The organism is Runella salmonicolor (genome assembly GCF_024158025.1).
Classification (GTDB): domain Bacteria; phylum Bacteroidota; class Bacteroidia; order Cytophagales; family Spirosomataceae; genus Runella; species Runella salmonicolor.
On sequence record NZ_JAMZEL010000022.1, the window covers coordinates 1 to 49,216 of the forward strand.

The 49,216-nt window shown below is 42.3% G+C and carries 30 protein-coding genes; 20 read left to right on the top strand and 10 right to left on the bottom strand.

The genetic code is table 11. From position 1 onward, the window contains the following. The 5 genes from NCI00_RS28010 to NCI00_RS28030 form a co-directional block, all read right to left on the bottom strand. On the bottom strand, window positions 1-1,049 hold a 1,049-nt coding region (locus NCI00_RS28010; protein WP_510186811.1), incomplete at its 3' end, for a PQQ-dependent sugar dehydrogenase family protein. A gap of 90 nt (window positions 1,050-1,139) precedes the next feature. Continuing rightward, complete coding sequence (locus NCI00_RS28015; protein WP_253533116.1) at window positions 1,140-2,984, bottom strand: 3-keto-alpha-glucoside-1,2-lyase-like domain-containing protein; 1,845 nt, start codon at window positions 2,982-2,984, stop codon at window positions 1,140-1,142. Window positions 2,985-3,322: 338 nt separating this feature from the next. Further along, complete coding sequence (locus NCI00_RS28020) at window positions 3,323-4,705, bottom strand: replication initiation protein (protein WP_253533118.1); 1,383 nt, start codon at window positions 4,703-4,705, stop codon at window positions 3,323-3,325. 882 nt (window positions 4,706-5,587) lie between these two features. Next, window positions 5,588-6,535, bottom strand: a complete 948-nt coding sequence (locus tag NCI00_RS28025) for a hypothetical protein (RefSeq protein WP_253533120.1) — start codon at window positions 6,533-6,535, stop codon at window positions 5,588-5,590. 20 nt (window positions 6,536-6,555) lie between these two features. Then, window positions 6,556-7,497 carry a ParA family protein gene (locus NCI00_RS28030; RefSeq protein WP_253533122.1) on the bottom strand — a complete coding sequence of 314 codons (942 nt, stop codon included), beginning with the start codon at window positions 7,495-7,497 and terminating at the stop codon, window positions 6,556-6,558. A 955-nt stretch (window positions 7,498-8,452) separates the two neighbouring features. Here NCI00_RS28030 and NCI00_RS28035 point away from each other — a divergent pair. The 19 genes from NCI00_RS28035 to NCI00_RS28125 all read left to right on the top strand — a co-directional run bounded on the left by NCI00_RS28035 (window position 8,453) and on the right by NCI00_RS28125 (window position 43,259). Next, complete coding sequence (locus tag NCI00_RS28035; RefSeq protein ID WP_253533124.1) at window positions 8,453-11,587, top strand: SusC/RagA family TonB-linked outer membrane protein; 3,135 nt, start codon at window positions 8,453-8,455, stop codon at window positions 11,585-11,587. A gap of 42 nt (window positions 11,588-11,629) precedes the next feature. Then, window positions 11,630-13,159: a SusD/RagB family nutrient-binding outer membrane lipoprotein gene (locus tag NCI00_RS28040; protein WP_253533126.1), complete on the top strand. Its 1,530-nt coding sequence runs from the start codon at window positions 11,630-11,632 to the stop codon at window positions 13,157-13,159. Between the two features lie 270 nt (window positions 13,160-13,429). After that, window positions 13,430-13,909 carry an ankyrin repeat domain-containing protein gene (locus tag NCI00_RS28045; protein ID WP_253533128.1) on the top strand — a complete coding sequence of 160 codons (480 nt, stop codon included), beginning with the start codon at window positions 13,430-13,432 and terminating at the stop codon, window positions 13,907-13,909. 127 nt (window positions 13,910-14,036) lie between these two features. Beyond that, window positions 14,037-15,230, top strand: a complete 1,194-nt coding sequence (locus NCI00_RS28050) for an ATP-binding protein (protein ID WP_253533130.1) — start codon at window positions 14,037-14,039, stop codon at window positions 15,228-15,230. Between the two features lie 122 nt (window positions 15,231-15,352). Continuing rightward, on the top strand, window positions 15,353-19,468 hold the full coding sequence (locus tag NCI00_RS28055) for a hybrid sensor histidine kinase/response regulator transcription factor (RefSeq protein ID WP_253533132.1): 4,116 nt from the start codon (window positions 15,353-15,355) through the stop codon (window positions 19,466-19,468). Between the two features lie 354 nt (window positions 19,469-19,822). Further along, entirely contained in the window at window positions 19,823-22,957 is a 3,135-nt protein-coding gene (locus NCI00_RS28060) for a SusC/RagA family TonB-linked outer membrane protein (RefSeq protein ID WP_253533134.1), read from the top strand. 6 nt (window positions 22,958-22,963) lie between these two features. Continuing rightward, window positions 22,964-24,763: a RagB/SusD family nutrient uptake outer membrane protein gene (locus tag NCI00_RS28065; protein ID WP_253533136.1), complete on the top strand. Its 1,800-nt coding sequence runs from the start codon at window positions 22,964-22,966 to the stop codon at window positions 24,761-24,763. Between the two features lie 297 nt (window positions 24,764-25,060). Then, the gene (locus tag NCI00_RS28070; RefSeq protein WP_253533138.1) at window positions 25,061-27,520 is read left to right on the top strand and encodes a glycoside hydrolase family 95 protein; all 2,460 of its coding nucleotides are present in this window, start codon (window positions 25,061-25,063) and stop codon (window positions 27,518-27,520) included. A gap of 36 nt (window positions 27,521-27,556) precedes the next feature. Then, on the top strand, window positions 27,557-29,233 hold the full coding sequence (locus NCI00_RS28075) for a glycoside hydrolase family 43 protein (RefSeq protein WP_374758874.1): 1,677 nt from the start codon (window positions 27,557-27,559) through the stop codon (window positions 29,231-29,233). Then, on the top strand, window positions 29,230-30,798 hold the full coding sequence (locus NCI00_RS28080; RefSeq protein WP_253533140.1) for a glycoside hydrolase family 43 protein: 1,569 nt from the start codon (window positions 29,230-29,232) through the stop codon (window positions 30,796-30,798). The genes NCI00_RS28075 and NCI00_RS28080 overlap by 4 nt, the downstream gene beginning before the upstream one ends. A 49-nt stretch (window positions 30,799-30,847) precedes the next feature. Continuing rightward, window positions 30,848-32,002, top strand: a complete 1,155-nt coding sequence (locus NCI00_RS28085; RefSeq protein ID WP_253533142.1) for an esterase — start codon at window positions 30,848-30,850, stop codon at window positions 32,000-32,002. Window positions 32,003-32,037: 35 nt separating this feature from the next. Continuing rightward, a complete protein-coding gene (locus NCI00_RS28090) occupies window positions 32,038-33,150 on the top strand; it encodes an alpha/beta hydrolase-fold protein (protein WP_253533144.1) in 1,113 nt (370 codons plus the stop codon). 26 nt (window positions 33,151-33,176) lie between these two features. Beyond that, window positions 33,177-35,102, top strand: coding sequence for an alpha/beta hydrolase-fold protein (locus tag NCI00_RS28095; RefSeq protein WP_374758875.1), 1,926 nt, complete (start codon window positions 33,177-33,179; stop codon window positions 35,100-35,102). Between the two features lie 30 nt (window positions 35,103-35,132). After that, a complete protein-coding gene (locus tag NCI00_RS28100; protein WP_253533146.1) occupies window positions 35,133-35,468 on the top strand; it encodes a hypothetical protein in 336 nt (111 codons plus the stop codon). 150 nt (window positions 35,469-35,618) lie between these two features. After that, window positions 35,619-36,728, top strand: coding sequence for an endo-1,4-beta-xylanase (locus NCI00_RS28105; RefSeq protein ID WP_253533147.1), 1,110 nt, complete (start codon window positions 35,619-35,621; stop codon window positions 36,726-36,728). Window positions 36,729-36,875: 147 nt separating this feature from the next. Further along, window positions 36,876-38,294 carry an MFS transporter gene (locus NCI00_RS28110; protein WP_253533148.1) on the top strand — a complete coding sequence of 473 codons (1,419 nt, stop codon included), beginning with the start codon at window positions 36,876-36,878 and terminating at the stop codon, window positions 38,292-38,294. A 24-nt stretch (window positions 38,295-38,318) separates the two neighbouring features. Beyond that, window positions 38,319-39,353 carry a glycoside hydrolase family 43 protein gene (locus NCI00_RS28115; RefSeq protein WP_253533149.1) on the top strand — a complete coding sequence of 345 codons (1,035 nt, stop codon included), beginning with the start codon at window positions 38,319-38,321 and terminating at the stop codon, window positions 39,351-39,353. Between the two features lie 59 nt (window positions 39,354-39,412). Continuing rightward, a complete protein-coding gene (locus tag NCI00_RS28120) occupies window positions 39,413-40,555 on the top strand; it encodes an endo-1,4-beta-xylanase (protein ID WP_253533150.1) in 1,143 nt (380 codons plus the stop codon). Window positions 40,556-40,595: 40 nt separating this feature from the next. Further along, window positions 40,596-43,259, top strand: coding sequence for a sialate O-acetylesterase (locus tag NCI00_RS28125; protein ID WP_253533151.1), 2,664 nt, complete (start codon window positions 40,596-40,598; stop codon window positions 43,257-43,259). Between the two features lie 96 nt (window positions 43,260-43,355). Here NCI00_RS28125 and NCI00_RS28130 read toward each other — a convergent pair whose 3' ends face one another. Together NCI00_RS28130 and NCI00_RS28135 are read right to left on the bottom strand one after the other, a co-directional pair. Beyond that, on the bottom strand, window positions 43,356-44,357 hold the full coding sequence (locus tag NCI00_RS28130) for an NADP-dependent oxidoreductase (protein ID WP_253533153.1): 1,002 nt from the start codon (window positions 44,355-44,357) through the stop codon (window positions 43,356-43,358). A 3-nt stretch (window positions 44,358-44,360) separates the two neighbouring features. Then, window positions 44,361-45,182, bottom strand: coding sequence for an SDR family NAD(P)-dependent oxidoreductase (locus tag NCI00_RS28135; protein WP_310586797.1), 822 nt, complete (start codon window positions 45,180-45,182; stop codon window positions 44,361-44,363). Between the two features lie 85 nt (window positions 45,183-45,267). Between NCI00_RS28135 and NCI00_RS28140 the strand changes: the two genes are divergently transcribed. After that, on the top strand, window positions 45,268-45,708 hold the full coding sequence (locus NCI00_RS28140) for a winged helix-turn-helix transcriptional regulator (RefSeq protein ID WP_253533155.1): 441 nt from the start codon (window positions 45,268-45,270) through the stop codon (window positions 45,706-45,708). Between the two features lie 538 nt (window positions 45,709-46,246). Here the strand turns inward: NCI00_RS28140 and NCI00_RS28145 are convergent. From NCI00_RS28145 to NCI00_RS28155, 3 genes are all read right to left on the bottom strand, one after another. Next, complete coding sequence (locus NCI00_RS28145) at window positions 46,247-46,921, bottom strand: 3-keto-alpha-glucoside-1,2-lyase-like domain-containing protein (protein WP_253533156.1); 675 nt, start codon at window positions 46,919-46,921, stop codon at window positions 46,247-46,249. Between the two features lie 476 nt (window positions 46,922-47,397). Next, window positions 47,398-48,000 carry a Crp/Fnr family transcriptional regulator gene (locus NCI00_RS28150; RefSeq protein ID WP_253533157.1) on the bottom strand — a complete coding sequence of 201 codons (603 nt, stop codon included), beginning with the start codon at window positions 47,998-48,000 and terminating at the stop codon, window positions 47,398-47,400. A 186-nt stretch (window positions 48,001-48,186) separates the two neighbouring features. Continuing rightward, window positions 48,187-49,216: c-type cytochrome (locus tag NCI00_RS28155; RefSeq protein WP_374758876.1), on the bottom strand; the 1,030-nt coding region annotated here is incomplete at its 5' end.

The following is a 49,216-nucleotide window of genomic DNA, read 5'->3' on the forward strand; positions in this document are numbered from 1 at the left end:
GCACCTTGGTATTCTCCTTTTACTTTTTCGAGAACTACCCGCATAATGTTACTTTGACCTTGGTCGCCCACAAAAACTTGACCCGTAAACGGCCCGAAATCACCATTGGTTTCGTCCATGATAAGCTCGGCCGTCGAAACGCCATGCACACCGTAAGGCAACCAAACGGCAGGAAGCTGCACCATGTCATATTTTTCTTTCAACTGATACAAAAACTGAGGCGTTTCGTTACGGGTGTTTTCGGGTTTGATGGCGCGGTTGTTGGCATCTCTTTCTTGGCGGTTATCTCGTTCGGCAAAGAATTGTTTCTCGGTTAATTTTACGGGAGAATTTGGCAATTCAGCCCATTTCAATCCCGCAGGGTGTCCCATGAATCCGCCTTTTTTTACGGGAAAAATCCCGCCAGTTCCCATCCAATCTCCTTGATTGTCGGTGTACCAAAGCTCACCTTTAATCATACTGATACCAGCTGGAGAGCGAACACCGGTGGCGTACGGTTCGTATTTTCCGTCTGGTGTAATACGAAAAATCCAGCCACGGCCAGGAACCCGGCTTTCGCCTCTCCACCACTCTTCGTCGCCGAATGCTACGTTGCCGCTTACAAAAAAGCTGCCATCGGGGGCTACTTTTGGCCCGAAAGAATATTCGTGGTAGTGACCTGATAAGGCCCAAGCGTGTACGGTTTCGTAAATATCAGCTTTACCGTCGCCGTTTTTGTCAATCAGTTTTGTCAATTCACCTCGTTGGGCGCAGTACAAAAATCCATCTTTGTACGCAAGACCCAGAATCTCGTGCAAACCCGTAGCGAACTTTCTAAAATATGGTGTACGACTGGTAGGATTATCTACAATCCATACTTCACCCCGGCGGGTTGAGATTCCCAATGAGCCATTGGGTAAAGTAATCAAGCCACCGACTTCCAATATAATTCCCTCGGGGATGGGCGGGGTAATGATTTTATAAAAATCTTCTTCTTTTGGTGATTCTTGCGCTTTTACCATTGGCAGCGTTGCCAAAAGTAGTAAGGCTATTTGAGCAATTTTTTTCATTGTCATTATTTTGAGTTGTCTAGCAACATTTGTTAAGTAAGCGTTGCTGGATAATCTGTTAATTAAAAAGTAATGATTTGCAGACTATTTTTAGAAAAGGATGGCATATTTAACCGTCCCGTTAGTTACAGGAACAATCAACTCCTGACCGCCATTCACGTTTCTGATTTGCGGCACCACCGATTTGTCGGTCATTTGGATAAAATAAGACTTGTTGTTAACCGAGTACAGCCCTTCCGAAACCATTTCAATGTTGGTTCCTTCGGCGGCTCTCGCTACTAGGTTTTCGACTGGTTTTGCCAATTTTACTTCGCGTTCAAAATATTTGTTGTCTACAACCGAAAGACGGTCAGTAACGGGCGAGCCGAAAGCGATATAGTTGAAAGTCGGAGCGTCAGTATCATCCAATGCATATCCTTTAGGTACGTAACCGCTGCCCGTGGTATCTGCCTGCCATGCCGACTGACCATTTACTTTTCCAAGAAACATGTCATTGTTCAAAAGTGTAACACTACCGCGTGGGCGCGACGAACCATCGCCGCGGCTGTGCCACATTGGGGTGGCATCTAGGAATTCACCCCGCCAAACCTGCAATAAAGCACCTTTATCGAGGTCGTAAGTATAATGCAGATTGGCGGGACTTCCCACCGAAACCGCATGAACAATGCGGGTATTCTTAGCTTCGGGGGTCTTTTTGAAATCCATGAAGCTGCGCATAACTGTATTGGTAGGGGCAGTTACGAGTATCGGATCTACTCCACCACCTGTTGTAACCGAACTGGCAGTACTTAAAGACATCTCTCTAAAGCCAGGACCAGACACCCAAACCGCTAAACCTGGCCGCATATAGCCTTCGGTTTTGCTATTGAAAACTTCAATGGTATGCGCTCCCGCCGTGAGGTTTACTTTTCCTTGACGCATTGCATTTCTTGATTCAGCTGGGATTACATCTTTGCCATCAATTTTGAGGTAAGCATTGCCCGCAGCTTGCAATTTGAAGGTGTACTCACCGTCGGTGACAGCGGTGTATTTTCCGTTATAAATGTAAGCGAAGTTGTTGTTGTCTTTCAGAATTTCCCAAGAGAAGGCTTCCTTTTTACCCGTTTCGGCCACTTTTTGTTTTGAGAAATCTTCATTAGGTGCAAAGCTGCCGTAGTACGTTTTATAAGTAAGGTCGGACAATGTTCCTGGTTTTTTGTCGAAATTGTTAATGACAATATTTTTAATGGCCAACGAACCATGATCTCCCTGAATACGCAACGGACCAGAAGCTACGTCTTCTTTGGTCAGCGAGCCGCGAGTGGGACCGCTTACTTCTACGTTTTCGTGAATGGTTACACCGTTCAAAACAATCTTAAGAAACACCGCATTGGCGATTTTTTTTCCTGCGGCATCAAAGCGAGGCGCCTGATATGATATTTTGATATTTTGCCATAAACCGGGTGCTTTTGCTACGTTAAAACGTGGAGCATATCCTTCATATCCTTTTTCACCTTCTGGTTTGGCATCGTTCCAACGCTCGTAAATACCGCCATTGTCGTTGTATTTAGCCGTTTTTTTGCCCCAACTGTCAAAAAGCTGTACTTCATAGTTTCCCTGAAGATAAATGCCCGAATTGGATTCTTTTGTGAGCATAAAATCTAATTCTAGGTCTAAATCTCCGTGTTTGAAATTTGACACAAGCTCATATTCCTGGCCATATTTTCCTTTTTCGTGAATACAAACAAGAACGCCTTTGCCTGGTTTAGATTCTAAAACATTGACTTTGGAAATATCGGCAGTGACGTCTCCAGCAATGGACCAATTATTGGCTTTGTTGGTAAAGGCGCTGAGGTCATTGAGAGGGACAGCTGTTTGTGCAAAAACAGATGACGCAACAATCACTCCCGGAACGCAGGCGATAAATTGCGAAAAAATACTTTTGGGTTTGAACATAGAATGGTTATTCAATTGATAATTAATAAATTAATTCGTTTTAGGTCAAAAAGCCACCGTTTGATGTAAGATACTAATTGCCCTTTGTTTAGACAATAAAGTTAAGGAAGTTGATGGTGCGGTTTTGAATCCAAACTACAAAAGTAATTCATATTTTGAGATTGATAGAATCTAGGGTATCTATTCTAATTGGGATGAAGACATTGATTTATATCAAGAAATAATTATGCATGGGCTATTTCTCTTGTTGCAATATTTTGTCAATTTTATAACGGTATTATAACGACATAAAACTAATAAATTAAACAAAAGATATATGAAAAAAGAATATGCCATCCTTATCCATCCCATCCTAAAACCCTAAGCTGACTTTTGAGCGATTTCTCTAAAACTTCAAACTCCCGATCCATTTCTTCAAAAAGCGTTTGTCTCGCCTGCTTCACTTTAGAGAAAACCATTCCTTGAACCATCCCCTTTTTCATATTTTCGGCAATCGTTTGTCCTGGGTCATAAAAACGGCTGTTTTTGACTGAATTATGTATTTCAGTGCGCAATGTCTCATCTTCGCTCAATATCTTATCAACCATCCGTTTTTGGGTTTCATAATGCCCCACCTGTAGTTGCTCCAATTCAGCCGCCAAACGCTTCAGCAAATGATGGTTTTGCTTTTGTTGTTCTGCTACCTGCTGTTTTTCTTGTTTTGTCTCTTCTACCAAATCAAACAGATTAGATTGTATCATCATTTTCTGTAAGTAGCCCATTGGGTTACGAATCTTCCCTCCCAACGCAATTTGATTTTTGAGCAGCGTTATGCGCTGACGAACATGCTCGGGCGAGAATTGAGTAAGCCAGTCTTTTACCGTCTGTATATTTACGCCTTTAAATTCCTTGAGTAAACTGAAAATTTCAAGTGCTTCCTGAGACTCCTTGGACACAACTGGCAGTTGTATTATCGAATCAACAATGATATTGCTGGGTAATTCTTCGGTGAAATCAGCATTTCGCTCAATGAAGAAAATAATCGCATAAACCGCCTTACCTTTCTTTTCCTCTTCAAACGTAAAACGGATGTCCGTAAATTCTGAAAGGTCTTCTTGCGCTTTAATGATTACCCTTTGCTTGAAATTGGCGTAAAGTGGGTACTTATCCGATATGTCTAAAATTTCCTTTAACTCTTCAATCGTAAATTTCCGTTTTCCAATTCGTTCGTACTGTTTCAGCAACTCATAGATTCTGATTGAAAACGAACTTTGCAGGCGAAGTATATTTTTGATGTCGTACATCAGAAACTGCGTTTGTAATTGCAGCAAATGAGGTTTCATCTCTGGATGAAATGAAATCTCAATGTATTTCCCGACATTATTGTTTGTAAAACTTTTTACACCCGCCGCAATGTGGGTCAATAGCTCCATTTCGCCGTCGGGGGTAGATGCGACGGCCCTGATTTCTCGGCGGGCCAGTTTTTCAGCTCCTTCTTTCAGAAATTTGTAAGATTGCTTGTTTTGCTCCAACCCAAAATCGCTGATAATTTCTTTCAGGTAAATTCGGTAGGGCCTGAAATCTTCATCATCTTTATGAATCATCGTAAGGGTTTTTGTAAATACCCTCATTTCCCAAATGTCAAAACGATATTTACCTTCAACCAAGTCGTTAGACTTGCGAATTAATCTCACTAAACGTGGTTTCTCAATTTTTGATAACTGGTCGGATTGTTTGGCCATACAACTCCCTTTTTAGCTTAAAAATAACACCATAATTCACATAAATTATCAAAAACCCTAAAAATGTTATAGTTGAACCCTAAAAATGTTATAATTGAACCCTAATTTTGTTATAGTTAACCCTAATTTTGTTATAGTTAACCCTAATTTTGTTATAATAAACCTTATAATACATTGATTTTAAATTAGTTATGACACTCGAAAGCTTTTAAAAGCTTTTAAAAAGAAAAGAAACATCATCAGCGCTATTGTTGTTGATTTTAAAATTTCTTTTTCTAAATCCAATTTTCTTTTAGGGTAAAAATTTGATTATCAATGACTTAGTTGAAATGCCTGAATTCTCCTTTTTTTAAAAAATAAAGGCTTCCCGAACCCTAAATTTGTTATAATAACTTTTTTATCCACATACATAACCCCTAAAAAAGTTATAGATATTCAACGCATTTTGGGCTTTTTTCACTGACTTTTGATTCGTCAGGTGAGTTTTAGTGTTTTGTTGTTGGTTTTTCTATATATTTTTTCATTTGTAAAATACTTTTTGCCTCTTTTACCCTCATTTGGGTATATTTTTGGCGAGTTAAAAAATCAGATGAAGACCCCTAAAAATGTTATATAAATACCCCATTTTTGGGTTATGTTTCTGAACGATGTAAGATAAACCACCCTTTATTAATGACAATATATAATTATGTAACTTATTGATTATGAGAAAATAATAAAGCAACTATTACATTTTTAGGGCTTATTTGGGTACTAACTTTTACAGTTTAATGTACTGAGTGGGTAACATCAACTAAATGGTAAATGAGGTATAATAAAACAAAAATAGGGAGCATCCTTATCATGGAGGCACACAGTACGTGCCCGTCAATAAAAGTTAACCTAGGAAAGAGCCTGTAAATCAGAAACTAATTTTATAAGTTTATCGCAGGCGTCCTTTCTTCTTTGGGGATTTTTAAGTTTAGTCACGAGTGTACCGATTTCGTTAATCAATACATCGGCTGGGGTTACAGCATTAGTTTGTGCGATTCTTTGCGTTTTGGTAGATATTAGCGTTGATTCAATCTCTTCTAAAGAGTCCAACGGCTTTTTAATATTTTCCGTTTTTGTTAGCTGTTGAATCTGGCTTTTACTAATTTTTGTGGTACCCGCCAAAATAGAAAGCTTCAATTGCGGGCTAAGTTTTTCCAGGCCTTCTGCAAATTCTGCATCTCTTTTTATCGTTGCTTGGCCTACATTAAACTCCTGTGCGAGTTGCTCCGCGGTAGTCATTTTTTTCTCAGAACTGGCATAAGGATCATTTTGATCTTTATGCTCAGATGGCAAAATATCATAAAGCTCATTTTGAGCCTTATGGTTTGAACGTTCATATTTTCCCTTACTCTTACGCAGATTTAGGTATTTCATTCCCCGCAAATACGAGGCCTGTTCGGTACTTAAATTCCTTCTTCCAAGCTGGTTATCAATCATAAACCCTTTCACATCTTCGAGGGTGCTGTATGATACCAGATGAATTTGAAAATCAAGGGAATGTTTGACGCAAATATTAAAACGATTATGGCCGTCAATCAGGACGTATACTGGTCTTAGTGACGCTGAGTTTGGGGTGACTACATTTTCAAGAGTGGGCCAGACCAATAGTGCTTCTCGGCAACCTTCGTTCAAAATGTTGATTTCCAGTTGCTTTTTTTCTTCCTCTCCAAGCGGAGGAATCAGTGATTCTAGTTCAGGAAGAACCGTTATGTTTTTCTTAATTTCTTCGTGCTGCACAAAGGTGGAGCTTTGAAATATTTTTTGTTCGCCAAGGGAGGATTGATATTTTTTTGCCATTAGAACGAATAGGGAAGAGGTTAACCGATAATTTCTTTTGCCAGATTCATGTAATCTTTCGCGCCGTTGGAACTACCATCGTATCCAAAAATATCTATTTGCGAAATCTGAGACTCTTTCAAAGAGACATTCATCCTGATTTGAGTATTGAATATTTTAAAAGAATTCAGTTGAGAACGCACCTGCTCAATAATATCTCGGTGTATGTTTAATCGGTTATCAACCATCGTCAATAATACGCCTTCAATATGAAGCCCGCTATTGAGCCTACGCTGTACCTGAAAAATATGGTCAAATAAACCCTTGACCCCCTTTAGTGCAGATATTTCGGGTTGGAGGGTAATCAGGCAAGAATTGGCCGCAATAAGGGCGCTGGTGGTAAAAACATTGAGTGCTGGCGGACAATCAATTAGTATATAATCATATTCACTCAGTTTTGGTGCAATGGCTCTTTGTAATTGCAATTCACTTAGCACCATTCTAATCATCTCACTTTCTCGGCTAGCAAGGGTCAAATCGCTGGGAGATAAATCAAAATTGGGAGCAATGGAGTATACAGGCAGCGGCTCATCGTCAAGAACGGCGTGCATTACCTGCTTATCAGGGCTGTCAATGCCGAGGGCCTGCGATAAATTTCCCTGCGAATCCATGTCTATTACCAGTACTTTATAGCCATGAAGCACCAAGGCTTTTCCCAAATTGAGTGTGGTGGTGGTTTTGCCAACGCCGCCTTTATGGTTTACCACAGCGATTACCCTTGCTTTGGAGCGGTAAAATTCTTTCCATCCATACCCTACCAAAACAGGATAGAGTTTTGTAAGGTGATCTTGATTCAGTTCGCGTTCGCCGTTTAAAGATTTGGAAAGAGTTCCTTTGGGAATGGCCGCTTCCTTTTCGACTTTTGCCAAAGTCAGTCCTTCCTTGTTTTTGAGGAAGTTTAGTACCTGTTCGCCGGTAATCATATAAATGATTTTGGTGTTTTTTGTGGACAAATATAGGTATTTTGTCTATAAATGAAGACAATTGTGGCTCATTAATCTTAAAAAAACACTCTGTTTTTACAACAAGATATAGTTTAGGCTACCTACACATACATAAGTCATCGCAATCCCTGATAGTGTTAAGGGGAATTTACTGATTAAGAGGGCTTTAACAATAGACATAATTTCTAAGTGTATTCACTTGATTGTATATGCACCTCCGTTTTGCTTTTTTTATGACGGAATTTTCTCGTTTACTGGCCTCATTTGCCAGTACTGATGATATAAAGAAAAATTAATATTGCTCTTTAGCCTGGGGGGATGGGGTAGAAATTTCCACCTACTTGGCTTTAACACGGCATGTTAATTTTATAATTATTTCTATATCATTTATAATAATCACATTTACAGGCAGTACCAGCAGAACAATAAAGCATTTATTATGAACGAATCGGGTTTTGGCCATAAGTTAATTCTTACTAAACATTTGAGTAAGTCATATTATAAAAACGTTAATAATTTGTGGCGGAAAATTTATTTTACGCAAAAAATGAGAATCTCTTCTGCGAGTTTTTTGGAATCACGCAAATGCTACTAATTTTGCCCATCTTAAAAAATTGTGAATTAAATAGTACTTATCCAAGTAGTACATCATAATCCTGTGAGAGTATAGGGTAGTAGATGTATCAAAGTCTTTAATTAAAGACGGTACTTTCTATGAATGATTTTTTAATAGGAACTTTATCATTAGCTAAAAACCCTTTAATCTCAGCACCATTTTATCCAAACTTTCAACCTCAACACAGTTGGCCCGTTGCTGATTGCGGCGCTCCAGCACTCTTTTCGCTCTAACCGTTGCGTAAAGCTAACGCCGTGACTAATCACGGATAAGTTTGTCCTTACCTATTTTCTATTTTTAAATTCTAACACTAAACAAATGCGAAAACAACTATTCCCCTACACGTTGATGAAAAGCAGGAGTCGGTTCATGCTGTTGACCGGTTCAATTCTTTCCTTCGGTGTGTTAACCAGCGCTGGAATCATGGATGCTAATGCAGCGACTCCACCGATTCAGAAGGTTCAGGTAAACGCACAGGAGGTTACTGGAACCGTAACCGACGAAAACGGGTCGCCGCTTCCCGGCGTCAACGTAATTGAGAAAGGAACCACCAACGGTTCACTCACCGATTCAGAAGGTAAATTTAAGCTGTCGGTAAGAAGCGATAAATCTATCATTTTGTTTTCGTTTATCGGTTATGCTACCCAAGAGATAGAAGTAGGCACCAAAACCTCCTTTTCGATTCGCTTGACCACTGATACCAAAATACTAAGTGAGGTGATTGTGACAGCCTTAGGGGTAAAGCGGGAAGAAAAGTCGTTGGGATATGCCGTACAAAAGGTAGCAGGGCCTTCATTGCAGACCGTCAAAGGGGTAAGTGTGGGTACTTCACTCACAGGTAGAGTGGCTGGTTTGTGGGTACGTAACAGTACTGAATTTAACCAAATGCCAGCGCTCAGCTTACGTGGTGAGACTCCATTGTTGGTTATTGACGGGGTTCCCTACAACAATATATCCCTTAATAACATCGCCCAAGACGACATCGAAAGTATTGACGTTTTGAAAGGGCCTACCGCTTCGGCGTTGTACGGTTCTCGCGGAGGGAGTGGGGCCATCATCGTTACTACTAAAAAAGGTTCAGCCAACAAAGGCTTGACGGTGACGGTCAACACCAACAACATGTTCAACGCTGGCTTCCTGATGCTTCCAGAAGTACAGCAGTCGTACAGTGCAGGTATCGGGGGAGTATATGACCCTACCGATTACATCTGGGGCCAAAAGCTCGACATTGGTATTAAAGCAAACCAATGGAATCCCATCACCAAACAGATGGAAATGCAAGAGCTTACGTCAAGAGGAAAGAATAACTTCCGCGACTTTTTGGTGCCAGGGCTGATCACCAACAACAGCATCAGCGTTGCCCAAACGGGTGAAAACGGTAGCTTCCGGACTTCATTGACGCATATTTATAACAAAGGACAATACCCGAATCTAAAATCTGACGCCTTCAACTTCACGTTGGGTGGGGAGATGAAAGTGGGAGATCGTTTTAAACTCTCCAGCCAAATGGGTTACAACAAACGCAATGCTCCGCAAATAACGGGTGCTGGGTATAGCGACCAAGGTTATATGTATAATATCCTAATGTGGATGGGACCAGAGTACAATTTGTCAGAATACAAAGACAACTATTGGTTGATTCCAGATGTACAACAAAACTGGCATTATAAGGCTTGGTATGATAACCCATATCTCATCGCAAACGAAAAATTGTGGGGTGTTTATGAAAATAGGTTGAATGCTAACTTGACAGCTACTTACAAACTTTTTGAGGGAGCCAACTTAATTATTCGTCCTGGTTTTGATATGTACAGCAATGACGAAACCAAGCGCAATCCGCCAAACATTCTCTCCAATCGGGGATGGGACACGCCAGGCTTATATGCTATCAACAAACAAACGGGCTGGAGTTTCAACGGCGATGCCTTGCTTACTTATAACAAAACCATTGGTGATTTAGGGATTGACGCACTTGCGGGTGGAGCCATTTATGCTTTAAAAAATAATAACTTGTACAGTGCCACACGAAGTGGTATCTTGATTCCGGGCTATTATTCACTCAACAACTCCGTAGAAAGGCCTAACGTAAGTGTGGCTGCCAGTGCAAAGCAAGTGAATAGTGTATATGGGAAACTGACACTATCTTACAAAAATATGCTCTTCGTGGATGCCACCGGACGTAATGACTGGAGCTCGACCATGCCCCAAAGCTCGCGTTCGTATTTCTATCCATCCTTGGGAGGAAGCTTCGTCATCAGTGAAGTGTTAGGTTCTTTACCGTCGTGGCTTGACTTCTGGAAATTGCGTGGCTCTTGGACGCTTTCAAAGTCGGATTTGGGAATTTATGCTACCAACCAAACGTACAGCACTACGATTGGTACTTGGAATGGCCTCAATGCGGGAAGTTATCCTACTACGATTCGTAACGCCGATAACATCCTTCCCGAAACCAACAGGACTTGGGAAATCGGAACAGCAGCTTATTTCCTGAAAAAACGCTTGAAATTGGATATTGCCTACTTTAATAAGTACAATTACAACCGCCAGACCAATGCCAATATTTCTTCAGCTTCTGGGTTTGTGAATACGCTCATTAACTGGGACGAAACACTCGTAAGAAGAGGGCTTGAAGTGAGTTTAGACGCTACGATTCTTAAAAAGAACGACTGGCAGTGGGATGCTGTAGCCAACTATTCTTTCAACCACCGCTATTATAAAGAAATCGCACCAAACTCAGCTAAAAATGCATGGACAGTAGCGGGTGGACGTGTAGATACTTATACTGACCGTGTTTGGTTGACTGATCCAGCGACGGGAAGCCTTATCCACCGCGCCAACGGCTTACCACTTCTAAGTGATTTTAGCTACTTGCGTGGGTATACTGACCCGAAATTCTTGTGGGGTTTTGCCAATACAATCAAGTACAAGCAATTCAACTTGATGGTGAACTTCGACGGACGCGTCGGTGGTGTGTTGAACAACTATACATCGTACAAAATGTGGGACACTGGCTCGCACCCAGATTCGGATAACCAATGGAGATATGATGAGGTTGTGAATAAAACTAAGTCTTTTACTGGAAATGGGGTTATTGTAAAATCTGGAACTGTTACGTTTGACAGCTTTGGCAAAATTACTAATGATACACGGGTATTTGCCCCTAATGAGGCCAAGGTTTCTTACCAAGATTATTCACGTTCTTACGGAGACGGTACTCGCGGTATTACAGATGCAACTTTCTTTAAATTGAGAGAGGTGTCGTTGGGTTACAACCTTCCCTCACCTGTTGCGAAGTTGCTCGGTGCACGTTCAGGTTCTATCTCTTTAACAGGTCAAAACGTGTGGATGTGGACCAAAGCCTTCCGCTTTGCCGATCCTGATAAAGCGGATGATACGCAGCTTACTTCACCATCGGTTCGCTACATGGGCGGTAACATCACGTTAACGTTCTAATAACACAGGGCTGATTGTTAATCACATCTAAAAGCATTACGTATGAAATTTACTTGGAAAAAATACTTACTTATTGGCGTTGTGGGTCTCTCGATGGGTAGTTGCTCAAAGTTTGAAGAAATCAACACCAACCCCAATGCCGCGACCAAAGCGTCGGCACCACTGCTTGCTACTACACTTATCCTGGATATTTCCAGAAATTCGCTCGGAAGCATCGGGTCAATGATGAATGGCAAGTCTATCATCCGGATGGAATTCCCCGAAAATGCGCAGTACAATTACCTAGGACGCGCAAGTTTTGACGGACTTACGGTGCTCAACAACGTTGAGAAAATGATTGAACTTGCCCCCGAAGGTGCCTACAAAAACTCCTATACGGCATTGGGTAAATTCGTGAAAGCCTACAAATTCTTCTGGTTGTCAATGCAGGTGGGTGATATTCCCTATGCAGAGGCATTATTGGGAGAAAAAGGAACATTGAACCCTAAATACTCGAACCAAAAGGAAGTAATGGCAGGGGTACTCAATGAACTCGAAGAGGCAGATAAACTTTTTGCTGCGGGTATCAAATTCGACGGCGATCCTATTTACGGTGGCGACATCACGAAATGGAGAAAGTTTGTAAACACCTTTGAACTTCAGGTTTTGCTCCATTTGTACCGTAAAACTGGGGAGGCTGATTTAAAAGTCAAAGAAAGATTTAATACCATTGTAACCAGCAAGCCGATTTTTGAGAGCAATGCCGATAATTTTCAGTTGGTGTATGCCGACCTTGCCGGGCAACGCTATCCTTTCTATAAACTGGGTAACACGACGCGTCTGTACACCATGATGACAAATGTGGTTGTGGATAAACTGAAAGATTTGAACGACTATCGTTTGTTCTACTACGCCGATCCTTCACCGGTGAAAATAGCCAAAGGGGCTGCCGTAGATAGCTGGGATTCTTACTTAGGTTTTGACCCTTCCATGGTCTATGCAGAGTTGACGACCATTTTTGGAGGCAAAGATTATTCTAATGTAAACAGCCGCTATTTGGAGCTTGCCAATGCCGAGCCGGTGTATGTACTGAGTTATGCCATGTTGAAATTTATGCTGGCTGAAGGGGCTGTTCGCGGCTGGATTACGAGTTCGGCAAGCACCCATTACACCGACGGTATCAAGGCAAGTATGAAGTTTACGGCTGGATATACACCCGATAATGTGCTTTTCCATCACAATCGCAAAATGACGGATGCCTATATTGATTCATACGTTGCTTCGGATAAAGTAAAACTGAAGACGACGGCAGGTGAGCAAGTGCAGCTTGAGCAGATTATTACGCAGCGCTACTTGAGTACGTTCATGCTTCACGCACCGTTTGATGCCTTCTTTGAAAACCGTCGTACTGGTTTTCCAGTCTTTCCGGTTAACCCCAAATCAAACTTGAACGTACCAGCAGATAAATTACCAGTTCGGTGGCAGTACCCGCAAAAGGAACTGGATTACAACACCGCCAACGTAAATAGTGCCATCCAGTCGCAGTATGCAGGTAGCGACGATTTTAACAAAACCATGTGGATTCTTCAATAATTAAGTAAGTATCCTCAAAGTGAAAGGCTCGTGTGTAACCCACACGGGCCTTTGCTTTTTTTGTAGGTTGAGCTGGATAAACGCCCACTTTTCAGTTTTGAAAAGATTAGTAAATGTTAAATCGAGTTCAGTTATAGACCAGATACTTTTACAAATTGTAAACATTTAGTAATTTGAGCCATAACTAAACGTCTTTAGCGCTACTCATGCGCAGTAATGCCTGTAAACTACAACAGTTCAGAAAATCTTTACTCAAAATAGATACTTGTTATGACAGCTTTAATGAATGCCATCAATAAAAATAACTTTTCACTCGTTGAACAACTCATTCAAAATGGCGTGGATGTCAATGAGTTGGATGCAAATCAGGATGCTCCCTTGGTCATGGCAGCTTATAAGGGATATAACCAAATTGTTAAATTACTATTAGAGTCGGGTGCTGATGTGGGTGCCGTTGACCCGGGTATGAAAGCCACGGCTTTACACGCCGCTGCCTATGCTGGCCGAACAGAAGCGGCTAAACTCTTGATAGAATACAACATTGACATCAATAAGCAAGGCCCTTATAATGGTTATACTGCCCTACACGATGCGATTTGGCAGGATAACGTCGAAATTGTTAAATTACTGTTGGCGGCCAATGCAGATTTGAGTCTTCTTTCGCACGATGGAAAATCTCCTTTGGATTTTGCCAAATCCAAAAATCGCAAGGAAATTGTAAATCTCATCCAAACCAAACTAGGGAAGTAATTTCAATTGCTTCCCTAAATCGTAAGTTCAGAGGTTTTCGTTAATAATTGTATTAGATAGAATACACTCTATTTTGCATATTAAATTGTGCAAAATAAAATTATATTTGCATATTAAATTATGCAAAATGGAGGTTTTATTAGAAACATCAGAGCGCTTATCGAAATTTACGACTGATTCTTTTAGGCGGAGGCTTTACCAGAAAATCAATTGGGAAAATCGTTTAATTGGAATTAAAGGCGCACGCGGGACGGGCAAAACCACCCTGATGCTCCAACGGATGAAATCACTGGGGAAATCCAGCACCGAGGCGGCGTATTTTACCCTAGACGATTTGTATTTTACTACCCATTCGTTGGTTGAAACAGCCGCTGAATTTAGAAGAAAAGGAGGAAAAATACTGTTTCTGGACGAGGTACATAAATACCCAAACTGGGCAACTCACCTTAAAAACCTCTATGATTTATACCCTGATTTACAACTTATTTTTACTGGGTCTTCCATTGTAGATATTTCCCGTCAGGAAGTGGATTTGAGCCGGCGTGTATTGATGTACGAGTTGCCAGGATTATCGTATCGCGAATACTTGGCCTTTGAGGGAATTGTGACGATTGAGGCGCTACCGCTGCCCTTACTCCTTTCTGAAAATCAGGATTGGAAGCCTTTTTTCCCTGCTGGATTTAAGCCATTACAGTATTTTGAAGCGTATCTTAGTTCAGGCTATTATCCATTTTTTAGGGAAGACAAAGCAGGATATAGGCACCGAATCCAGCAATTGATTCGGATGATTGTGGAATATGACATGGCTGAGCTAAAAGATTTTGACATTCGCAATGCCAAAAAAATGCTGCAACTCCTCTATGTTTTGGCCGAAAACGTTCCATTTAAACCCAATTTGTCAGAATTGGCCGATAAAAGCGGTATTCATCGCAACTCAGTCAATAATTATTTGCATTATCTGGAACAAGCAAAATTGATAAAGTTGCTATACCGAGGCGGAACAGGAATGGTGGCTTTGCAAAAACCCGAAAAAATTTACTTAGAAAATACCAATTTAGCCTACGCTTTATCGCTTCAAAAACCAGATACTGGAAACCTTCGTGAGACCTTTTTTTTGAATCAAGTAGGCTATGGGCATTCGGTGCAAGAATCGTCCGTGAGTGATTTTTTGGTGGAAGGTTTGTATACGTTTGAAGTAGGAGGCAAACACAAGGGCAAAAAACAAATTGAGGGAATTCAAAAGGCTTATTTGGTAAAAGATGATGTTGAATCTGGGTTTGGGACAACCCTGCCGCTTTGGTTGTTCGGATTTCTATACTGATATACGGGCGTAAGAAAAGTTACTACTTAGTCTTTTGATAATGGTTGCATCGAATAAATCAATAAAAGGGGTACATTTATTAGCGCCAAAACCATGGAAGTTCGTATTTGAAGGAGGTCAAGATGAAAAATATTTTATATATAGTTCTTCTAGTTTTGGGAGTCCATTATTCCTTTGGACAGCAAAAAGAATATAACTTCATCAATTTTAGTAGTAAGAATGGGCTTGCTTCAAATACCGTAAATACCATTATAAAAGATAAACATGGCTTTATGTGGTTTGGGACCGAAGACGGCCTAAATAAATTTGATGGGCATAATTTTACGGTATATCGACACCGAGAAAATGATACAACAAGTATAGGAAGAGGGGCTGTGATGGCGATGTTGGAAGATAAAGAAGGCAATTTATGGATTGGTACCAACATTACACTATCCGTTTACAATAGAAATTTAAACAATTTTATCAATTACGATTTTACCAAAATTGGTTGGATACGGAGTTTATGCGCCGACCATAACGGCAATATTTGGGTAGGAACCTATAGTGGCCTGTTTTATTTTAATACCAAAACCCACAAAATAAACGCTTATAAAGTTGACCCAAAGGATGATAGAGCATTAAACTCTGAGATGATCCTTTGTGTATTTGAGGATAGCAAAAGCAATGTTTGGGTCGGGACAAAAGTTGGACTACATCTATTTAACCCTAAAGAGGGAAGTTTTAAAAGATTTCTTCATAATAAAGATAATCCGAACAGCATCTCAGATAACACCGTTAGAACCATAGCCGAAGATAAATATGGAAACCTATGGATAGGAACATCTGAAGGGGGCTTAAATGTGATGAATGCACGAAGTCAAACTTTCACCCACTTCAAAAATAGCAAGTCCGATAACAACACATTGAGCAACAACAGTATCTTCAAACTTTTATTTGACAATACGGGTAAACTATGGGTTGGAACCGAGGATGGACTCAATATATTTGACCCTAACAATGGGAAAGTTCAAAGGGTAAAAAGCTCAATATCAGGAAAATATAGTGCAATGGGGGGCTTCGTTGGCCGTTCTGTCAGGGATATTTACTTAGATAATTGTGGGATTTATTGGATTAGTACCCTTCAAGGCGGCGTAAATAAATATGATGTTAACCTGGCATTTTTCAATCATAAACAGTTTAATCCATCCGATGCAAATGGACTGACTGCGGGTTCTATTACCTCATTTGCCGAAAGTCCATCGGGGGATATTTACGTGGGTACCGACGGTGGTGGACTCAATATCTTCAATAAAAAAACAGGCTTCATCAAACGCTTTGTTCTCAACAAAACAAAAGAGAATGGAGAGGTTATTTTGGCTTTGGAGCCGTGGGGCAATGAGCTTTGGGTAGGTACGTACCTCGACGGCCTCTATGCAATAAACACAACCACAAATACCGTAAGGAATTTTGCTATCAGTAAAAGTAAAACCGATTTCTCTAATATCCCCATCAACTGCTTAAAGGCTGACCGTCAAGGAAATATCTGGATTGGTACAAACGGAAACGGGATATATATGTACCATCCAAAAACGGGAGAGTTGCTTCATTTTGATAAAATATTGCCTCTAAATGGTGGGCGAAATCTATTTTTAAACGGATATATTACTACTATTGAAGAAGATAAACAGGGCAAACTGTGGTTCGGTTCAAACGGCTCGGGGATTGCAGTATTTGACCCTATGCAGAAAACGTTTGTTGTCTTAAATCACGGTAACAGCAAACTTCCTTTAGATAGGGTTTTGAGCATTTATTGCAGCAAATTAGGGCATATTTGGGTAGGTGTATTTGGAGGGGGACTATGTCTGTATAATCCTAAAAATAAGGAATTTAGCCAGTACAGTGAAGAACAGTTGCTTTCCAACGGAGTGATTTATAAAATTCTAGAAGATGAATTTGGTAAATTATGGGTAAGCACCAATAAGGGCATAAGTACTTTCGACCCTAAAAAAAGCATATTCAAGAATTATACCTATCACAATGGCATACAGCAAAGTACCTTTAATGTGGGGGCAGGGCTAAAAACAAGCTCGGGCGAAATGTATTTTGGCGGGCTCGACGGCTTTAATTACTTCTACCCAAAAATACTTTACCAGAACAAGAATGTACCGCCAATTGTCATTACAGACTTGAAAATCAATAACAAAAGCGCTAATCCAATAGACAATTCAGAAATCACCGACTACATATCTGTTGCCAAAGAGATTAATTTGAGCTACCGACAAAACTTTTCATTAGACTTTGTCGCGTTGAATTATACCGCCCCGCACGAAAGCCAATATTCCTACATGTTGGAAGGTTTTGACAAAGAATGGAATAATGTAGGCTCCGTTACCACGGCCGTTTACACCAACTTAGACCCCGGAAAGTACACGTTCAGATTAAAGGCAAAAAGCGAAGATGGCTCTTGGTACTCCCCCGAAAAAACCATCGCTATTGTCGTAAATCCACCTTTTTGGCGCACTTACTACGCTTATTTTATCTATTTGGCCCTCTTGATGACCGCACTTTGGGCCATACGAAGACGAGGAATACAGAAATTGAGAAATGAATTTGCTTTGGAGCAAGAACGCCTTGAAGTGAAGCATTTAATAGAAAAAGAACGAAATGATGCCGAACGAAAAATGGAGTTGGAACAGGTGAAAATAAAATTCCTGACCAATTTGAGCCATGAATTAAAAACGCCACTCACGCTTGTCTTAAATCCCATCGAAAGTCTGTTGTTTCAGGAAAAAAGCATTGAAAAACTGGATACCCTGAATCTAATCAACAGAAACGCAAAACGACTCTTGAACCTTGTAAACCAATTACTTGATTTTCGTAAAATAGAAGACAATGAGCTGAAGTTAAACCTTGCCGAAGATGACCTTGTATCCTTTGCAAAGGAGATTGTAGATTCATTTAAATACATTTCGGAACGAAAAAACATTCAGCTTGATTTTAAAAGCGCCTTTAATGAGTATCACACAATATTTGATAAGGAAAAGCTAGAGCGTATCTTATTAAATTTACTTTCTAATGCTATTAAATTCACCAATGAAGAAGGGAAGGTCTATTTCAGGATTGATGCGGAGGCTGAAAATGGGATAAAACTAACCATTGAGGATACAGGAATAGGAATGCCAACTGATGTGTTGGAAAAAATATTTGACCGGTTTTATCAAATCAACACCACCCCAAACATCCTCAATCAAGGTAGCGGCATTGGACTTTCAATCACTCAGGAGTTTGTGAAACTTCATGGTGGCACCCTAAAAGTGGAGAGTGAAGAAGGTATAGGAAGTGTTTTTACGGTGTATTTGCCTCTGGTTTTACTATCAAACCAATCGTTAACTTTAGCGGACGCCCAAGATAAAAAGCAGGAGATTGCAATGCCTCTAACCAGTGGAGATGAAATCGACGAGCATTCAAAAATTGGAAAGCCAGTACTATTAATCGTCGATGACAGTGAAGACCTTAGAACCTATTTAAAAGAGAATTTAAAAGCAAAATATAAAATCATTGAGGCATCAGATGGAAAACAAGGTTGGCAAAAAACCCTTGCGTGCCATCCAGAGATAATTGTAAGCGATGTAAACATGCCCAACATGGACGGCAGGGCCATGGTTCGGAAAATCAAAAACGATAATCGAACCCAGCACATCCCAGTCATTTTACTCACGGTATTGGCCGAAGAAATTGACCAATTAAAAGGACTTGAAACAGGAGCAAACGATTATCTTACCAAGCCCTTTAATTTTCAGCTTTTGAACATGAAGATAAACAACCTGCTCAACCTTAACACTACCTTAAAAAATACCTACAGTAAACACATTAATCTCGAAACTCCCGAAATTGAACTCGTTTCAGAGGATGAGAAATTTCTGCTGAAAATCTCGCGCTATGTTGAAGACCACATTGAAGACCCAGACTTGTCGGTGGACATTCTGAGCAAAACAATGTTTATGAGTCGAGGCACGCTGTATAATAAGGTGTTGAGTCTGACGGGAGAAACCCCCGTGGAATTTGTGCGCTCCATAAAACTGAAAAAGGCGGTGGCACTGCTGGAAAAAAGCGATATGAAGATTTCGCAAATTGGCTACGCAGTAGGGTTCTCTAACCCTAACTATTTTGCAAGGGCATTTAAGGCTAAGTACAATGTGTCGCCTTCTGAGTACATTCAACTAAAAAGAGATTCTGCAAAAAGTACGCCCCGCTAGGCGGCTCCATTTTCACTTACTGGTTTTCTTCGTTATCGACGTTCAATTTTATTGGGTGCCTGAGTCATTGTTATAACTAAATAAAGAAAATTTAAAATAAACTCAGCTTCTTTTTACCCTGTCTCTGGGCCAGTAAGCTTCTGTACAATTATAGCCTGACTTTACCCACCACTCGAAAGGCTGAGCCCTTTTTGTGATACTTTATGTGTCAAATTGACAATTTTAAACATTTGGAACATAGATTTGGTGAAACGTGCTACTTAGTTTTTTGTGAGCGCGCTTACTTTACATCCACAAATAATCGACCGTACTAAGGAAGATTATATAATTTATTCAACCAATCATATTTATATCATGAAACAACTCAACCTCTCCATTTCACAGTGGCAAAATAAACATTGCTATTGGGCGTGGTGTATTTTGCTGTTGATCCTTTCGGGATTTACAGTCAACGCACAGACCGTAAAGGGTATCATTAAATCAAAAACGAACGGGGTAATACCAGGTGCTTCGGTATTGGTAAAAGGAACTGCAAGAGGAACTACGGCCAACAATGAGGGGGTCTATTCAATCAATGCCTCACCCAATGAAACTTTGGTCTTTAGCTCAATTGGCAATAAGACCCAAGAAGTGGTGGTAGGAAACCGCTCCACCATCGACATCGTATTAGATGAAGACCAGTCAACGCTAAATGAGGTAGTGGTTGTAGGATATGGTACGCAACGCAAGCGAGACGTAACGGGAGCGGTTGTTTCAGTTACCGAGGCTACGTTGAAAGAAGTACCTGCCCCAAACCTGCTTAACCAACTCAAAGGACGTGCGGCGGGGGTGTCTATTGTAAGCAACGGCTCTACGCCCGGTAGTCAGGCATCCATTCGTATCCGTGGCAATCGCTCCATTACAACTGGTAACGGTGACGGTCTTGACGGCCCGCTTGTGGTGGTAGATGGTATTCCGTTTGGAGGGCTGAATGACATAAACCCCGACGATATTGCGAACCTTGAAATCTTGAAAGATGCCTCAGCAACGGCCATTTTCGGTTCGAGAGGTGCCGGTGGTGTAATCTTGATTACCACCAAAAGAGGGAAAGTAGGCAAGCCGATTCTGACGTATGATGGCTACCACGGTGTGACCAGCATCATGGGCAAATACAATGTCATGAATGGTGAGCAATACGCAAAATTTAAGGAGCAATCGGCCGCGCTAAACACCCAAGGAGCAGGTACTACGGCCTATCCATTGACCGAAGAAGAAAAGGCGAACCTTGCCGCGGGTGTTTCTACCGATTGGCAGGATTTAATGTACAAACAAGGATTTAACACAAGTCATCAGCTCGGATTACAGGGCGGGGTAGAAAATACGCAATACAGCATGGGGCTTGGCTATTTTAATGAAACGGGTATTATGCCAAACCAAAACTTTGACCGTTTTACAATCCGTGCCACCATCGACCAGAAAATTGGAAAACGGGTTAAAATTGGTTTAAACACAATCAATACGCTTACGCGTAGAAACGACCCTGCGGGTGGGGGTGTTCCGACAGAGTTGGTTCGTTTATCGCCACTCATCAAGCCATACAATGAAGATGGCACTGTACTCCTGAACCCTAAACGCGGAACGATTGAAGCACAAGCCGTAAGTCCACTTACCCTTATTTCACGCGGGGATGATATTCTTTCCAACGAGCGTTCTATCCGAACATTCAATAGTTTATACGCAGAAGTAAACATTTTAGATGGCTTAAGATACCGTTTCAACGCTGGTCTTAACTTCAGCCAAGTGCATTTTAATGGCTACGGGCCGCCAAATACATTTGTCAATACAGGCGTTGACCAAAATGTTTCCAACGCTGATATTAGAAATACCGAATATTGGGACGTAAACATGCAGCATTTGCTTTATTACGATAAAACGTTTGCCACCAAACACAGAATTGGTTTGACTGCGCTCTATGAAATTACCAAAAACCATAATTTGGGGAGTAGTTTTAACGTAAGAGGGGTTCCCGCCGATTACATTCAAACGGCCAACTTCTCATTGGCTTCTGGTCAGCCTACAGGCAGCGGAAGTTTTGGTGAAACTGGGCTATTGTCTTATATGGCTCGTTTAAACTATACATTCAATGATAAATACATCCTGACGGCTACGTTCCGCCGCGATGGGTCTTCTACATTATCGCCTGGTAATCAATACTTCAACTATCCAGCAATCGGTTTGAGCTGGAATCTCATTGATGAGCCGTTTATGAAAAACCTAAGCTTCTTGTCAAACTTGAAACTGCGAGGTGGATGGGGTATTTCGGGTAACCGCAACGTAGGTGCTTATGCTACCCTGGGAGCGCTCTCAACGGGTTACTATAACTTCGGTACAACTACGGCTGGTCAGGCACTTGCCTATACCGTAACCAGTCTGCCGGCGAGTGATTTGGGTTGGCAGTCAACGTCCCAGACGGATATTGGTTTAGAAATAGGTTTATTTAATAACCGTATCACGGGGTCATTTGATGTGTATTATCAAAAAACCAAAGACATTTTGCTTTCGGTCAACCTCCCCCAAAGTAACGGTGCGGGCTCTACCCTTAAAAACTTAGGAAGAACCGAAGGAAAAGGCTTTGAAGCATCATTGACGTTTGACATATTTAGAAACAAGGGTGGCTTTAATTGGAGCACAGATGTGACCTATTTCTTAAATCGTGAAAAAATCACGCAGCTTACCACCCCGCAGGAGTTGGATAATAAAGGAAACTTCTGGTTTGTGGGACATCCACTTACGGTCATTTATGACTACAACAAAATCGGTATCTGGCAGCAGGCGGATTTGGATAACGGTACGTTGAAAAAACAAACATCACCCGTGCAGCTTCCCGGTGAAATAAGAGTGGAAGATGTCGACAATAACGGGGTTATTGATGCCAATGACCGTAAAATTATCGGCAATTTTCAACCGAAATGGGAAGGCGGTTTGACCAATAGAATTAGCTTCAAAGGATTCGATGTGTCGTTTGTCACCTTCGCCCGGATGGGAATGAAAGTGGTAGTGCCGTACTTATCGGGTACTTCTGGTGGCGGTTCTGGTTTTGGTTTCCTTAACCAAGGTCGTTCAAACCAATTAGTGATGGATTACTGGACCCCCGAAAACCCAACCAATGCCTTCCCAAGGCCTGATGCAGGCGGTGGTGTGCGCAACTTTACATCTACAACTTCTTATCAAGACGGCTCTTTCATTAAAATGAGAAGTATCAACGTAGGTTATACGGTCAATGCCAAGGTACTTAACAAAATCGGGGTTTCTTCGGCCCGTATTTACCTGAATGCGACCAATCCTTTTATCATTTATTCCCCGTTAGTAAAAGCCAAGCTTGCAGTTGACCCCGAAGGGAATGGCTACGGTAACACCATTCAGGGAGGTAATTTTAACCGTTTTGTTACCGTAAACTTAAACAACCCTCCGGTTCGTCAATATACATTAGGTTTAAATCTTAAATTTTAATTCAAGATGAAAAAAATACAAATTTCAATCATTGCCTTTACTTTATTTTTCTGTGTGAGTTGCGGAAAAATACTGGAAGAGCATCCGCAATCACAAATTGTTCCTTCGTTTTTCAATAGCCCAGCGGGTGTATTGGGGGGTATTGCCGGGGTATATAATGAAATACGCGGTCAGTGGGGGACGGAAGGCTTTTCTTCGGAAATGCAGGCCGGTACCGACGAATTTATTCAAGGAGCCAGCAGTGGTGGTGGCCCTATACATACATTTAATGGCCTTAACAGTACCAACTTTGGCTCGGCATGGGGGGCAGCTTTCACGAGCATTAATACAATAAACGGCGTACTGAAGTATGGTCAGAGTATTGACCTGCCCGAAGCAACCAAAAACCAGTATTTAGCACAGGCTAAGTTTTTGAGGGCCTTCTGGTACTTCTACTTGGTTCAGACGTGGGGAGATGTGCCATTGCATACTGAGTTTATCACTTTACCCTCACAAAGTGCTAAAAGAGACCCAGCCGCCGAGGTATACAAGTTAATTATTCAGGACTTAACCGAAGCGGCGGCGGCATTGCCCGATAAACCAACCGCGCCATTTTTAGGCAAAGCTGCTACTAAGTCCACAGCCTTATTCTTTTTAGCAAAAGCCTATCTAACGCGCGGTTGGTTGACCAATTCGCAGGCAGACTTTGCGGAAGCTGCCAAAATTTCGAATGATCTTATTACCAATAAAGCAGCTTATGGACTTGATTTATGGCAGGATTTCGGCGATGCTTTTGTACCTGCTAATGATTACGGCAAAGAAACATTGTTTGTCAGCGACCACTCAAACGATGCAAAATACGGTTATTATCGACTAGGCTCTGGCGAAAGTGGCGGTTTTGCCAATAACCTGACGCCTTGGTTTACCAACTGGAACTATCCAAACAACAGTGGTATCAATTCCTTTGTCAATGCCGCTGGGGTTTTGGTAAACTCGGGAACTTCCGGTATGATACGTGATTCCTACTATGGCCGTCCATACGCCCGTATTCGTCCAAATAGCGTAAACCAAACGAACGGCAAAAATTATTTTCTTGATCAGGCTTTTGTAAAAAGGGATGTTGACTCACGATTTGCCAATACGTTTTATACAGTCTATATCTCTAATACTGCCGTGACCAATACGCCAACAGCGGCCAATAACAAACGCGGTATCGGCTACACAATGCAGGTCGGTATTGATACCGCGGTTTGGATTACGGATTATGAAGTGGTAGGAGCTCCGCAGTTCAATGGAACAAAACCATTTAAAGGAATCATCGCACCTCCAAGCACATGGAATGCCAACTTGTACCCTGCCATCAAAAAACACATGGATCCGAGCCGTGGCAGTAACTTCAATGACCCTTCTACTCGCCCTGTGGTAATTACCCGTTTTTCGGAAGTGTATTTAGTTGGAGCAGAAGCCTATCTTATGGCTGGAAATAAAGCAAAAGCTGCTGAACTCCTCAACGTTGTACGTCAAAGAGCTGCTTACCGCAAAACCAATACCGCAGCCCAAAATGCCGCTGCCGCTGCGGCGATGACAATCAGCGCCGATGAGGTAACCGTTGATTTTATCTTGGATGAGCGAAGCAGAGAATTTTTTGGTGAGTGGATGAGATACCAAGACTTAGTGCGTACCAAAACCTTGGTAAGACGTATTCAGGCTTGGAACAAGGAGGCATCAGCCTATGTCAAAGATTTTCATTTGCTAAGACCCATTCCTCAGTCGCAAATAGACCGCACAGTTGAAGGCCCTCCATTTCCGCAAAATCAGGGTTATTAATTGAGTATTGTAGATAAATAAAGAGAATGATGGGAGATGTAAGAGGGTTTTCCTTCTTACATCTTTTTAATTTTTTAACAAATTGTTTGCATAATTTACGTAATAAATATAACTTTTCTACCTTGAACTAATATTTTACGATTATCATTTTTCTGAACACATTAAAGCGGTAGTGTTACCATGACTATTTTTTTTGTATACAAAAATGTGTCAATTTTACACATTTCATCTTTTTCATAACTATTTAGTTCATAAACAATCAATTCTAGTCTTATATATCGCATAAACCTGTTATTAATGAAATCGTTTTTCACTTTCTGTTTACTAATTGTTTCCTATCTGGGGTTTTCTCAGGATAGTAAAAGCCTAAAACTTTGGTATAACAAACCCTCTGGTAAAACCTGGGAAAATGCCCTGCCCATTGGCAATGGCCGACTGGGTGCCATGGTGTACGGAAATGTGGAAAAAGAAACAATTCAGTTGAATGAACACACCGTTTGGAGCGGTAGCCCTAACCGCAACGATAATCCGGAGGCATTGGCTGCATTGCCTGAAATTCGCCAATTGATTTTTGACGGAAAGCAAAAAGATGCCGAACGGTTGGCCAACAAAGTAATCATTACCAAAAAATCGCACGGGCAGATGTTTCAACCCGTTGGTAATTTGCATTTAACTTTTGAAGGTCATGAAACTTACACCGATTATTACCGCGAATTAGATATTGAACGAGCCGTGGCGAAAACGACTTATACCGTCAACGGCGTCAAATACACGCGAGAGATTTTGGCTTCTTTTCCCGACCGAGTAATTGTTATGCACCTGACGGCAAGTAAGCCAAACAGTCTTTCGTTTATTGCTTCTTACGCAACGCTTCATAAAAAAAGAGCCATCAACGCGACAGCCTCCAACGAGCTATCGCTTTCTGGAACAACTTCCGATCACGAAGGAGTAAAGGGAATGGTTAATTTTAAGGGCATTTCCCGTATCAAAACCGAAGCCGGGAATGTTGCGGCCAACGACACGTCAATTACGGTAAAAGGGGCCACAACCGCCACTATTTATATTTCCATTGCCACCAATTTCAACAGCTACAAAGACCTCAGCGGAGACGAGAACGCACGGGCAACGGCGTATCTGAACAAGGCGTATCCGAAATCGTACGCCTCAATTTTAACTCCACACATTGCGGCTTACCAAAAGTACTTCAACCGCGTTCGATTTGACCTCGGAACTACAGAGGCGGCGAAACTCCCCACTGATGAGCGCCTGAAAAATTTCCGCACCACCAACGACCCGCACATGGTGACGCTTTATTACCAGTTCGGTCGCTATTTGCTGATTTCATCCTCGCAGCCCGGTAGTCAACCAGCTAACTTACAGGGGATTTGGAATAACAGAATGAACCCGCCTTGGGACAGCAAGTACACCATCAATATCAACGCGCAAATGAACTACTGGCCTGCGGAGAAAACCAATCTGGCCGAACTCCATGAACCGTTTTTGAAAATGGTGAAAGAACTATCAGAGACAGGGCAGGAAACGGCGCGCGTTATGTACGGTGCAAAGGGCTGGATGGCCCACCACAATACCGATATTTGGCGGGCGACTGGCGCGATTGACGGTGCTTTTTGGGGAATGTGGACGGGAGGAGGCGGCTGGACCGCCCAACACCTTTGGGAACATTATCTGTACAGTGGCGATAAAGCCTATTTGTCTGAAATTTATCCCATTCTGAAAGGAGCCGCTGCCTTTTATGCCGATTTCCTGATTGAACATCCGAAATACAAATGGCTGGTCATCAACCCAGGAAGCTCTCCAGAAAACGCGCCAAAAGCCCACGCGGGTTCGTCGTTGGATGCCGGTACGACGATGGACAACCAAATTGTTTTTGACGCTTTCAGCACGGCTATTCGGGCTGCCGAACTCCTGAAAAAAGATGCCGCCTTTGCCGATACGCTCAGGCAATTACGCGGTCGCTTGGCTCCCATGCACGTGGGTCAACACGGCCAATTGCAGGAATGGCTGGACGACGTTGATGACCCCAACGACCATCACCGTCACGTTTCGCATTTGTACGGGCTGTTTCCTGCCGTTCAGATTTCACCGTATCGTACGCCCGAACTGTTCAATGCTTCCCGTACCACGCTGATTCATCGCGGAGATGTTTCGACGGGCTGGAGCATGGGTTGGAAAGTCAACTGGTGGGCCCGATTGCAAGACGGCAATCATGCCTATACCCTGATTCAAAACCAGCTTACGCCGCTGGGTGTCACCAAAGACGGAGGCGGAACCTACAATAATTTGTTTGACGCCCACCCACCGTTTCAAATTGATGGGAATTTTGGGTGCACGTCGGGTATTACCGAAATGCTCATGCAAAGTGCCGACGGGGCGGTGCATTTATTGCCAGCCTTGCCCGATGTATGGCAATCGGGCAGCATCGGCGGGCTGCGGGCCATCGGCGGTTTTGAAGTAGTGAATATGCAGTGGAAAGACGGAAAACTGACCAAGGTAGCCATAAAATCAAGCCTTGGTGGCAACCTTCGCTTGCGCGTACCGAATGGTCTAAAATTGAGTACTAGCGGAACGCTGAAAAAAGCATCGGGTCAGAACCCTAATCCATTTTATGTCGTGGAAGAAACGCCAACTGCCGTTATTTCACCCAAAGCCAACCTAACCGCACCGACCCTGAAAGAAACGATGCTATATGATATTCCAACCCAAGCAGGGAAAGTGTATGCGCTTGTAAATCAGTAATATAAACTAATCATTGATATTAAACTTTACATAAAAATGTTCAAAAATAGTCTCTTTGCCTTGTTGATGGCCTTATGTTTTTCACTAAGCCACACTGTTTCAGCCCAATCCGTCACCTTGACCAACCCCATCTTGACAGGGTTTTATCCCGACCCAAGCATTGTCAAAGTAGGGCCTGATTATTACACCGTACATTCTACTTTTTCCTATTTTCCGGGTTTGCCGATCATGCACAGCCGTGACCTGAAAAATTGGAAGCAAATCGGAAATGTAATCAACCGCCCTTCGCAAATGGACTTCATGGGTGAGCGTATGACGCGCGGGCTTTTTGCCCCTGCCATCAGTTATTACAAAGGCACGTACTACGTTACTTGTACCGATATTGACCATGATGGAAATTTTGTCGTAACCTCCAAAAATCCCGCTGGCCCTTACAGTAATCCGGTGAAAATTCCGCAGGTACGCGGCATTGACCCCTCCATTTATTTTGACGAAGAAACCGACAAAGCCTACATCATCTATAACAGCGATGCCCCCGACCGTAAACCGTTGTATTCAGGGCACCGCACCATCCGGATGTATGAGTTTGATTATCAGAATCTAAAGGTAGTGGGTGAAGAAAAACAACTCGTCAACGGCGGGGTGGATTTGTCCAAAAAACCCGTTTGGATTGAAGGGCCACATATTTTGAAACGTAACGGTTGGTACATTTTGTACGCGGCCGAAGGCGGAACCTCCGTCAATCACTCGCAGGTGGCACTGCGTAGCCGAGATATTTGGGGGCCTTATGTACCGTTTGAAGGAAATCCAGTACTTACCCAAAGAGGCTTGCCTGCCGACCGACCCAACCCCATCACCTCGGCCGGACACGCGCAATTTATTGAAGGGCCCGATGGCAATTGGTATTCGATTTTCTTGGCCGTTCGCCCTTACGAAGGCGATTTTTATAATACAGGCCGTGAAATGTTTATTGCTCCGTTGACGTGGGTAAACGATTGGCCGATGATTGAACACGGCGAAAAAGTCATTGAATACAAATACCCCACCAACATCAAAGAGGTAAAACAAAAAGGGGCGTTACCGCAAAACGGTAACTTCGCTTATACCATGACCTTCGACAAAGGACTTGACCTTTCTCTGCTTTTTTTGAGAACGGTAGATAGTAGTTCGTTCAAAACGTCAAAAGCAAACGGACTTACGCTTAGACTCAAACCAGAAACGATTTCAGAATCAGGAAACCCTTCGTTTGTGGGTAAGCGTCAACAACATTTAACAAGCACCGCCGAAACCGAAGTGAATTTTTCGCCAAAAACAGCAAATGAAAAAGCGGGTTTGGTTATTTTTCAGGACGAACGCCATTTTTACTTCGTGGCCAAATCAAAAAACGAAGACAAAGACGTAATTCAACTCTTCAAGAGCAAAGATAAGACTACGGAATTGGTGACTGAGGTGCCTTTAACTTCCACCGCTGCCAAGGTAAATTTCAAAATACAGTCGGAGGGAGCATTGTATAGCTTCTACTACTCTACCGATGGCAAAAACTGGAATTTATTAAAAGACCAAATAGACGGTAAGTTTTTGAGCACAAAAGCGGCCAATAGCTTCATTGGCTGCGTGTATGGCCTGTATGCTACGTCGTCAGGCGAAAAATCTGAGAATTCTGCTTCGTTTAAGTTCCTGAAATACAGCGGTAACGATTCAATGTTGAAATGAGAAATCAGCTAATATTTTTCAGTTTCCTACTGTTTGGTTTAGCGGTTTTTGCACAAAAAAAAGTGGCAACAAACCCTATAATTCACGCCGACGTGCCCGACATGGCTATGATTCGGGTGGGAAACACATACTACATGAGCAGCACAACCATGCACATGAGCCCAGGCCTGCCGATTATGAAATCGAAGGATTTGGTCAATTGGCAATTAGTAAGTTACGCTTACGATACATTAGCCACTGTCGATGCGCTTACGTTGACCAATGGCAAAAGCACCTACGGGCGCGGTTCGTGGGCGAGCAGTCTGCGCTATCATAAGGGAACGTTTTATGTCACAACTTTTGCCCAAACTACGGGGAAGACGTACATCTATACCACCAAAAACATCGAAAAAGGTCCGTGGAAAGTAGCAACGTTCAAACCCTCTTACCATGACCATACGCTGTTTTTCGACGATGATGGTCGCAATTACTTGATTTATGGCGCGGGAAAACTCAAAATTGTAGAGCTCAACGCAGACATTACGGGGGTTAAGGAAGGCACAACCGAACAGGTTCTTATCGAAAACGCCAGTACACCATCGGGTACGGGTGGCGGTCTTCCTGCCGAAGGTTCGCAGTTGTTCAAAGTCAACGGCAAGTACTATCTTTTTAACATTTCGTGGCCCCGAGGCGGTATGCGAACCGTTTTGATTCACCGCGCCGATAAAATCACGGGACCGTGGGAAGGACGCGTTGCATTGCAGGATTTGGGCGTGGCGCAGGGCGGATTGATTGATACGCCCGACGGACGTTGGTTTGCCTACCTATTCCGTGATTTTGGCGGTGTGGGACGTATTCCGTACTTGGTTCCTGTGAAATGGGAAAACGGTTGGCCCGTGTTGGGCGAAAACGGCAAAGTCCCCGAAACGCTTGATTTACCAGCCAACAAATCCCTGATACCCGGCATCGTGGCTTCTGATGACTTTATGCGCAAAAAAGGAGATGCTGCCTTGCCGTTGGTTTGGCAGTGGAATCATAATCCTGACAATGCACTTTGGTCGGTTTCTGACAGAAATGGCTTTTTACGGTTAAAAACGGGTCGGGTTGATACTTCTTTTGTGTCTGCCCGAAATACTTTGACCCAACGAACCATCGGCCCCGAATCGACGGGCTCGACCTTGCTGGATGTGTCTAACATGAAAGAAGGCGACTTTGCTGGGTTGAGTTTGTTGCAAAAAAACTACGGTTTAGTAGGTGTCAAGGTTGGAAAAGGTACCAAATCAATCGTGATGGTGAGTGCCAATACGGGCAAACCCATTGAAATCGAGAAAATTCCGCTTTCCCAAAACGCCGTTTATTTCAAGGCTGAATGTAATTTCAGAAACCGCACCGACGTCGCCCATTTCATTTACAGCCTTGATGGAAAAGTTTGGACAAAAATCGGTGAGCCGCTGAAAATGCCTTATACCATTCCGCATTTCATGGGCTATCGTTTCGGGTTGTTCAATTATGCCACCCAAATGGTGGGCGGTTTTGCTGATTTCGATTATTTCCGAATTGAAGATAAAATCATTTCAAAAAACTAATGCTTTCTTTTACAGCTACTTACAAACCTCTTAACCACTTAATCTTATCATGAAAATCAACTTGTATCTTTTATTATTAGGTATTCTTTTAGGAACAACCGTTGCCCAAAGCCAGCCCCCACGCGGCCCCTTTGTGATTTCGCCCAAAGTAAACTCCGACAAAACCGTAACGTTTTCGTACTTAGCACCTAACGCCAAAACCGTGCTGTTGGGAGGAAGTCAATTCGGGCAAGCCGATGTACCGTTGACCAAAAACGCGGAAGGGGTTTGGTCGGTAACCGTGGGGCCTATCAAACCCGATATTTACCCTTATAGTTTTAAGGTGGATGGCGTTACGGTGATGGATCCTGCCAACGTTGCTTTCTTTCCAAATGAGCGTTTCAAGGCCAGTTTGGTTGAAATTCCTTCAGATGAACCTGCTATTTATGCGTTGAAAAATGTGCCACACGGTTCGATTACGTACGAATATTACCCCTCGGTAGAAGGCTCAACGGGTACGGTGGTGGTCTATACTCCAGCGGGTTACACCAAAGAAACGGCTAAAAAGTACCCTGTTTATTACCTCATTAGCGGGACTACCGACACCGAAGAAACGTTTTGGAAAGTGGGTAAAGTAAACCTTATGCTCGACAATATGATTGCGGCGGGTACGGCCAAACCCATGATTGTGGTCATGCCGTACGGCAACCCGTTGGCGAAAATTGCCGAACAAACGGGCAAAGACAAGCCAGCCGATGTCATGAGCCGCGATGGTGACGATGCCCTGCGTCGCATGAAACTGTTTGAGACTGACCTTGTCGCCCACGTCATTCCGTACATCGAGAAAAACTACCGTACCATCAATAACCGCGACAACCGAGCTATCGGAGGGTTCTCGCGTGGCGGTGGCCAAACGCTCCGTACGGCCTTTAACAACGTAGATAAGTTTGCGTACGTGTGTAGCTATGCCTCCTACATTTCGCCTGCCGAGATGGATAAAAGCTTTACTAATATTACGTCAAACCCTGATAAAACCAACAAGGATTTCAAGTTACTGTGGTCGGGCATCGGGACCGATGATTTCCTGTACAAAGGCACAGTCGAGTTTGAAGACTACCTGAAAGCCAAGAAGATTAACTTTAAAAGTTACGTCACTGATGGCGGCCATACGTGGATGAACGTGAAGAAATATCTCAACGAAACCTTACCCGTTTTGTTCAAATAAACCCTTTTTTTTCAGCCAATTAAACTCTTACAACGATGAAAATCAGAATTTTACAAACCCTCCTATCCTCGCTGCTTTCGGCGGGGCTATGTTATGCCCAACAATCTGCGATTGCGGAAGATTTTAAGCCTTCAACTTTCAACCAGCCCGGACAGGAATACCCCATGGTAAATTCGCAAGGCTATGCACGTTTCAAAATTATTGCTCCCGCTGCTGACAGCGTAAGAGTAAGTTTAGGACTTGGCGGAAAAGGCGGCACAAAACTCAAAAAAGCCGACGACGGAACGTGGATGGGCACCACTGAGGGCCCAATGGATGAAGGTTTTCACTATTACAATGTAAATATTGACGGTGGAAAATTCAACGACCCTGGTACTTTAAACTTCTACGGCTCCACCCGTTGGGAAAGCGGCATTGAAATTCCCGCTCACGACCGAGATTTTTACGCGCTGAAAAACGTACCGCACGGTCATGTTCAACAAGTGCTTTTTCCATCGCCAAGTACCAATACCTCACGCAGAGCATTCGTATACACCCCACCGGGCTATGAAAAAAATACCAAGGAAAAGTATCCCGTACTTTATCTGCAACACGGCTGGGGCGAAGACGAAACCGCTTGGATGAACCAAGGCCACGCCAATTTGATCATGGATAATCTGATTGCCGAAGGAAAAATCAAGCCGTTTATCATTGTAAACACCTACGGAATGACCAATGAAGTGAAATGGGGTAGAATCAGAGACTTCAAAATCGAGCCTTTCCAAACGGTTTTGATTGACGAACTCATCCCTTACGTTGACGCCAATTTCAGAACGATTGCCAAACAATCGCATAGAGCGATGGCGGGCTTGAGTATGGGCGGCATGGAAACCAAAACCATCACCCTCAATAAACCGGACGTGTTTGCTTACTATGGTTTGTTAAGCGGCGGCATGTACGCTCCCGAAGACATCAAAGACAAATCGAAAGTCAAACTGATTTTTTTGAGTGCGGGCAGTAAAGAAAAACCCGAAAGAATTCTGGAAGCGACGACCAAATTGAAAGAAGCCGGATTCAACGCTGTCTCTTACGTTTCTGACAAAACAGGTCACGAGTTTCTGACCTGGAGGCGCAGTTTGCTCGCAATGGCTCCTTTGCTTTTCAAATAATTATCAAAAGTCCTTTTAACCTCAGAATGATGAAAAATTCAATAATTGTGTTCCTTCTTTTGGGCAGTTTTATGGCTTTCGCGCAAAAAATGGAAAAAGAAATGCCCAAAGGCTATGAACAGGAAAAAATGGGCATACCAAAAGGCAAAATTGATACGGTGCAGTATGATTCCAAAACGGTGGGAACGATTCGTAAAACGTTGGTTTACACGCCTCCGGGTTTCGACAAAAAGAAAAAATACCCCGTGTTTTATCTGTTGCATGGCATCGGTGGTGATGAAAAAGAATGGTTCAAAGGCGCAAGTCCCCAAAACATTTTGGACAATCTCTACGCCGAGGGTAAAATACAACCCATGATTGTAGTAATGCCCAATGGCCGCGCCATGAAAGACGACCGTGCCACGGGCAATATCATGGCACCCGACAAAGTTCAGGCCTTTGCCACGTTCGAAAAAGACCTGTTGAACGACCTGATTCCTTTTATTGAAAAAAAATACCCTACGCTCACCGACAAAGACAATCGTGCCATCGCTGGTCTTTCGATGGGTGGCGGTCAGTCGCTTAATTTTGGTTTGGGAAATTTGGATAAATTCTCGTGGGTGGGCGGATTTTCTTCGGCCCCCAATACCAAAGTGCCGCAGGAATTGGTGCCAGATATAGAAGCTGCCAAGCAAAAATTAAGACTGCTCTTTATTTCGTGCGGCGATGCCGACGGACTCATTGGATTCAGCAAACGCACCCACGATTATCTGTACCAAAACGACGTTCCGCACATTTATTATTTGGAAGCGGGCGGGCACGATTTTAAAGTTTGGAAAAACGGTTTGTACATGTTCTCTCAGTTTTTGTTCAAACCCGTCGATAATACCTCATTAGAACAATACACGGTGTTGGGAACGCCCGCTTCTTCCAATGTTCGCAATGCCAAATATCCTCAAATTTTACCCGATAACCGAGTGATTTTCAAAGTAAAAGCCCCTGATGCTCAAAAAGTTCAGGTGGATTTGAGTAAAAAATACGACATGGTGAAAGACACGGCGGGCTTCTGGAACGTTACTACTGACGTTATCAGCCGAGGGTTTCACTATTATTCTTTAGTCATTGATGGCGTAGCCGTTGCCGATCCCGCCAGTGAAACTTTCTACGGCATGGGACGCATGGCAAGCGGCATTGAAATTCCGTATAAAGAAGGCGGTTTTTATGCGTTGAAAGAGGTTCCGCACGGCGACATTCGCATCAAAAAGTATTTCTCCAAAGCCACCAACACCTGGCGCGAAATGTACGTTTATACGCCACCAGGCTATGATAAATCAAGCGAAAAATATCCTGTTTTGTACCTGCTGCACGGTGGCGGCGAAGACCAACGCGGCTGGGCAATGCAAGGCCGTACCGACATCATTTTGGATAATCTTATTGCTGAACAAAAAGCCAAGCCGATGATTATTGCCATGCTTGATGGTAATTTTTATGGCAACGGTGGCGGAGTGGCTGGCTTTGGCGAACCTCAACTCAGAGCATTTGAAAACGAACTCAAAAATGCCGCCATTCCATTCATAGAAAGCAATTTTCGGGTAGAGACCGATGCCAAAAACCGAGCCTTGGCAGGTCTTTCGATGGGAGGTTTGCAAACGCTTTATGCAGGCATTAAAAATACGTCTATGTTCTCGTCGTTGGGCGTGTTCAGTTCGGGATGGTGGGCAAATAACCCCAAGCTCTCTGACCCACAGTATGAGTTCATGAAAAATAATGCGTCAACCATCAATGGTAACCTGAAAAATCTTTGGATTTCGATGGGGGGTAAAGAGGATATTGCCCATCAAAATTGCCAAATCATGATGAAAAAGTTTGACGAAATGGGCATTAAATACAAATACAGCGAGTATGCTGGCGGGCATTCGTGGCCCGTTTGGCGACACGATTTGTTCGAATTTTCGCAGTTACTTTTTAAATAAATGTTCAAACAAAACCCCCAATTTTTCACAATGAAAACGTTATTTTTTTCTTTATTCTTATCAATTGCCAGCTTAGTGGCATTTGCACAAAATCCAATTGATGGCAACTGGAAAGGCAGCCGTGAAACCCCAAACGGCACTTTTGAAGTAAACTACACCTTTAAGGTAGAAGGCAAAAAATTAACAGGAATTTGGAAAACTCAAAGAGGAGAGTCCCCCATTGAGGAAGGTACTGTTGATGACAAAAAGATTTCGTTTAGCGTTTCTATTGGCGACCGTAAAATAAGCTACACCGGCGAGTTGGTTTCTGACAAAGAAATAGTTTTAAAGAATGAGCGTGGTGAGATGAAGCTTGCCAAGCAGTAAGGAAATGGTGCCATTTAATTGCTCTAACAACCGTCAATTAAATGGTACTTTTAGTTTTTTTAGGTGGTTTGGGGCACGAAAATCTGTTCGAATTTTTGCAGAATTCGACTGAATTTTAATTTCAAAAAAATATTTACTAATCAATTCATTATGAGACGTCAAAATCGACTAAAATCACTTTCTTGGGCGGCAATTGCTTTGGGAATGAGTTATTCTGCTTACAGTCAGACCTCCCTGAAGTCAGCCTATCAAAAGGATTTCCTGATAGGGACGGCGCTGGGCACCTCACACATTGAGGAAAGAAATGAAACGGCTAACCAGCTCATTAAGCGGGAATTCAACGCCATTACCGCCGAAAACATCATGAAATCGGAGGTGATACACCCCGAATGGAACCGTTATAACTTTGGTTTGGCCGATAAATTTGTCGAATACGGTCAGAAAAACAACATGTACATCGTGGGGCATACCTTGGTTTGGCACTCGCAATTGCCCCGTTTTGTGAGTAAAATTAATAGCCCTGATTCGGTGCGTTTGTTTATGACCGAGCACATCAAAACCGTGGCGGGTAGGTACGCAGGAAAAATTAACAGCTGGGATGTAGTCAATGAAGCCCTTAATGAAGATGGCACCCTTCGCAAATCAGTATTCCTCAACAAGTTGGGAGAAGGCTACCTCAAAGAAGCCTTCGAACTGGTGGCCAAAGCCGACCCCAAAGCCGCGTTGTACTACAACGATTACAACATCGAACAACCCGCTAAGCGCAAAGGAGCAATCGAACTCATCAAAAAACTACAAGCAAGCGGCACAAAAATAGACGGAGTGGGCATACAGGGACACTGGAGTATCAACACCCTGAACCTCAAAGTGATTGAAGACGCTATCGTTGAGTTTTCTCAATTAGGAATAAAGATAGCCTTTACCGAACTCGACCTTACCGTTTTGCCAAATCCTTGGGATTTGCGAGGAGCCGATGTAAATCAAAACTTTGAAGGAAGCCCTAAAATGAATCCTTACACGACTGGACTGCCTGATTCGGTGCAGGTCACTTTGGCGCAGAAATACGAAGATCTTTTCAAACTATTTCTTAAACACAAGGACAAAATTAGCCGGGTGACTTTTTGGGGGGTAAACGATGGGCATTCGTGGCTGAACGGTTTTCCCATCAGAGGAAGGACCAATTACCCATTGCTTTTTGACCGAGAATTTAAGCCGAAATTAGCATATAAGTCAGTATTGGAGCTAAAAGCGGCAAAATAAGGCGACAATGTTTTTATGACACGGACGTACACCGAGTATTGCACAGAGTTCCACAAAGTATAAAATATCTCAGTGAAACTCTGTGGGTTTTAACCTCTGTGCAACTCTGTGTTACAACTTTTTTCAATCTTCCTAAATCTCCTTTTAATGAACCAAACCTCACAAAAACTATCCGTTCTTGAGAAAATCGGTTACAGCCTCGGCGACTTGGCCGCTAATTTGGTTTTTCAGACGCTGGTTACCTATTTGGCTTATTTCTATACCGACATTTACGGCTTAAAAACCGAAGATGCCACCTTGGTCACCCTCTTCGTAGGCTTATTTGCGGCCTTTGTATTCAACCCCTTGATGGGGGCAATCGCCGACCGAACAACTACCCGGTGGGGAAAATTCAGGCCGTGGATACTTTGGACGGCCGTGCCACTAGGGGTTACGGCCTTATTGGCATTCAGTACGCCCGATTTTTCTTACCAAGGAAAGGTAATTTATGCCGTCATTACGTACAGTTTGTTGTTGTTGCTGTATGCCGCCAACAATTTACCCTATTCGGCACTGAGCGGCGTCATTACGGGCGACATGGCAGAGCGAAACAGCATGTCTGCTTATCGTTTCGTAGCGGTGATGTTTTCTCAGTTTTTTGTACAGGTATTTATGTACAATCTTATCCTAAAAGCGGGTGATGGCAACAAAGCTGTAGGGATAGAAAAGGTAATGACCATTTTGGCCATTATTGGTACGCTTATGCTTTTGATTACTTTCTTTACTACCAAAGAGCGCATTGTTCCTAAACCCGAACAAAAATCGTCGTTGAAAGAAGACCTTGGCGATTTATTTAAGAATATCCCGTGGATTATCATGTTGACTGTCACCACTTTGGTGTTTATTACCTTAGCTATGAAGGGCGGTTCTTATGTCTATTATTTTGAAAACTATGTAGACAAAGTGCAGCTTACCGCTTTCTTGGAACCGATGAAGTCATTTTTGCCGGCTTTTGAAAATGACATCTCGATGGGATTGGGCGTGTTTAACGGCGGCGGAATATTGATTGGGTTGATTGGCATCATGCTTTCCAAAAAGTTGGCAGATACCTATGGTAAAAGAAACGTTTTCGGGGCTTCGCTGTTTGTTTCTACCATTTTCATCGTTCTGTTTTATTTTTATCCGCCTCAATCCGTGGGGCTTATGTTTGGCTCTCAGATTCTACACATGTTTTTTTATGGCATCAGCACACCCATACTTTGGACCATGATTGCCGACGTAGCCGACTACTCCGAATGGAAAAACAACCGCCGCGCTACGGCCATTATTTTTTCAGCCATGATGGTGGGTTTGAAGGGTGGTTTGAGCATCGGAAGTTCATTGCTGACTCTGATTTTAGGGGTATTTAATTATCAACCTAAAACCGAGCTGGCACAGTCGGCCGAAACCATCAATGGCATCAAAATGCTGGTAAGTATATTTCCGGCTATCCCTTTTTTGCTTGCCGTGGGGCTCTTGGCATTCTATGAGATAAACAAGAAAATGGAATTGCAGTTGGAAGCGGAATTGAAGGAAAGAAGAAAATAACCCATCATTAAAATAGCTCAAACAATGCCAGAAGATAGCATACAACACATTGATTTTGAAGACTTAAACCGCCGAGCGATTTCTCAACCGCTTGTCCGGCACATTTATACCGCCGACCCATCGGCGCACGTATTCAACGGCAAAATCTACATTTATCCATCGCACGATGTGGACGCTGGCGAAGCCTTCGATGACTTGGGAAGCCATTTTGCCATGGAAGATTACCACGTCATTTCGATGGATTCCATCACGAGCGAAGCGGTTGATAATGGCGTAGCCTTGCACGTAAACGATGTGCCGTGGGCCGAACGTCAAATGTGGGCACCCGATGCCCACGAAAAGAACGGCAAATACTATTTGTTTTTTCCTGCTAAAGATTACGAGGGAATTTTCAGAATTGGCGTGGCTATCAGTGATTCACCCGTGGGTCCTTTTATACCTCAACCTGAGCCAATTAAAGACAGTTTTTCGATAGACCCTGCCGTTTTTAAAGACGCTGATGGTGTTTATTATATGTATTTTGGCGGATTGTGGGGCGGGCAGTTGCAGCGCTGGCGAGAAGGCAAGTTTAATGCCACAGAACCCGAAAGCCCCGTGGCTCACCTACCTGCGGATAATGAACCCGCTTTGTGCGCTAAAGTAGCAAAACTGACCGATGACTTGCTTCAATTTGCCGAAGAACCAAGAGACTTAGTCATTTTGGATGAGAACGGAGAACCCCTTTTGGCTGGCGATAACGACCGACGCTTTTTTGAGGCATCATGGATGCACTACTATCAAGGCAAATACTATTTCTCGTATTCTACGGGCGATACTCACTTTATTTGTTACGCTATTGGTGAGAATCCTTATGGGCCATTCACTTATATTGGTAGAATTTTAGAACCTGTGGTAGGTTGGACATCCCACCATTCTATTTGTGAAGTAGATGGAAAATGGTATCTTTTTTACCACGATTCGAGCCTTTCCGAGGGCATTACGCACCTACGGAGTATAAAAATAACCGAACTTAAACATGATGCCGAAGGCAAAATTCAGACCATAGAGCCGTATGGGTAATGGGAGAATTATACTAAAACAATGTTTTAAAAAATCAGAACAACATAAACGGTACACGTATGAAGAAAGGTATTCAATGGCTCATTTTTAGCACTATTACGCTGACAGCCACTTTTTCAGAGGCTCAACTTACCCTTAAAGAAGCCTATAAAGATGCCTTTAAAATGGGGGTAGCGGTCAATGACGCCATCGTTTCGGGACGAGATAAGGCCTCTCAAGAAATCGTAGTAAAGCAATTTAATACCATCACCCTCGAAAATTCTATGAAAGCGGGGCTTATTAATCCGCAACCTGGAGTTTTTAAATATGAGCCGGCCGATGCGTACGTTGAGTTTGGAAAGAAAAACAATATGTTCATCATCGGTCATACGCTGGTTTGGCATAATCAAACCCCTGCGTGGTTTTTTCAGGAAGAAAATGGTAAACCAAAATCGAAAGAAGCCGTTGCCGAGCGTTTGCAAGAGCATATTAAAACCGTAGCAGGCCGCTATGCTGGTAAAGTACAAGCTTGGGACGTGGTAAACGAAGTCATTGACGACGACGGGAGTTATCGGCCCACTACGTGGGTAAAAGGCATTGGAGATGGCGACGAACTGGTAAAATTGTCGTTCAAATACGCCGCCCAATACGCCCCCAACACCGAATTGTACTACAACGATTTTAATGCTTGGCGGCCGTCGAAGCGGGATGGGATTGTCAAGATGGTAAAAATGTTACAAAAAGAAGGCATCAGAATTGACGGTATTGGCATACAAGGGCATTGGGGATTAAACTATCCCAAAACCGAGTATATCGAAGCCGCCATTGATGCTTATGCGGCATTGGGCTTGAAGGTGATGATTACAGAGTTGGACGTGGACGTGCTGCCGCTCACCAAAGAAGGACAGATTATTGGACAGGGCATGAGCGATAAACAGTTTCAAAACGAAGAATTTAAAACGTTCTTAGACCCTTACCCCAACGGCCTACCCGATTCGGTGCAGAAGGCTTTAGCGGATAGATATGCCCAGCTTTTTGAGATATTTTACCGTAAAAGAGACAAAATTGACCGCGTAACTATGTGGGGTATCCATGATGGAATGTCGTGGAAAAACGATTATCCGATTCCAAATCGTACCAATTATCCCCTACTCTGGGATAGAAATAAACAACCCAAACCAGCTTTCGATGCCATTTTGAAAGTTCCCCAAAAGTCAAAGTGAGTTAGCCAATGCTCATTTCTTTCAACTTTTATTATTAACAATGAAGCCTTTCTTGATTTTTGCCTTTTTTCTGGGCCTTTCCGTAGCGGCCCAAACCCAAATCCGTTTGCCCAAGCTGATTTCAGACAACATGGTTTTGCAACGAGATCAACCTCTCAAAGTTTGGGGTTGGGCCGCGCCAAAAGAGAAAATTGTGCTGAATTTCAACAAAAAATCATTCAAAACTACGACCGCCGACAACGGAAAATGGGAAATTGAGCTTCCGCCACAATCGGCTGGGACGGGCTACGAAATGATTTTGAAAGGCCAAAACGAAATCAGCATCAAAAATATAGCCTTTGGTGATGTGTTTTTGTGTATTGGACAATCAAACATGGTGCATCAAATGGATATTCACAACATCACCTATGCCAAAGACATTGAAACGGCCAATTATCCAGAAATCAGGCATTTATTTATCCCAACTCGAACAAATTTGGTAGGCAAACAAAGTGATATAAGCGACGTTGTAGCTTGGAAATCCGCCAATCCAAAAGATGTGGGTCGGTTTTCGGCGGTTGCCTATTTTTTTGCTCGAAATATTTATGAAAAATATAAAGTTCCAATTGGGCTTATAAACGCCAGTGTGGGTGGCACACCCATTGAGGCATGGATTTCGGAATCGGGTTTTCAGAATTTCCCTGAATTAGTTAATACAATTGCCAAGAATAAAGATACGGCTTCGGTCAATCGGGCCAATCGCCCCAATTTCACAAATGCAGCCCCAAGATATGTACCGATTGATTTGGGAATGACCGAAAAATGGTTTTCACCCGATTCAAAGTCGCAACATTGGCGACCCATCAATATTCCAGGCTATTGGGAAGACCAAGGCTTGAAAGATTTGAATGGTTCGGTTTGGTACAAAAAAGAAATCATTATTCCCAAAAACATGACCGAAACCACTGCCAAAGTACACTTGGGCAGGATTGTGGACGCCGACGAATTGTACATCAACGGAAAGAAAGTAGCACAAACTACGTATCAATATCCACAACGTCGTTACAATTTACCACAAGGGGTTTTGAAAGAAGGTAAAAATTTATTTGTCATAAAAGTGAGCAATACCGCTGGTAAGGGCGGTTTTGTGCCCGATAAACCTTATATGATTGAGGCAAATGGACAAACACTCGACCTAAAAGGCACTTGGGAATACAAAGTAGGGGAAGTCTATCGTCCTCGAAATTTTGGTTTTGGTGGTGGTATCGTAGCGCAGAACCAACCAACGGCTCTGTATAATGCGATGGTTGCCCCTGCTGAAAATCTTAATATTAAAGGAGTATTGTGGTATCAGGGCGAGTCAAATGCAGGCAGACCCGCTGGTTACGAAGCTTTGCAGGTGGCTCAAATCAATAATTTAAGGCAGAATTTTAGGAATCCGAACTTGCCATTTTTGTTTGTACAGTTGCCTAATTTCATGGATTACAACTACTTACCATCTGAAAGTGATTGGGCAAAACTGCGTGAAGCCCAACTACACGCGGCTCTAAAATCATCCAATACAGCTTTGGTTGTAGCCATTGATTTGGGGGAATGGAATGATATTCATCCCGATAATAAAAAAAGTGTGGGTGATAGGTTGGCAATTGCCGCTTCCAATCTGATTTATGGCGAAAAAGTAGAATCATCTGGCCCTATATTTAAGAAACAAATCATTGAAAATGATAGAATTATCCTCGAATTTGACCACGTCGGCAAAGGGCTTTCGACCAATGATGGAGAGAAGTTGAGTGATTTTTCGGTGGCAAGTTTCGATAAAAAATTTGTGTGGGCAGATGCCAAAATTGAGGATAATAAAATCATTGTTTCGTCAAATGAAGTCAAAAATCCGAAATACGTGCGATACGCTTGGGCAGACAATCCCATTAATCCCAATCTAATCAATGCCGATGGTTTGCCCGCTTCTCCTTTTAGAACAGATGGCGAAGCATTGGACGAGACCAAGCCTTGGAAAGGCAAAAAATGCGCCGTTGTACTAACCTACGATGATGCCCTCAATGTGCATCTTGACCACGCAGTTACCTTGCTCGACTCCCTTAATTTGAAAGGAACGTTTTATATAACAGGGTCATTTCCAGGATTCAAAAATCGACTCAATGACTGGAAACGAGCTGCCGAGCGGGGGCACGAACTTGGCAATCATACCCTGTTTCATCCTTGTGATGCGTCACTCTCGGGGCGGTCGTGGGTGAATCCTGAAAATGACCTCAGCAAGTACTCGCTCAAACGCATCACCGACGAAATTCGCCAGACCAATACCCTGCTAGAATCGGTGGACGGAAAAAAACAACGGACGTTTGCTTTTACCTGCGGCGATACCAAAGTGGGCGGAGTGGAGTTTATGGACGACCTCAAAAAAGACCTTGCTGGCGCCAGAGCCGTACGTGCTCGTATGCAAAAAATTGATGAAATAAATCCTTATGATTTCGACTCTTACATGATTAATGGCGAAACGGGCGAACAACTCATAAAACTTGTTAAGCAAGCCCAAAATGAGGGGAAATTACTGGTTTTCTTGTTTCATGGTGTAGGAGGAGAGCATTCGTTGAATGTTTCACTACCTGCTCATCGTGAGCTACTTATGTATCTTAAAGAAAATGAAAGTGAGATTTATGTTGACACGATGCTCAACGTAGCAGAGCACAGTAAAGCCCTGAAAAAATAAATTCATAACGGGTGAGCAAAATCTCGCTACCTCCACTTATTTCTTAAATGTAAGAAAGATAATCCTGTGAGCTGGTAGTTTTATCGGGCTGACAAACTACTTGACTTTGACAACGACTTTCCCTTTGGCACGACCACTTGCTACATAAGTCATTGCTTCGTTTGTTTGTTGAAATGGAAAAACCTTGTCGACAATTGGGTGAATAACACCTGCATCAATCAACAAACTAATTTCGGATAATTGTTTTCCGTTAGCTTGCATAAACAAAAAGGAATAATCCACATTAAGTTTTTTCGCTTGCTTTTTCACCTTTCTGCTCAAAAAGAAAAATGCTGTTTTCAAAAACCAAGACAATCCAAGTTCTTTTGCGAAAGTAGCATCGGGCGGACCAGAAATAGAAATAACTTTTCCGCCTGACTTCAATATGTTCATGGACTTTTCAAGCGTTTTTCCGTCCTGGCTATTCAACACCAAATCGTAATCGTTGAGTATCGTTTCAAAATCCTGTGTTTTGTAATCAATCACAATATCAGCACCAAGACTTTTGACTAAATCAAAATTATCGGCACTTGTTGTGGTGGCGACAGTCGCACCCAAATGTTTTGCCAACTGAATAGCAATCGTTCCGACACCACCCGAACCTGCTTGTATAAATACTTTTTGACCTTTTTTGAGATTTGCTTTTTCAACAAACGCTTGCCAAACCGTTAAAGCGACCAATGGAATGGAAGCCGCTTGTTCCATTGAAATGTTTTTGGGTTTTAATGCTACATCGTTCTCCTTGATAGCAATGTATTCTGCAAATGTGCCAATTTTAAAATCGGCAGGTCGGGCAAACACTTCATCACCAACTTTGAACTGTCTAACTTTTGAGCCGACTTTGGTTATTATTCCGGCCACATCATGCCCTAAAATCAAAGGAAATTTGTACGGAAGCAACAGCTTAAACTCGCCCGATTTAATTTTGGCATCCAACTGATTGACACTTGCCGAATGAATTTCTACCAAAACCTCATTTTCATTTATAATCGGCTCGGGCAAATCAACAAGTTGTAAGGCATCTTCCTTACTGTATCTGTTTATTGTGTAGGCTTTCATTGCTTATTTCTTAAACTTATTGATGTTTTTAGTTACAGATTTTTCAAAGGTTTTAAATGAAAAATACTGTATTGCAGGGAATAACGAAGACCCTTTGCCCACGGGATGATTAAATTTAGGGTTTTCATTTTCAACTAATTTCAACAGCGTTTCAACAACAGCAGTTGGCTCTTCTGACTTTGAAAATAAATCTCTTGTATAATCTTTAAGCGTTGTGCGATAGGTATCGTAATCACTTATTTTATTTTCTGCAACTTTTGAGTTTGTAACGATATTGGTTTTGAAACCTACTGGCTCTACCATACTTACTTTTATATTGAATTCATTCAGTTCAAAGCGCAGCGCTTTGAAATACCCTTCCAATGCGTGCTTGGATGCCGCATAGTAAGCGCCGCCTGGAAGACTGATTAACCCCATGATTGAACCTACAGTAATTATCTTACCGAAACGCTGTTTTCTAAAATAGGGCAATAGCTCATTGGTTAGCCTAACGGTTCCCCAGAAGTTGGTATCCAATTGTTGCTTGCCTTGCTCAATAGTGGTTTCTTCGGCAAGGCCTGACAAATAAAAGCCTGCATTGTTTATCAAAACATCTAATTGTTTGATTTCGCTGAAAAGTTGTTTGCCAAAAGATTGGATAGAATTCTCATCGGTAATGTCCAATGCCAACATTTTGAAGGGCACAACCGATTGCGTTTTTTCGGGGTTGCGGCTCGTACCAATTACATTGTAGCCTTTTTTGTGAAGCTCGTTTGCAAGCAGCAAACCAAAGCCCGAAGATGCTCCCGTTACTAAAATATTCTTTTTCATTTTTATTAGTTTCATTTTTTAATCTGTAAATTTACTTGCAAATTGCAAGTGCAAATATACAAACAACTTTCAAAATGCAAGTTAATTTTTGAAATATTTTATGGAAACGAATAAAAAAAGGTCTGATTGTCCATTGAGTAACTCACTTGACATATTTGGCGACAAATGGTCGTTGCTTATTATTAGGGATTTAATGTTTTTTAAAAAATGTACTTATAAAGATTTTCTAAACTCGGCAGAAGGTATTGCCACCAATATTTTAGCGTCAAGACTGAAAGGGCTTGAAGAAAATGGCATAATTGAAAAATCAGCCCACCCCGACAGTAAGGCTAAAATTTTGTACAGACTGACCCCAAAAGGAATTGACTTATTGCCAATAATTATGGAAATTTATATTTGGTCAGACAAGTATTTCACTATGCCTGCTGACATAAAAGAGACAATTAAAGAAGCCAAGAAAGACAAGGATAAATTTGTGAGACAGGTAATGAAAGAGTTGAAAATCAAGATGATGGAGAAAAATACAGCCACGGATAACTAAGCATTTGTAGTGGCTGAAAGCCAAACAATGAAGGTGCCCGTAATCATTACGATTGAACGAAACCTTTGGTAGCGCTGAGTGTCAAGATGTTTGTTCTGGATTTATCGTTGGGTGAGGTGATATTCCTTGGGCAAGTTTCTGCCTGCTTTTTGAGGACAAAACTTGCGGTTTAGAGGCTGTTTTTGTGGTGCGCAATCAGTCTCATAAAACGGAGGTTTAACTATACTTTTTTGGGGTATTTTCTAAACCGCTAAATTGGTCTACAATCAACCATATTAGTAAATAAAACTTGTATAAGAATCAAAGTATAAATAATAATGAAAATTATTGAGTAACTCTATACAAAAGATGATTGGATGCAATGCGTTTCGGTGGCAGCCCCCAACCGTAAAAGTTGAAAATTTAGAATGTTGGTGAGATGCCCTCGCCAAAGCGATGTGAAAAGAATCATTGCCATCAGTTCCATTAGAATTGATGATACACCCCTGCGTTGACCCTGAAAATGGCGACGATTTTTCCGAATTTTCTACGCCAAAACCTATGGTTTTGTAACCATCAAATCCCTGAAATAGCCTTCGGTGCCTACGTCAACAAATAAGCCTAATGCTCCTGCGGTGTTTTCTCCCAATTTTAAATCGTTCACTACCAAGGAAGGCTGTTTGTTGTCATTCAAAAACAATTTGGCTTGTTTGCCTTTCACTACAATTTTCATTTTTATCCACTCATTAAGCCCCATATCGGCATACGATTCGTATTTTTCGGGAAACTCTTTTCGTAGACGGTCAAATTTGAAATCAGGGAAAGCAAAGTATTGGATAGAATGATTGCGGCGTACTTGGTCGTCGGCTCGGCCATTGGTGGGGCGAATATAAATGCATTCAAAAGCAGAATTTTGTTCATTGATTCTGAAGGCTATGCCGATAAATCCACGGTCGGAAGGGCGAGCAGTTTTCAACAAACGGCTCAGTACCTTTACTTCAATTGTTCCATCTTGGAAATCAATGTCTTTGACTTTTACAAACGTAGCTTCGTCAACGGCTTTTATGGTAGAATCTTTGATGATTTTTAATGCCTCTTTGCCCTCCAGCCTTTCGACAGACATATACACCTGATTGGCTACAAGATTGTTTGGGGTTAGCTTGATACTTTGAGCTAACAAATCAATGGAAAGCAGCATTAAGCCGCTAATGAATACACAATTGAAATCTTTCATAGCCTTTTAAATTTTATTGTAATTGTACATTAGTATCCTTAGAATCAATCATCTTAGTTCTTTAAAAAAGGAACAACACTTGCCTAAACCGCCCCAAAATTTTCAAGAAACACAACATGACCCCTATATAGGAAAAATACATAACTTGTATTGAGGTATTCTCTGGTGTAGGCTTTGGCGCATTCTTACTCTTTCACCAATTCATCCACGGAGGTTTGGGTATTGACTAAAAACGAGATTCATAAAACAAAACATAGGGTAGCACAATTGTCGTGATTTTCATAATTGATTGTTTAAAAGTAAATAAAGGTGGTATCGCCTAAACTTTTTTGGGGCTTCGGCTAAAGTGCCGGTTTTACCCAGCGCTCCAAATTCGTGCAAATCACCAAATACTATGGTCTTGTATTGTTTAATTGACCATGCAAAGGTCCGACCAATTGTCGGAAGCCACCAATAAACTACTTTAAGAAAGAGCCTTAAGATAGTTTAAGGTTAACGCTTTCAGTAGCGATATCTTTCCGAATTTTGCTTAAAAATTCTGGAGTAATGCCCAAGTAGGAAGCAATTTGGGTATTGGGTAACCGTAAAGCAAGCGTGGGGTATTGTTCCTGAAAAGCCAAATACCGTTCCAAAGCCGTAGAGCTGATATTTTGCAATACCCGATTTTGCAATTCTACATACTTGTTTTCAACAATGACCTTAAAGATTTGATTGAGTTTAGGGATATTGTTGTAGAGAAAATACAAATCCTGTTGTTCGATTTGCAGAATGACGGCGGGTTCGATGGCTTCGATGAATAACTTGCTCGGCTTTCCTGAATGAAAACTGCCAATATCGGCAATCCAATCATTTTCAATTGCAAATTGAATGTTATGTTCGGCTCCTTTGGTATCTACGCCAAACATTTTGAAACAACCACTTATTATGAACGTATAGTGTTTACAAGGAAAACCTTCTTGCAAAATAAACTGACGCCGCTTAACTGAACGCTGAATGACTCGGCTTTCTAAAAAAACTTTATCACTTTCATTAACAGGTAGATAGGTCTCAAAATGGTCAATGAGGGGTTGAATCGTCATGGCTAAGATGGGGTAGGATTTTGAGAATTTGTCCCAAGTATAATTGTCATTTTTTGAATACAGAAAGACCAGTGAACCCAAATTCACTGGTCTTTACTTAAAATTATACGAAAACGGTCAATTAAATTAGTATGTAGTTGAAGCAAAAGTTCAGAAAGCTGGTTCTGCTACATACCAAAATCGAAATTATTTTTTTGACAAAGAATTAATCCAAGCGGCAATTTTTAAGGCATCTCCTTTTGGAACTTGCGGCATAGCAGGCATGGGTGTGGCATAATCTGGCCAGTTTTCAGGCTTCGGGGCATAAATCAATTCGACGATTTTTGCATCGCTGTATTTACGCTTTGCCACATCTATATACGACGGCCCTACCACTTTTTTGTCGGTTGCGTGACAAGCAAGACAGGTGTTTTTTGCCAAAAGCGGTTTAACTTCTTCCCAAGTTGGGGCTTTTTTTGCCGTGGCCGTTTTGGTTGAAGCAGGTGCAGGTTCTTTTCCTTTCCCGTCAGGAGAAACGTGTTCTTTTACGGGGGTTGAAACCGTTGCTTTTACTTTACCCGAACGTGTCGTTTTCAATTCTGAAACTTTCAATTTCTCACCGTCAGGAATGTTATTGAGCGTGTAATAAGCATCTGGATGGACCAATGACCAATAATTACCAGCCGCGCGCACCCCTTCAAGTTGAATTTTATGAACAAAATACTGACGCATACCGTCCAGAACGATTCTTACTTTTTTACCATCTTCCGACAATTTTACGCCTTTAACCGTCACATCTTTTGTATCAATCTGAGGACTGCCGTAAACTGGATAGTGTTTGTAGAGGTAGCTGCTCACTTTATAAGAGTCAAGGTCTTCGGCTGATTTACGATCCACTGGCAACGTAAATTCGATTTCAAAACCATCAGGCATGGCCTTTACCGTGTACATTTCAAATGGCATCTTACCGTTCCAAACCAAACGCTGTAACCCTTGATTGGCATCGCCTGCCGAACCCCAACCACGGTTGGTTTCCCCCACAAACATAGAGCCGTCTTTGGCGAAAGTCATTCGCAAAACGCCCGACTGAAATCCACTGCGGAAACCAATAGAGGCACCTTGGTATTCTCCTTTTACTTTTTCGAGAACTACCCGCATAATGTTACTTTGACCTTGGTCGCCCACAAAAACTTGACCCGTAAACGGCCCGAAATCACCATTGGTTTCGTCCATGATA

Excerpts from the sequence above, each read along its gene's own strand:
- NCI00_RS28085 (WP_253533142.1), top strand. The coding sequence starts at position 30,848 with ATGAAAATCAACTTGTATCTTTTATTATTAGGTATTCTTTTAGGAACA.
- NCI00_RS28115 (WP_253533149.1), top strand. The coding sequence starts at position 38,319 with ATGCCAGAAGATAGCATACAACACATTGATTTTGAAGACTTAAACCGC.
- NCI00_RS28135 (WP_310586797.1), bottom strand. The coding sequence starts at position 45,182 with ATGAAACTAATAAAAATGAAAAAGAATATTTTAGTAACGGGAGCATCT.
- NCI00_RS28045 (WP_253533128.1), top strand. The coding sequence starts at position 13,430 with ATGACAGCTTTAATGAATGCCATCAATAAAAATAACTTTTCACTCGTT.
- NCI00_RS28015 (WP_253533116.1), bottom strand. The coding sequence starts at position 2,984 with ATGTTCAAACCCAAAAGTATTTTTTCGCAATTTATCGCCTGCGTTCCG.
- NCI00_RS28055 (WP_253533132.1), top strand. The coding sequence starts at position 15,353 with ATGAAAAATATTTTATATATAGTTCTTCTAGTTTTGGGAGTCCATTAT.
- NCI00_RS28120 (WP_253533150.1), top strand. The coding sequence starts at position 39,413 with ATGAAGAAAGGTATTCAATGGCTCATTTTTAGCACTATTACGCTGACA.
- NCI00_RS28105 (WP_253533147.1), top strand. The coding sequence starts at position 35,619 with ATGAGACGTCAAAATCGACTAAAATCACTTTCTTGGGCGGCAATTGCT.
- NCI00_RS28050 (WP_253533130.1), top strand. The coding sequence starts at position 14,037 with ATGGAGGTTTTATTAGAAACATCAGAGCGCTTATCGAAATTTACGACT.
- NCI00_RS28130 (WP_253533153.1), bottom strand. The coding sequence starts at position 44,357 with ATGAAAGCCTACACAATAAACAGATACAGTAAGGAAGATGCCTTACAA.
- NCI00_RS28095 (WP_374758875.1), top strand. The coding sequence starts at position 33,177 with ATGATGAAAAATTCAATAATTGTGTTCCTTCTTTTGGGCAGTTTTATG.
- NCI00_RS28145 (WP_253533156.1), bottom strand. The coding sequence starts at position 46,921 with ATGAAAGATTTCAATTGTGTATTCATTAGCGGCTTAATGCTGCTTTCC.
- NCI00_RS28020 (WP_253533118.1), bottom strand. The coding sequence starts at position 4,705 with ATGGCCAAACAATCCGACCAGTTATCAAAAATTGAGAAACCACGTTTA.
- NCI00_RS28080 (WP_253533140.1), top strand. The coding sequence starts at position 29,230 with ATGAGAAATCAGCTAATATTTTTCAGTTTCCTACTGTTTGGTTTAGCG.
- NCI00_RS28125 (WP_253533151.1), top strand. The coding sequence starts at position 40,596 with ATGAAGCCTTTCTTGATTTTTGCCTTTTTTCTGGGCCTTTCCGTAGCG.
- NCI00_RS28110 (WP_253533148.1), top strand. The coding sequence starts at position 36,876 with ATGAACCAAACCTCACAAAAACTATCCGTTCTTGAGAAAATCGGTTAC.
- NCI00_RS28030 (WP_253533122.1), bottom strand. The coding sequence starts at position 7,497 with ATGATTACCGGCGAACAGGTACTAAACTTCCTCAAAAACAAGGAAGGA.
- NCI00_RS28025 (WP_253533120.1), bottom strand. The coding sequence starts at position 6,535 with ATGGCAAAAAAATATCAATCCTCCCTTGGCGAACAAAAAATATTTCAA.
- NCI00_RS28060 (WP_253533134.1), top strand. The coding sequence starts at position 19,823 with ATGAAACAACTCAACCTCTCCATTTCACAGTGGCAAAATAAACATTGC.
- NCI00_RS28150 (WP_253533157.1), bottom strand. The coding sequence starts at position 48,000 with ATGACGATTCAACCCCTCATTGACCATTTTGAGACCTATCTACCTGTT.
- NCI00_RS28070 (WP_253533138.1), top strand. The coding sequence starts at position 25,061 with ATGAAATCGTTTTTCACTTTCTGTTTACTAATTGTTTCCTATCTGGGG.
- NCI00_RS28065 (WP_253533136.1), top strand. The coding sequence starts at position 22,964 with ATGAAAAAAATACAAATTTCAATCATTGCCTTTACTTTATTTTTCTGT.
- NCI00_RS28040 (WP_253533126.1), top strand. The coding sequence starts at position 11,630 with ATGAAATTTACTTGGAAAAAATACTTACTTATTGGCGTTGTGGGTCTC.
- NCI00_RS28090 (WP_253533144.1), top strand. The coding sequence starts at position 32,038 with ATGAAAATCAGAATTTTACAAACCCTCCTATCCTCGCTGCTTTCGGCG.
- NCI00_RS28035 (WP_253533124.1), top strand. The coding sequence starts at position 8,453 with ATGCGAAAACAACTATTCCCCTACACGTTGATGAAAAGCAGGAGTCGG.
- NCI00_RS28075 (WP_374758874.1), top strand. The coding sequence starts at position 27,557 with ATGTTCAAAAATAGTCTCTTTGCCTTGTTGATGGCCTTATGTTTTTCA.
- NCI00_RS28140 (WP_253533155.1), top strand. The coding sequence starts at position 45,268 with ATGGAAACGAATAAAAAAAGGTCTGATTGTCCATTGAGTAACTCACTT.
- NCI00_RS28100 (WP_253533146.1), top strand. The coding sequence starts at position 35,133 with ATGAAAACGTTATTTTTTTCTTTATTCTTATCAATTGCCAGCTTAGTG.